The organism is Devosia sp. 2618, from assembly GCF_040546815.1.
Taxonomy (GTDB): domain Bacteria; phylum Pseudomonadota; class Alphaproteobacteria; order Rhizobiales; family Devosiaceae; genus Devosia.
Genome location: NZ_JBEPOO010000001.1, coordinates 1,461,446 through 1,517,839 on the forward strand (window position 1 = coordinate 1,461,446; position 56,394 = coordinate 1,517,839).

At 60.9% G+C, this 56,394-nt stretch carries 59 protein-coding genes (2 of these 59 only partly in view); 35 read left to right on the plus strand and 24 right to left on the minus strand.

Annotated features, from left to right (window positions below):
• Nucleotides 1-1,066, minus strand: the 5' portion of a protein-coding gene (locus ABIE28_RS07265; RefSeq protein WP_354061483.1) for a DNA polymerase IV. The gene continues 257 nt to the left of window position 1, outside the view; 1,066 of the gene's 1,323 nt are visible here — the first part of the coding sequence; the start codon lies at nt 1,064-1,066; the stop codon falls past the left edge of the window.
• Nucleotides 1,067-1,068: 2 nt separating this feature from the next.
• The gene (locus ABIE28_RS07270) at nt 1,069-1,347 is read right to left on the minus strand and encodes a DUF3572 family protein (protein WP_354061485.1); all 279 of its coding nucleotides are present in this window, start codon (nt 1,345-1,347) and stop codon (nt 1,069-1,071) included.
• 99 nt (nt 1,348-1,446) lie between these two features.
• On the opposite strand from ABIE28_RS07270, the gene ABIE28_RS07275 reads away from it, so the two are divergent.
• Nucleotides 1,447-1,818 (plus strand): response regulator, encoded by a 372-nt coding sequence (locus ABIE28_RS07275; protein WP_354061487.1) that lies wholly within the window; start codon nt 1,447-1,449, stop codon nt 1,816-1,818.
• A 91-nt stretch (nt 1,819-1,909) separates the two neighbouring features.
• Complete coding sequence (locus ABIE28_RS07280) at nt 1,910-3,280, plus strand: PleD family two-component system response regulator (protein WP_354061489.1); 1,371 nt, start codon at nt 1,910-1,912, stop codon at nt 3,278-3,280.
• Nucleotides 3,281-3,676: 396 nt separating this feature from the next.
• Here ABIE28_RS07280 and rpmG read toward each other — a convergent pair whose 3' ends face one another.
• The 3 genes from rpmG to rnr form a co-directional block, all read right to left on the minus strand.
• Entirely contained in the window at nt 3,677-3,844 is a 168-nt protein-coding gene (rpmG, locus tag ABIE28_RS07285) for a 50S ribosomal protein L33 (protein ID WP_056233989.1), read from the minus strand.
• 93 nt (nt 3,845-3,937) lie between these two features.
• Entirely contained in the window at nt 3,938-4,339 is a 402-nt protein-coding gene (locus ABIE28_RS07290; protein WP_354061491.1) for a DUF983 domain-containing protein, read from the minus strand.
• On the minus strand, nt 4,339-6,618 hold the full coding sequence (gene rnr / locus ABIE28_RS07295) for a ribonuclease R (protein WP_354061493.1): 2,280 nt from the start codon (nt 6,616-6,618) through the stop codon (nt 4,339-4,341). Before rnr ends, ABIE28_RS07290 begins: the two co-directional genes overlap by 1 nt.
• Nucleotides 6,619-6,901: 283 nt before the next feature.
• Here rnr and ABIE28_RS07300 point away from each other — a divergent pair, with 283 nt between their 5' ends.
• Nucleotides 6,902-7,945 (plus strand): dipeptidase, encoded by a 1,044-nt coding sequence (locus tag ABIE28_RS07300; RefSeq protein ID WP_354061495.1) that lies wholly within the window; start codon nt 6,902-6,904, stop codon nt 7,943-7,945.
• A gap of 526 nt (nt 7,946-8,471) precedes the next feature.
• Here ABIE28_RS07300 and ABIE28_RS07305 read toward each other — a convergent pair.
• The 8 genes from ABIE28_RS07305 to ruvX form a co-directional block, all read right to left on the minus strand.
• Nucleotides 8,472-9,173, minus strand: a complete 702-nt coding sequence (locus ABIE28_RS07305; protein WP_354061497.1) for a polysaccharide deacetylase family protein — start codon at nt 9,171-9,173, stop codon at nt 8,472-8,474.
• A 79-nt stretch (nt 9,174-9,252) separates the two neighbouring features.
• Nucleotides 9,253-11,940 carry a type I DNA topoisomerase gene (gene topA / locus ABIE28_RS07310; RefSeq protein ID WP_354061499.1) on the minus strand — a complete coding sequence of 896 codons (2,688 nt, stop codon included), beginning with the start codon at nt 11,938-11,940 and terminating at the stop codon, nt 9,253-9,255.
• A gap of 125 nt (nt 11,941-12,065) precedes the next feature.
• Nucleotides 12,066-12,647 (minus strand): ankyrin repeat domain-containing protein, encoded by a 582-nt coding sequence (locus tag ABIE28_RS07315; protein WP_354061501.1) that lies wholly within the window; start codon nt 12,645-12,647, stop codon nt 12,066-12,068.
• Nucleotides 12,648-12,748: 101 nt separating this feature from the next.
• A complete protein-coding gene (gene dprA / locus ABIE28_RS07320; RefSeq protein ID WP_354061503.1) occupies nt 12,749-13,870 on the minus strand; it encodes a DNA-processing protein DprA in 1,122 nt (373 codons plus the stop codon).
• A gap of 3 nt (nt 13,871-13,873) precedes the next feature.
• Entirely contained in the window at nt 13,874-14,482 is a 609-nt protein-coding gene (gene plsY, locus ABIE28_RS07325; protein WP_354061505.1) for a glycerol-3-phosphate 1-O-acyltransferase PlsY, read from the minus strand.
• Nucleotides 14,483-14,741: 259 nt separating this feature from the next.
• Complete coding sequence (gene pyrC, locus ABIE28_RS07330; protein WP_354061507.1) at nt 14,742-16,034, minus strand: dihydroorotase; 1,293 nt, start codon at nt 16,032-16,034, stop codon at nt 14,742-14,744.
• Complete coding sequence (locus tag ABIE28_RS07335; protein ID WP_354061509.1) at nt 16,031-17,017, minus strand: aspartate carbamoyltransferase catalytic subunit; 987 nt, start codon at nt 17,015-17,017, stop codon at nt 16,031-16,033. Before ABIE28_RS07335 ends, pyrC begins: the two co-directional genes overlap by 4 nt.
• Nucleotides 17,018-17,219: 202 nt before the next feature.
• A complete protein-coding gene (ruvX, locus tag ABIE28_RS07340; RefSeq protein ID WP_354061511.1) occupies nt 17,220-17,678 on the minus strand; it encodes a Holliday junction resolvase RuvX in 459 nt (152 codons plus the stop codon).
• A 70-nt stretch (nt 17,679-17,748) separates the two neighbouring features.
• Here ruvX and ABIE28_RS07345 point away from each other — a divergent pair, with 70 nt between their 5' ends.
• The 6 genes from ABIE28_RS07345 to ABIE28_RS07370 all read left to right on the plus strand — a co-directional run bounded on the left by ABIE28_RS07345 (nt 17,749) and on the right by ABIE28_RS07370 (nt 21,639).
• Nucleotides 17,749-18,285, plus strand: a complete 537-nt coding sequence (locus ABIE28_RS07345; RefSeq protein ID WP_354061513.1) for a hypothetical protein — start codon at nt 17,749-17,751, stop codon at nt 18,283-18,285.
• Between the two features lie 87 nt (nt 18,286-18,372).
• Nucleotides 18,373-18,660, plus strand: a complete 288-nt coding sequence (gene gatC / locus ABIE28_RS07350) for an Asp-tRNA(Asn)/Glu-tRNA(Gln) amidotransferase subunit GatC (protein ID WP_354061515.1) — start codon at nt 18,373-18,375, stop codon at nt 18,658-18,660.
• On the plus strand, nt 18,660-19,142 hold the full coding sequence (locus ABIE28_RS07355; RefSeq protein ID WP_354061517.1) for a GNAT family N-acetyltransferase: 483 nt from the start codon (nt 18,660-18,662) through the stop codon (nt 19,140-19,142). Before gatC ends, ABIE28_RS07355 begins: the two co-directional genes overlap by 1 nt.
• Nucleotides 19,139-19,597, plus strand: coding sequence for a hypothetical protein (locus ABIE28_RS07360; RefSeq protein WP_354061519.1), 459 nt, complete (start codon nt 19,139-19,141; stop codon nt 19,595-19,597). Before ABIE28_RS07355 ends, ABIE28_RS07360 begins: the two co-directional genes overlap by 4 nt.
• Complete coding sequence (gatA, locus tag ABIE28_RS07365) at nt 19,590-21,074, plus strand: Asp-tRNA(Asn)/Glu-tRNA(Gln) amidotransferase subunit GatA (protein WP_354061521.1); 1,485 nt, start codon at nt 19,590-19,592, stop codon at nt 21,072-21,074. Before ABIE28_RS07360 ends, gatA begins: the two co-directional genes overlap by 8 nt.
• A gap of 247 nt (nt 21,075-21,321) precedes the next feature.
• Nucleotides 21,322-21,639 (plus strand): hypothetical protein, encoded by a 318-nt coding sequence (locus tag ABIE28_RS07370; RefSeq protein ID WP_354061523.1) that lies wholly within the window; start codon nt 21,322-21,324, stop codon nt 21,637-21,639.
• A gap of 40 nt (nt 21,640-21,679) precedes the next feature.
• Here the strand turns inward: ABIE28_RS07370 and ABIE28_RS07375 are convergent, their stop codons facing one another.
• From ABIE28_RS07375 to ABIE28_RS07385, 3 genes are all read right to left on the minus strand, one after another.
• Nucleotides 21,680-22,585 carry an ABC transporter substrate-binding protein gene (locus ABIE28_RS07375; protein WP_354061524.1) on the minus strand — a complete coding sequence of 302 codons (906 nt, stop codon included), beginning with the start codon at nt 22,583-22,585 and terminating at the stop codon, nt 21,680-21,682.
• A 96-nt stretch (nt 22,586-22,681) separates the two neighbouring features.
• Complete coding sequence (locus ABIE28_RS07380; protein ID WP_354061526.1) at nt 22,682-23,320, minus strand: DUF998 domain-containing protein; 639 nt, start codon at nt 23,318-23,320, stop codon at nt 22,682-22,684.
• Between the two features lie 97 nt (nt 23,321-23,417).
• Complete coding sequence (locus ABIE28_RS07385; protein WP_354061528.1) at nt 23,418-23,675, minus strand: YjhX family toxin; 258 nt, start codon at nt 23,673-23,675, stop codon at nt 23,418-23,420.
• Nucleotides 23,676-23,922: 247 nt separating this feature from the next.
• Here ABIE28_RS07385 and ABIE28_RS07390 point away from each other — a divergent pair, with 247 nt between their 5' ends.
• The 4 genes from ABIE28_RS07390 (at nt 23,923) to ABIE28_RS07405 (ending at nt 27,029) form a co-directional block, all read left to right on the plus strand.
• Nucleotides 23,923-24,234 (plus strand): chorismate mutase, encoded by a 312-nt coding sequence (locus tag ABIE28_RS07390; protein ID WP_354061530.1) that lies wholly within the window; start codon nt 23,923-23,925, stop codon nt 24,232-24,234.
• Nucleotides 24,235-24,256: 22 nt separating this feature from the next.
• On the plus strand, nt 24,257-24,766 hold the full coding sequence (locus ABIE28_RS07395) for a GNAT family N-acetyltransferase (RefSeq protein ID WP_354061532.1): 510 nt from the start codon (nt 24,257-24,259) through the stop codon (nt 24,764-24,766).
• A 230-nt stretch (nt 24,767-24,996) separates the two neighbouring features.
• Complete coding sequence (gatB, locus tag ABIE28_RS07400; protein ID WP_354061534.1) at nt 24,997-26,496, plus strand: Asp-tRNA(Asn)/Glu-tRNA(Gln) amidotransferase subunit GatB; 1,500 nt, start codon at nt 24,997-24,999, stop codon at nt 26,494-26,496.
• Nucleotides 26,496-27,029: a YqhA family protein gene (locus ABIE28_RS07405; RefSeq protein WP_354061536.1), complete on the plus strand. Its 534-nt coding sequence runs from the start codon at nt 26,496-26,498 to the stop codon at nt 27,027-27,029. Before gatB ends, ABIE28_RS07405 begins: the two co-directional genes overlap by 1 nt.
• A gap of 2 nt (nt 27,030-27,031) precedes the next feature.
• Here the strand turns inward: ABIE28_RS07405 and ABIE28_RS07410 are convergent, their stop codons facing one another.
• Both ABIE28_RS07410 and ABIE28_RS07415 read right to left on the minus strand, forming a co-directional pair.
• The gene (locus ABIE28_RS07410) at nt 27,032-27,232 is read right to left on the minus strand and encodes a hypothetical protein (RefSeq protein ID WP_354061538.1); all 201 of its coding nucleotides are present in this window, start codon (nt 27,230-27,232) and stop codon (nt 27,032-27,034) included.
• Between the two features lie 53 nt (nt 27,233-27,285).
• Nucleotides 27,286-28,176, minus strand: coding sequence for a DMT family transporter (locus tag ABIE28_RS07415; protein WP_354061540.1), 891 nt, complete (start codon nt 28,174-28,176; stop codon nt 27,286-27,288).
• Between the two features lie 190 nt (nt 28,177-28,366).
• On the opposite strand from ABIE28_RS07415, the gene ABIE28_RS07420 reads away from it, so the two are divergent.
• Complete coding sequence (locus ABIE28_RS07420; RefSeq protein ID WP_354061542.1) at nt 28,367-28,990, plus strand: PilZ domain-containing protein; 624 nt, start codon at nt 28,367-28,369, stop codon at nt 28,988-28,990.
• A 168-nt stretch (nt 28,991-29,158) separates the two neighbouring features.
• A complete protein-coding gene (locus tag ABIE28_RS07425; RefSeq protein ID WP_354061543.1) occupies nt 29,159-29,761 on the plus strand; it encodes a beta-class carbonic anhydrase in 603 nt (200 codons plus the stop codon).
• A gap of 3 nt (nt 29,762-29,764) precedes the next feature.
• Here the strand turns inward: ABIE28_RS07425 and purN are convergent, their stop codons facing one another.
• Both purN and purM read right to left on the minus strand, forming a co-directional pair.
• A complete protein-coding gene (purN, locus tag ABIE28_RS07430) occupies nt 29,765-30,352 on the minus strand; it encodes a phosphoribosylglycinamide formyltransferase (protein ID WP_354061545.1) in 588 nt (195 codons plus the stop codon).
• A complete protein-coding gene (gene purM, locus ABIE28_RS07435) occupies nt 30,349-31,425 on the minus strand; it encodes a phosphoribosylformylglycinamidine cyclo-ligase (RefSeq protein ID WP_354061546.1) in 1,077 nt (358 codons plus the stop codon). The genes purN and purM overlap by 4 nt, the downstream gene beginning before the upstream one ends.
• A gap of 134 nt (nt 31,426-31,559) precedes the next feature.
• Here purM and ABIE28_RS07440 point away from each other — a divergent pair, with 134 nt between their 5' ends.
• From ABIE28_RS07440 to ABIE28_RS07455, 4 genes are read left to right on the plus strand one after another with little or no spacing between them, the layout of a single operon-like run.
• Nucleotides 31,560-32,651 (plus strand): AI-2E family transporter, encoded by a 1,092-nt coding sequence (locus ABIE28_RS07440; RefSeq protein ID WP_354061548.1) that lies wholly within the window; start codon nt 31,560-31,562, stop codon nt 32,649-32,651.
• The gene (locus ABIE28_RS07445; protein ID WP_354061550.1) at nt 32,629-33,375 is read left to right on the plus strand and encodes a P-loop NTPase family protein; all 747 of its coding nucleotides are present in this window, start codon (nt 32,629-32,631) and stop codon (nt 33,373-33,375) included. Before ABIE28_RS07440 ends, ABIE28_RS07445 begins: the two co-directional genes overlap by 23 nt.
• On the plus strand, nt 33,368-35,539 hold the full coding sequence (locus ABIE28_RS07450) for an RNA degradosome polyphosphate kinase (protein WP_354061551.1): 2,172 nt from the start codon (nt 33,368-33,370) through the stop codon (nt 35,537-35,539). Before ABIE28_RS07445 ends, ABIE28_RS07450 begins: the two co-directional genes overlap by 8 nt.
• Nucleotides 35,536-37,071 carry a Ppx/GppA phosphatase family protein gene (locus ABIE28_RS07455; RefSeq protein WP_354061553.1) on the plus strand — a complete coding sequence of 512 codons (1,536 nt, stop codon included), beginning with the start codon at nt 35,536-35,538 and terminating at the stop codon, nt 37,069-37,071. The genes ABIE28_RS07450 and ABIE28_RS07455 overlap by 4 nt, the downstream gene beginning before the upstream one ends.
• Before the next feature lies 1 nt (nt 37,072).
• Here ABIE28_RS07455 and rnd read toward each other — a convergent pair whose 3' ends face one another.
• Nucleotides 37,073-38,242, minus strand: a complete 1,170-nt coding sequence (gene rnd / locus ABIE28_RS07460) for a ribonuclease D (protein WP_354061555.1) — start codon at nt 38,240-38,242, stop codon at nt 37,073-37,075.
• Between the two features lie 188 nt (nt 38,243-38,430).
• On the opposite strand from rnd, the gene aspS reads away from it, so the two are divergent.
• Nucleotides 38,431-40,224, plus strand: coding sequence for an aspartate--tRNA ligase (aspS, locus tag ABIE28_RS07465; RefSeq protein ID WP_354061557.1), 1,794 nt, complete (start codon nt 38,431-38,433; stop codon nt 40,222-40,224).
• Between the two features lie 24 nt (nt 40,225-40,248).
• On the opposite strand, the gene ABIE28_RS07470 is transcribed toward aspS, so the two are convergent.
• On the minus strand, nt 40,249-40,536 hold the full coding sequence (locus ABIE28_RS07470) for a DUF3601 domain-containing protein (protein ID WP_354061559.1): 288 nt from the start codon (nt 40,534-40,536) through the stop codon (nt 40,249-40,251).
• Nucleotides 40,537-40,638: 102 nt separating this feature from the next.
• Between ABIE28_RS07470 and ABIE28_RS07475 the strand changes: the two genes are divergently transcribed.
• The 15 genes from ABIE28_RS07475 to ABIE28_RS07545 all read left to right on the plus strand — a co-directional run bounded on the left by ABIE28_RS07475 (nt 40,639) and on the right by ABIE28_RS07545 (nt 55,601).
• Nucleotides 40,639-42,240 carry an EAL domain-containing protein gene (locus tag ABIE28_RS07475; RefSeq protein WP_354061560.1) on the plus strand — a complete coding sequence of 534 codons (1,602 nt, stop codon included), beginning with the start codon at nt 40,639-40,641 and terminating at the stop codon, nt 42,238-42,240.
• Nucleotides 42,241-42,362: 122 nt separating this feature from the next.
• On the plus strand, nt 42,363-44,648 hold the full coding sequence (locus tag ABIE28_RS07480; protein WP_354061562.1) for an NADP-dependent malic enzyme: 2,286 nt from the start codon (nt 42,363-42,365) through the stop codon (nt 44,646-44,648).
• The gene (locus tag ABIE28_RS07485; protein WP_354061564.1) at nt 44,645-44,935 is read left to right on the plus strand and encodes a Dabb family protein; all 291 of its coding nucleotides are present in this window, start codon (nt 44,645-44,647) and stop codon (nt 44,933-44,935) included. Before ABIE28_RS07480 ends, ABIE28_RS07485 begins: the two co-directional genes overlap by 4 nt.
• A 303-nt stretch (nt 44,936-45,238) precedes the next feature.
• The gene (locus ABIE28_RS07490; RefSeq protein ID WP_354061565.1) at nt 45,239-45,637 is read left to right on the plus strand and encodes an FtsB family cell division protein; all 399 of its coding nucleotides are present in this window, start codon (nt 45,239-45,241) and stop codon (nt 45,635-45,637) included.
• A gap of 115 nt (nt 45,638-45,752) precedes the next feature.
• Entirely contained in the window at nt 45,753-46,772 is a 1,020-nt protein-coding gene (gene pdhA, locus ABIE28_RS07495) for a pyruvate dehydrogenase (acetyl-transferring) E1 component subunit alpha (protein WP_354061567.1), read from the plus strand.
• Nucleotides 46,773-46,779: 7 nt separating this feature from the next.
• Nucleotides 46,780-47,166 (plus strand): hypothetical protein, encoded by a 387-nt coding sequence (locus ABIE28_RS07500; protein ID WP_354061569.1) that lies wholly within the window; start codon nt 46,780-46,782, stop codon nt 47,164-47,166.
• Nucleotide 47,167: 1 nt separating this feature from the next.
• Nucleotides 47,168-48,556, plus strand: coding sequence for a pyruvate dehydrogenase complex E1 component subunit beta (locus tag ABIE28_RS07505; RefSeq protein WP_354061570.1), 1,389 nt, complete (start codon nt 47,168-47,170; stop codon nt 48,554-48,556).
• An 11-nt stretch (nt 48,557-48,567) separates the two neighbouring features.
• Entirely contained in the window at nt 48,568-49,953 is a 1,386-nt protein-coding gene (locus ABIE28_RS07510) for a pyruvate dehydrogenase complex dihydrolipoamide acetyltransferase (protein ID WP_354061571.1), read from the plus strand.
• Nucleotides 49,954-49,965: 12 nt separating this feature from the next.
• On the plus strand, nt 49,966-50,616 hold the full coding sequence (locus ABIE28_RS07515; protein WP_354061573.1) for an SGNH/GDSL hydrolase family protein: 651 nt from the start codon (nt 49,966-49,968) through the stop codon (nt 50,614-50,616).
• Nucleotides 50,613-51,203, plus strand: coding sequence for a GNAT family N-acetyltransferase (locus ABIE28_RS07520; protein WP_354061574.1), 591 nt, complete (start codon nt 50,613-50,615; stop codon nt 51,201-51,203). Before ABIE28_RS07515 ends, ABIE28_RS07520 begins: the two co-directional genes overlap by 4 nt.
• A 3-nt stretch (nt 51,204-51,206) precedes the next feature.
• Entirely contained in the window at nt 51,207-52,646 is a 1,440-nt protein-coding gene (gene lpdA / locus ABIE28_RS07525; protein WP_354061576.1) for a dihydrolipoyl dehydrogenase, read from the plus strand.
• Between the two features lie 48 nt (nt 52,647-52,694).
• On the plus strand, nt 52,695-53,735 hold the full coding sequence (locus ABIE28_RS07530; RefSeq protein ID WP_354061578.1) for a Gfo/Idh/MocA family protein: 1,041 nt from the start codon (nt 52,695-52,697) through the stop codon (nt 53,733-53,735).
• Nucleotides 53,732-53,989 (plus strand): GlsB/YeaQ/YmgE family stress response membrane protein, encoded by a 258-nt coding sequence (locus ABIE28_RS07535; RefSeq protein ID WP_354061580.1) that lies wholly within the window; start codon nt 53,732-53,734, stop codon nt 53,987-53,989. The genes ABIE28_RS07530 and ABIE28_RS07535 overlap by 4 nt, the downstream gene beginning before the upstream one ends.
• A gap of 72 nt (nt 53,990-54,061) precedes the next feature.
• The gene (gene lipA / locus ABIE28_RS07540) at nt 54,062-55,015 is read left to right on the plus strand and encodes a lipoyl synthase (RefSeq protein ID WP_354061582.1); all 954 of its coding nucleotides are present in this window, start codon (nt 54,062-54,064) and stop codon (nt 55,013-55,015) included.
• 142 nt (nt 55,016-55,157) lie between these two features.
• Nucleotides 55,158-55,601, plus strand: coding sequence for a type II toxin-antitoxin system RatA family toxin (locus ABIE28_RS07545; protein ID WP_354061584.1), 444 nt, complete (start codon nt 55,158-55,160; stop codon nt 55,599-55,601).
• A 165-nt stretch (nt 55,602-55,766) separates the two neighbouring features.
• Here the strand turns inward: ABIE28_RS07545 and ABIE28_RS07550 are convergent, their stop codons facing one another.
• A complete protein-coding gene (locus ABIE28_RS07550) occupies nt 55,767-56,273 on the minus strand; it encodes a CinA family protein (RefSeq protein WP_354061586.1) in 507 nt (168 codons plus the stop codon).
• Nucleotides 56,273-56,394: the end of a bifunctional 2-C-methyl-D-erythritol 4-phosphate cytidylyltransferase/2-C-methyl-D-erythritol 2,4-cyclodiphosphate synthase gene (locus ABIE28_RS07555; protein ID WP_354061588.1), read on the minus strand. The gene runs 1,066 nt beyond the window's last position; only the last 122 of its 1,188 coding nucleotides appear in the window; the start codon falls outside the window, past its right edge; it ends in the stop codon at nt 56,273-56,275. Before ABIE28_RS07555 ends, ABIE28_RS07550 begins: the two co-directional genes overlap by 1 nt.

Sequence of the window (56,394 nt, forward strand, 5' to 3'; positions counted from 1 at the left end):
GTGAAAGGCCGTTTTCGTAAATCACATTGGCCAATTGCGTCGGGATCATCAAATGCCGAGCGCGTGTGCGCAAGCGGAAACCCGCCGATTTGAGTTTGAGCGTCACCGTGTCGCCCACGACATTCTTGGCTTTCAGCCGCTCGGACAGGCGTTCGGTGACATTGAGCAGCTCGGTGGAGAGGGCATCGAGCGAGCTGATGTCGGTGTTGAAGGTGGTTTCCGAGGAGATGGTTTTCATCTCGCTGTCGGAGGAGATTCGGCGGCTATCCTCGCCGCGCGACAGGCGGGCCAGCCTTGCGCCGGTTTCGCCATAGCGGCGCATCAGGTTTTCCGGCGGTTCGTCCTGCAACTGACCGATGGTGACGAGGCCATCCTTGCGCAGGGTTTCGGCGAAGACCTTGCCGACACCGTAGATCATGCTGATCGGCTTGGGCGCGAGGAAGGAAATGGTTTCGGCGGCGCCGATCACCGCGTAGCCGCGGGGCTTGTCGAGGTCGGAGGCGATCTTCGCCAAGAACTTGTTGTGGCTCAGGCCCACGGAAATGGAGACGCCGAGTTCGGTCTCGATGGTCTTGGAAAAGCGGGCCAGTACAAGGGCAGGGGGCGCCTTGTGCAGCGCCTGGGTGCCCGCCAGGTCCAGGAAGGCCTCATCGAGCGACAGTGGCTCCACCAGCGGCGTCAGCGCATCCATGTGCTGGCGAATCTGGCGGCTGACGGCAACGTATTTGGCCATGTTCGGTTTGATGACCACGGCGTCCGGGCACAGCTGCAGGGCCTTGAACATCGGCATGGCCGAGCGGACGCCGGATTGGCGGGCGATATAACAGCAGGTCGAGACAACACCGCGTACGCCTCCACCGATGATCAACGGCTTGTCGCGCAGGCTTGGATCGTCCCGCTTTTCAACCGAGGCGTAGAAGGCATCGCAGTCGACATGGGCCGTGGTGAGCGCGAACAGCTCTGCATGGCTGCGCAAGCGCGGCGAGCCACATTTAGGGCAGCGGCGCGGCACGACGGGGCTGGTCCCGTGCGCAATGCAATCGCGGCAGAGCCAGTCGGCCGACATGGTTACCCCGCCGGGTTGAGCCGATACCAGACCCGCATGAACTGCTCCGGCGACATGCCAGAGTTCGCGCAGAAAGCGAGTAGAATCGGTTCGTTTGAGGCAAAGTAATCCACGAGCCCGCGTTGCAGCGCGGGCGATCCGACAGAGCGACGAAGGGCTTCGGGATCAAGACCGGCATGCTGCATGAAAGACAGCAATTCTTCCGGGTTTTCGGCCAGATAGCCAAGGCATGCCTCGGCCAGTGGAGCGACAGAGTGTTCGATAGTTTCTGAACGCGGCACTGCCCAGCCTCATTTGGTGTTTTGTAAGAGATTCAATGGTAGCTGAATGGGGCGGCAAAGCGAAGCGTCGCCAGCGCCTGAAGGCGCGAGGAAGGACAAATGCCCAAGACTGTTATGATCGTTGAAGACAATGAGCTCAATATGAAGCTCTTCAACGACCTGCTCGAATCGCGCGGCTACTCGGTGATCCAGACCCGTAACGGTATGGAAGCGCTCGATCTTGCGCGTGCCCATCAGCCTGATTTGATTCTGATGGACATCCAGCTGCCAGAGGTTTCCGGCCTTGTCGTCACCAAGTGGCTCAAGGACGACGACGACCTGGCCCACATCCCCGTAATCGCCGTTACGGCGTTTGCCATGAAGGGCGATGAGGAGCGGATTCTGCAGGGCGGCTGCGAGGGTTACATAAGTAAACCAATCTCGGTGCCTCACTTTCTGGAAACTATTGCACGCTACATTGGCCCTGCCTGAGCCAGTAGAGACAGTTTAACTGCTTTCCTGATCGGCCGAACGATACCGACGGTAGACGCCGTCGGCCGTCGCACAGATTTCGGGGCTTACAGTGACTGCACGCGTACTGATCGTTGATGATATTCCAACCAATGTCCGGCTGCTCGAAGCGCGGCTGACTGCGGAATATTATGACGTCGTCACGGCCACATCTGGGCCCGAAGCGCTGGAAATCTGCCAGAATTCGGATGTCGACATCGTCCTGCTAGACGTGATGATGCCCGATATGGACGGCTTTGAAGTGTGCCGCCGTCTCAAGGCGAACCCCAAAACCCATCATGTGCCAGTCCTGATGGTCACCGCGCTCGATCAGCCATCTGATCGGGTGAAGGGCCTGGAAGTGGGCGCCGACGATTTCCTGACCAAGCCGGTCGATGACATGCAGCTAATGGCGCGTGTCAAAAGCCTGGTGCGTCTCAAGTCCCTCACCGACGAACTGCGCGCCCGCGCCATGACCGGCCAGCAGATCGCCATCGAGGACGCCATCCGCGCGATGGACAATATCAACACCGCCGGTGGTTCGATTCTCATTGTCGATACCGACCAGCGCCACGCCGAGCGCATCAAGAGTTATCTCACACCTGAACACGATGTGGATATCTTGACCCAGCCGGCCGACGCCGTGTTCCAGGTGACCGGCGCGCATTACGAGCTGGCACTGATCGCGATGTCGCTGACGGACTTCGATCCGCTGCGGGTTTGCTCGCAGATCCGCACGCTCGAGCATACACGCAATCTGCCGATCATTCTGATGGCCGACGAGGGGGACAAGCCGCGCGTGGTTCGCGCGTTGGATCTGGGCGTCAACGATTTCATCAGCCGTCCGGTTGAGCGCAATGAGCTGGCCGCACGCGTCCGCACGCAGATTCGCCGGCAGCGCTATGCGCTCGAGCTGCGCCAAAGCGTCAACAATACCATGGCGTTGGCCGTGACCGACGACATGACTGGCCTCTACAACCGTCGCTATTTTGACCGGCACCTCGGTGTGATGCTGAGCAAGGCACAGAGCCAGGAGCGCGACATGGCGCTGATGATTCTGGACATTGATCACTTCAAGTCGGTCAACGACACCTATGGCCACGATATCGGCGATGCGGTGCTCAAGGAATTTGCCGCACGGCTCAAGCGCAACATTCGCGGCATTGATCTGGCGTGCAGATTCGGCGGCGAGGAGTTCGTGGTGCTGATGCCCGATACCGACTACCAGCAGGCGGAAATGGTGGCCGAGCGGGTGCGGCAGTCGATCTCTGACCGTTCCTTTGAGGTCAATGCAGTGCGGCCGCTGTCGGTCACAGTGTCCGCTGGTGTGACGCTCAACGAGAGCGCAACCGATACGCCGGAATCGCTGATCAAGCGCGCCGACGTGGCTCTCTATCGCGCCAAGCGCGAGGGTCGAAACCGGGTGGTTTTCGACGCGGCATAAATCCTGCGCAATTGGATGCGTTAGGGTTATCTGTTATAATTAACAATGCTTTACCAGGCGGAGACGCCGGGAAATCCTTGAGTTTTTGAGGCTGAGGCGTAGGTTGCCCTCAACACCACGGCGCTGCCCGACAGGGCGGCAGTCGACGGTTCCCTACGGCTTCTCTCAGGTCCGCCGCAACTCCTGAGTCCCGTAGGGCGGTTGGTCCGGACGCGGACAGAGTGGCCTCTTCGACATGCCGCTCCGGACCAGCCACTCATCACCGCTTTGACGCCGAATTGGCTAACACATTGTTAGCATCGAGTGTCACCAGTTTCCCGCTCCCGTCACAGAGCAACAAAAAACCCCGCATCGATGATGCGGGGTTTTTCGATTTCGTATCGAGAAGGCGCCAGATTACTTGATCTTGGCTTCCTTGAACTCGACGTGCTTGCGCACAACCGGATCGTACTTGTTGTACGAGAGCTTCTCGGTCTGGGTGCGGGCGTTCTTCTTGGTGACGTAGTAATAGCCAGTATCAGCCGTCGACACGAGCTTGATCTTGACGGAAGCGGCTTTGGCCATTTGTCAGTCCTCATAAAAGCGAAGGCGCCGCGGATTCCCCGGCGCCGGAATTTGGGCGCAAACTACGGATTTGCGCTCGAATGTCAAGCCAGATCAGTCGATCTGGCCGGTACCGAAGCCATACATGTGGTTGGCCCACTGCAGGCCGACGATCGAACCCTTGATCGAGGGCAGCATTGCCAGCGGCATGATCACGGCCAGCGGCACCATGGTGTAGAGGTAGGTCAGCGGATTGACGTGCCAGACCATTTCCATGTGCATCATGACAAGGATCAGGATGTGGCCGACAATGGTGATGGCAATGTATGGCGGGAAGTCATCTGCGCGGTGCAGATTGAGCTGTTCGCCACAGACCGAGCAATTATCAGCAACCTTGAGGTAGGCGCGGAACATCTTGCCCTGGCCACAGTGCGGGCACTTGCAAAGAGTGCCTCTCCACATCGCCTGACCGACGCTGCGCCTTTCGAGTTGCTTGGCCTTGCCTTCCATCTTCATCACCTCTTTTTGCGGCCCTTGGGGCCATACGACCTAGATGGGCGCTTTGAGCTGCGGCGACCAGATGACGGATTGCCGCGTGTGCCTTCGGACAGCAGCTCAAACCGCAGCGCCCCGGCAACCGGAGCGGCTTCGAGTAGCCGGACGGTTACGCGATCGCCGAGGGTGAACTTTTCGCCCGTGCGCTCGCCAATCATGGCCTGCTGGTCTTCGGTGTAGCGATAATAATCTTCGCCTAGCGTCGAGGCCGGGATGAAGCCATCGGCGCCGGTCTCGAGCAGCCTGACGAAGAGGCCCGAGCGGGTGACGCCAGAAATGCGGCCCTGGAAGTTGGCGCCGATCTTGGTGGCGAGGAACTGGGCCAGCAGACGGTCTGAGGTTTCGCGCTCGGCCATCATGGCGCGGCGTTCGGTGGCCGAGATGTGCTGGGCGATGCCCTGCAGCTTGACCGCTTCGTTTTCGGTCAGCCCGTCGTCGCCAAAGCCGAGTGCCCTGATCAGCGCCCGGTGGACGATGAGATCGGCATAGCGGCGGATCGGCGAGGTGAAGTGGGCATAGCGCTGCAGGTTGAGGCCGAAATGGCCGATATTGACGTTGTCGTAGATCGCCTGCGCCTGACTGCGCAGCACCATCTCGCTGACCTGCTCGATATTGCCGGCCTTGCGGGCCTGGCCGAGAATGCCATTGAAATCGCTGGCGCGGACGGCGTCGGACTTCTTAATCGAAATATCGAGCGAACCGAGGAAATCGCGCAGGGCCTGCAGTTTCTCGGACGATGGAACATCGTGGACGCGATAGAGCAGGGGCGTGTTTTTTTCTTCGAGCGTTTCGGCGGCCGCAACGTTGGCCGCGATCATCATTTCTTCGATCAGCCGATGGGCGTCGAGACGCTCTGGAATCCGGATGTCTTTGACGAGGCCCTTGTCGTCGAGCACGATCTTGCGCTCGGGAAGGTCGAGGTCGAGCGGTCCACGCTGATCACGAGCCTTCGCCATGACCGCGTAAGCGGCATAGAGCGGCTTGAGGATAGGGGCGAGGAGCGGACCCGTCTTGTCGTCGGGATTGCCGTCCACGGCCTCCTGAGCCTGTTGGTAGCTCAGCTTGGCGGCCGAGCGCATCAGGATTCGATGGAAGCTGTGGCTGCGCTTGCGGCCATCGGCGCCATAGACCATGCGGACGGCGAGCGCCGCGCGCGGTTCGCCTTCCTTGAGCGAGCACAGCTCGTTTGAAATGCGCTCGGGCAGCATGGGGACGACACGGTCGGGGAAATAGACCGAGTTGCCGCGAAGGTAAGCTTCGCGATCCAGCGGGGTGCCGGGGCGCACATAGGCGGCGACGTCGGCGATGGCGACGGTGACGATATGGCCGCCTTCATTGGCGGCGTCTTTGTCCGGTTCGGCATAGACCGCGTCGTCGTGGTCCTTGGCATCGAACGGGTCGATGGTGATGAGCGGCACGTCGCGCCAGTCTTCACGGCCCTTGAGGGTCGCTTCCCTGGCCTCTTCGGCTTCGCGGATCACCGATTGCGGGAAGGTATAGGGGATTTCGAGGTTGTGGATGGCGATGAGGCTAACCGCGCCTTCCGACATCGGATTGCCGATGACGGCGGTGACCTTGGCGCGTGGAATCATCAGGCGGCCGGAGAGTTTGACCTCGACTTCGACGAGATCGCCTTCGGCAGCGGTGAGCAAATCCCCAAGCGGGATGCGCATTTCCTTTTGCTTGCGGTCGACCGGAATGAGGCGGGCGCCGTCTTCGTCCATGCGGACAATGCCGATCTGGCCGCGACGCGGCTTGTCGAGAATCTTCATTGCCTTGGCGGTGTAGAACGGCACTTCGGCGTCGCCGGCATCGATGCGGGCCAGAATACGATCGCCGGGCGCCGGCACGACGCGGGCGTCGCGGCCACCGAGCACGAGGACGCGGGGCTTTTCGCCTTCTTCGTCATTCCACTGCGATGGGAAAGCATGCAGGTGATCGGGATCGGCGTCGCTCGGAATATCGAGCACGGTCACAAGGGGTAGGGCAGCGGTGCGGCGCAGCGCCTTGCGGGTGCGCGTGATGACGCCTTCACCCTCAAGCTCGGCGAGCATGGCCTTGAACGGCCGCCGCATATCGCCGCGAATGCCGAACACCTTTGCAAGATCGCGCTTGCCCTTGATGTCGGACTGCTGGGCGAGTGCTTCGAGCAACTGTTCGCGGGTGGGAAGAGTATCGGCGCGCGGTGTCGTGGCGCGACGTGGGCCGGATGTGTTTTTTGGTTTTGTTGGCTTGGCCATAAGAAATTTTCGTTTGAGTTGATTGATATGTAGGGGATGGCGGGCAGTTTGCCAAATTGGGTGGTGGGGCCGGGGGCACGCTCTCGTGGTTCGAGGGTCGCTGCGCTCCCACCTCACCATGAGGGCTACTGTTGATGCGGTGCCAAAGTAGACCTCATGGTGAGGTGCGAGTTCTTCGCTAGCCTCGAACCACGAGGGCGTGGCGCTCGATTTCACCCTGCCTCTTGAGGCGCGGGGTGGGAGGGGGTTCTATCGGCGCTCTGATAGTGAGACTGATTCCCCCATGACCATTCCCTTCTTTGACGGCCACAATGACACGCTATTGCGACTGCTTGGCGTAGAGGGGCCCGACAAGGATCGCGCCTTTATCGAGGGTGGCGTGGGTGGGCACATTGATCTGCCCAAGGCGAAGGCTGCGGGCATGGCGGGCGGGTTTTTCGCGATGTTTCCGCCGCCGCTGAAGGGAACTTTGGCGAGCGTGTCGGGGAGTTCGGCGCTCGATCCCAACCTCCCGCCGGAGCTGGCGCAGAGCGATGCGCTGACACCCACAAACGGCATGGCGTCGATAATGTTCCGCCTGAAACGCGCTGGCGCTTTGGCCGTGTGCCGGACGGCGGCCGAGGTGCGCGCCGCGACTGCTGCGGGCACGCTGGCGGCGATATTCCATATCGAGGGGGCCGAGGCCATCGACACCGACTTCCGGTCGCTGGACGTGCTTTATGCGGCGGGGCTCCGCTCGGTCGGCATCGTCTGGAGCCGGGCCAATGCGTTCGGTACCGGCGTTCCGTTCCGTCACAATGTCGATCCCGACATTGGCCCTGGGCTGACCGATGCCGGCAAGGAGCTGGTGCGTGTCAGCAATCGTCTGGGCGTGATGATCGACCTGTCGCATCTCAATGCGGCGGGTTTCCGCGATGTGGCGGCAATCAGCGACAAGCCGCTGGTCGCCACGCACTCCAACGTCCACGCCATCAGCCCGCATGCGCGCAATCTGGTGGATTGGCAGCTGGCCGCCATCCGCGAGAGTGGCGGTATCGTCGGGCTGAACTTTGCCACCGGCTTTTTGCGCCCCGATGGCAAGTTTGTTGCCGATACCGAACTCGACCTGATGGTGCGCCATGTCGATGCGCTGGTGGAGGCACTGGGCGAGGATGGCGTGGCGCTGGGCAGCGATTTCGACGGGGCTCAGGTGCCGACGGTGATCGGCGACGTCACCGGCGTGCCAAAGCTGCTGCAGGCGCTGCTCGACAAGGGTTATGGCGAGGCGCTGGTGCGCAAGATCGCCATGGGCAACTGGCTTTCGATGATCGAACGGACCATCGGCTAGCGCGGCGGGGCGTCAAGCCCTGCCAAAGGACTAGCGCATAACATTGGCTTGACCAAACAAGCCATTGAAACGCCTCAAACTGCGGCGATCTGGGGGGCGAGCGCAAGCTCGTTTCGTTTTCACCAATGTTACAGCTTCCGATCCGTGAGGTCGCGAAGCCAGGAGGTTTTTCATGCCCGCCCTTAGGCTCTGTCAGTCATGCGCTGGACCCCGGCCACGTGCCGCCGTTCGTTGCCCATGGTGTTTGGCAAGCTACGAAGCGCCACGTCGCGTTCCCGAACACCTGTTTGCGGCCGCTGACGGCGAGAAAGGCATGGAAACCCAAGGCCGACCATCACCTGCGCGTCTGCACGTCTAGCCAGACCAAAGGCCCATCGCCTTGGCAGTCGTTTTGGCCATGATGGCTGTAGCGGCGCGTCGGTGACAACCGGCGCGTTGCCAGCCAAAGCGCCGATTAGCCCCGGCGCAGGTTTCCTGAACACTCACCCCGGCCTAACAGCCGGGGACTTTTGCGATCAAGCCTGCTCTAGCGCAGATCGCCGAGACGAACGAACTGGTAACCGTGCTGTTTCAGGAACAGCAGGCCACGGGCAACGCCGTCGCCGGCGGCTTTGGTGGGCTGGTTGATATGGGCGATCAGCACGTCGCCGTCCTTGGCCGATTTGACCATGGCTTCGGCCTTGTCAGCTGAGGCCGTCGCGCCGAAATCGGCGTTGAGCGAAAAGCCCGCAATATTGAAACCAAGCTTGCCGATTTCGTCCATGGCGTCGGGCGTATAGAGTGCGGTGGCGCCACGGAACCAGGTCGGCGTGGTGCCGAAGGCGGTCTGGATCGCCTGTGAGCCGCCGAGCACTTCGTCATCCACCGCAACCAGAGTACCCGCCGGCGTGATGCCATAGGGTTTTTCGGTGCCGGTTACGGCCGGCACGTGATTGCGGCCGTGGTTTTCGATGTCGAACAGATCGGGGTGCTTGGCGATAACCGCAATGGTTTCGGGATTGTTGTGCAGCCAGCGCTCGGTGACGAACAGCGTAACCGGGATTTTTTCGGTCAGCAGCAGATTGAGAATGCGTGTGTCGATGCTGCCCATACAGGCGTCGAGCGTGATGGCGACGCGCGGGCCGCCATCGGATTTCGACAGGTGCAGCGACGGCTCCTGCCACGGTGCAGCAGAAACTGATCCGATGCCTGCGCAAAGCAGGGCGCAGGCCAGCAAGAAAGCACGCATGGATCATTCCTCTCGAACCGAGAGGAGATTTACGCCGCCCAATGGTTTGCGCAAGCCCTGATCGGGCTTGCAGCAATTGCTAGAACGGCACGTCTTCGTCAGACACGACCTTCTTGGGTGCAGCCTTTTTCGCTGCCGGCTTTTTGGCGGCTGCGGTTTTGGTCGCGGTGGTCTTTGCCGCGGTGGTCTTGGCAGCAGCCGGTTTCTTGGCAGCAGCCGGTTTCTTGGCGGCAGGCTTTTTGGCTGCGGCCTTTTTCGCCGGAGCCTTTTTGACCTTGGTGCCTGTCGCTTCAGCGCGGGCAGCTATCCAGGCGACGGCCTGTTCGACCGTCACCGCCTCAGGCGCGACATCCTTGGGGATGGTGGCGTTGAGCTTGCCCTGATTGACGTAGGGGCCATAGCGGCCGGCGCGGACGGTGATCGGGCCGCCGTCATGCTCGAAGGTCTGGATGGCGGCAACAGCCGCACCGCCACCGCGCTTGAAGCCACCGGCCGCCTTTTGGGCGATCAGATCGACGGCGCGATTGATGCCGACGGTGAAGACTTCTTCGACATCGGGCAGGTTGGCGTATTTGCCATCGTGCAGGATGAAGGGGCCATAGCGACCCAATCCGGCAGAGATGGGGAGCTGTGTTTCAGGATGCAAGCCCACTTCGCGCGGCAGGGACAACAGCTTGAGCGCTGATTCCAGCGTCATGGTGCCCGCTTCCCAGCCCTTTGGAAGGGACGAGCGCTTGGGCTCCTTGCCATCGCCGAGCTGGACATATGGACCAAAACGGCCGGACTTGAGGTGAACCTCTTCGCCCGATTCCGGATCGGTACCCAGGACGCCGTCACCGGCTGCGGCTTCGCCCGACTGGCCATTGGCCGCGTCGGAAAGCTGCATGGTGTGCTTGCACTCTGGATAGTTCGAGCAGCCGATAAAGGCACCGAACTTGCCGAGCTTCAGCGATAGCTGGCCGGTGCCGCATGTAGGGCACTTGCGTGGATCGGAGCCATCTTCCTTGGGCGGGAAAATGCGGCTGGCGAGGGCGTCGTTGAGCGCGTCGAGCACTTCAGAGACACGCAGGTCCTTGATTTCCTCGGTGGCGGCCGTGAAGTCGCGCCAGAAGTCGCGCAACACGGTCTTATATTCAAGCTCGCCGGCAGACACCTGATCGAGCTGCTCTTCAAGACCCGCAGTGAAGCCGTACTCGACGTAGCGGTTGAAGAAGTTTTCGAGGAATGCCGTAACGATGCGGCCGCGATCTTCGGGGTGCAGCGCCTTGCCTTCAAGGCGGACATAGTCGCGGTCCTTGAGGGTGGTCAGCGTGGCGGCATAAGTGGACGGACGACCGATGCCGAGCTCTTCCATCTTCTTGATCAGGCTCGCTTCGGTGTAGCGGCTTGGCGGCTGGGTGAAGTGCTGTTCGATTTCGACAGCCTGCAAAGCCGGCTTGTCGCCAACGGCCATTGGTGGCAGCTCGCGATCATCCTCGTCCTCGGTGTCTTCATCGGATTTGGCTTCGACGCCCCAGAGCTTGAGGAAGCCGGGGAAGGTGACGACCGAGCCGACGGCGCGCAGTTCAACGGCGCGGCCGGGGACGTTGACGGCGATATCGACCGTGGTGCGGTCGATCTCGGCCGACTTCATCTGCGACGCAAGCGTGCGGCGCCAGATCAGGCCATAGAGCTTGGACTGGTCGGCATCGAGATGGAGCTGCTCGGGGCGCTTGAACATATCCGTGGGACGGATTGCTTCGTGCGCCTCCTGGGCGTTCTTGGCCTTGGTCTGGTAGATGCGGGCTTTTTCGGGGAGGTATTCTTCGCCGAAATATTTGCCGATCACCGAACGGGCCATGGCAATGCCTTCAGGCGCCATCTGCACGGCGTCGGTACGCATATAGGTGATGAGACCGTCTTCGTAGAGACGCTGGGCGATCTGCATGGTGCGCGATGGTGAAAGGCCAAGGCGCGACGACGCATCCTGCTGCAGGGACGAGGTGGTGAAAGGCGCATAGGGATTGCGCTTGGTCGGCTTCTTTTCGACCGACGACACATTGAATTGGCCAGCCTCGATGAGCTTTTTCAGCTCGGCAGCGTTTTCGCCGGTCTTGATGTCGAGCTTGTCGGTCTTTTTGCCATCGACCGAGAACAGGCGGGCGAGGAAGCTCTTGCCGGACTGGGCCAGCTTGGCTTCGACGGACCAATATTCATCGGCCTTGAACTTTTCGATCTCGGCTTCGCGATCGGACACCAGACGCAGTGCCACCGACTGCACGCGGCCAGCCGAGCGGGAGCCCGGCAGCTTGCGCCACAGGATGGGGGAGAGCGTGAAACCCACCAGATAGTCGAGTGCGCGGCGCGCCAGATAGGCATCGACCAGCGGCATGTCGATATCGCGCGGTTTGGCCATCGCGGCGGTGACAGCATCCTTGGTGATGGCGTTGAACACCACACGCTGGACGGTCATGTCCTTCTTGATCGATTTTTTGGCCTTGAGCACGTCGAGGACGTGCCAGGAAATCGCTTCACCTTCGCGGTCAGGGTCGGTTGCGAGGATCAGGCCGTCGGCGCCCTTGAGCGCGTTGGAGATATCGCTCAGGCGTTTCTTGGAGGCCGTATCGACCTCCCAGGACATGGCAAAATCTTCGTCTGGACGAACCGAACCATCCTTGGCCGGCAAATCGCGGACGTGGCCGAAGGAGGCCAGGACTTCATAACCTGAACCCAAATACTTGTTGATTGTCTTGGCTTTAGCCGGACTTTCAACGACAACGACCTTCATGGAGTACCCGTTCCGCAACGCTTGGTGAGAAGTGGCGCAACATGGTGAAGCCCGTTGGCGGTGTCAACGGGCTCGCGAGCGAAGTCGGCCTCCTCCCCAAAGGGGAGAGATTTCTGCACAGTGATTTAGGGTGTCAGCAGCGCCGCGATGGCGTCATAGCCGCGCTCGGTGGCGTGCTCATGGGCGGTGACGCCATTGCCATCGGGGATTGCCGGATCGGAACCGCCTTCGAGCAGCGCCGTGACGATGCGCTGATAGACCTCGCTGCCATCGCCCAGAATCACGGCTTCCATCAAGGCGGTCCAGCCGAGATTGTTGATGTGGTTGGGATCAACGCCTGCCGCGAGCAGCACCTGGACGGTTTCGAGATGCCCGCGTTCGGCGGCCGGGATCAGCGCGGTGCCGCCGAAGCGATTGCGGGCCTCGAGGTCTGGGCCGTGTTCGAGGATGAGTTTGAGAATGTCCAAGCGCCCGCGTGCGCCGGCCAAGAGGAATGGACTGTCATTGATACTGTCCTTGGCGTTGACGTCGGCCCCGGCGGCCAGCAGCAGGCGCGCGGCGGCGACATCGTTCTCCCAGACAGCGACCAGCAGGGCGGTCTGCCCCTCACCATTGCGCTGATCGGGATTGCTGCCCGCCTCAAGCAAAGCGGAGAGGGTTTGATGATCGCGCTGGGTTACGGCGGTGAGGACATCGGCTTTAGCCATCGCGACACTCCCGAGAAGAAGCAACACGGCAATAATGGAACGCACGGCATTGTCCTCCAAACCCTGAGTTGAGTTTGGCACAAACTGCGGGCCGAGAGGATTCACTGATACTTGAGCGCCACCAGCTGGCCGCTGGACCATTCGATAGATCCGGCCAGATCGAGTTCGAGCAGCAGCATCTGCATGGCCGAGACGGTGAGGCCCGACTGGCGGATGAGTTCGTCGACTTCGACCGGCGTGGAACTGAGCGCCGACAGCAGGCGGGATTTGTCGTCTTCGCTGGGCGGTGGGGCATCGGGCGTCAGATCGGGTTCCCAGTCGCGGTCAAACAATGCGCTGCGGGCTGGGTCGGCGCTGCCAAGGGTTTCGATAATGTCCTCGGCATTGGTGATGAGCTTGGCGCCTTGCTGGATCAGCGCATTGCCACCCTCGGCGCGCGGATCGAGCGGGGAGCCGGGCACGGCGAAAACATCGCGGTTTTGCTCAAGGGCGAGGCGGGCGGTGATCAGCGAGCCGCTGCGCTTGGCGGCTTCCACCACGACAATGCCGAGTGATAGACCGGAAACCAGTCGGTTACGCCTTGGGAAATCGCGGGCGCGGGGTTCCCAGCCGAGCGGCATTTCGGTCAGCAAGGCGCCGCCATTATCGAGAATGTCGTGGGCGAGGGGGATGTTTTCGTCAGGGTAGATCTTGTCGAAGCCGCCAGCCAGGACGGCAATGGTGCCGGTGGTGAGGGTGGCGCGGTGGGCGGCGGTGTCGATGCCGCGCGCGAGGCCGGAGACGATTGTGTAGCCGCGCTCTCCGAGATCGGTGGCGAGCAGGCGGGTCATCTTGATGCCCGCCGAGGACGCGTTGCGGGCGCCGACAATGCCGACGGTGCGCTGCCAGTCCAGATTGGCGCCGCCTACCATGGTGAGCAGGGGCGGCGATGCGGGGATGTAATTGAGCAGCTGCGGATAGTCGGGCTCGCCGGTGGCCACCATGCGGGCGCCATAGTGTGACAGCCCGGCCAGTTCGTCTTCGGCTGCAGATTGGCTGGTGATGCGAATCGGCTTGCCGGTGCGTTTGAGCAGGTCGGGCAGGGCATCGAGCGCCGCCTCGGCCGAGCCGAAGCGGTTGAGCAATTGGCGAAAGGTGGCGGGGCCGACATTGTCTGTCCGCAGCAGGCGAAGCCAGGCGGTGCGTTGCGCGTCAGTCAGTGTGGCAGCCAGAAAAGCTGCCACAGGTTAGGACGCCTTTTTCTCGGAGCCGATCTTGGGCTCGGTGCCGGCCATCAGGCGCGCGATATTGGTGCGGTGCTGGAAGAACAGCAGCAGCGCCATGACCGCCGCCGTTCCGGCCAGCCATTCATTGTTGATGACGAAAGCAAAGATCGGTGCGGTGGTGGCGGCGGTAAGGGCAGCCAGCGAGCTCAACTTCTGCGCAAAGGCAATGATGAGCCACACGGCGCAAAAGATCAGCCCGACGGGCCAACTCAGCGCCAGGAGCGAACCGATCATCACGGCGACGCCCTTGCCGCCCTTAAAGCCAAGCCAGACCGGGAAGCAGTGACCGATGAAGGCGAAAATGGCGGCGACCATGGCCGCCTGTTCGCCCCAATAGTAGCGCGCAACCAGCACCGGCAGCGCCGCCTTGGCGGCATCGAGCAGCAGCGTTGCAGCGGCGGCCCAGCGATTGCCGGTGCGCAGCACATTGGTGGCGCCGATATTGCCCGAGCCGATGGATCGGATGTCGCCCATGCCGGCCGCGCGGGTGACCAGCAGCCCAAACGGGACCGAGCCACAGAGGTAACCCACGATGGCTGCGTAGAGCAGGGTGATGGTTTCGGCTGACATAGAATGATCCCCAAGGCGTTGTGTCGAGAAGTACCCCTAGATTGGGGAGGGTCACAAGGGGGAGGGTGATTGGATTTATGCGGAGAAAGCTTGGTTGGCCCCGTCTTTGCCAGTGATTGAGCGCCATCACTGCGCCCTGTCGTCATTACCCGGCTTGTCCGGGTAATCCATTTTTCTACTCCAACCGAGACCTGGATTGCCCGGACAAGCCGGGCAATGACGAAGGAGGGAGAAGGTTTGGCCTGCTGAGGCGCCGGGCCTAGTCTTCGTGCGTATGAACCGTCACGCCGCCGACAATGGTCCGCATGACCTTGCCGGCCAGTCGCGCACCTTCAAAGCTGGTATTGCGCGAGCGCGAGCGGATGTCTTTCTCGCTGACCTGCCAGGGGTAATCGAGATCGAACAGGATCAGGTCTGCCGGCGCGCCCTTGGCGATGCGGCCCGACGCAAGGCCGAGGATTTCGGCCGGACGAATGGTCATGGCGCGGAGGACGGTCAGCAGATCGACATCGCCTGAATGAACGAGGCGCAGAGCGGCCGCCAACAACGTTTCGAGGCCGATGGCGCCGTCGGAGGCTTCGGCGAAGGGCTGGCGCTTGACCTCGGTGTCCTGCGGGTCATGGTCGGAATGGATGGTGTCGATCGTGCCGTTGCGCAGGCCCTCGATCACCGCCTGACGGTCATCTTCGGAGCGCAGCGGCGTCGAGAGCTTGAAGAAGCTGCGATAGCGGCCGATGTCGTTCTCGTTGAGCGCGAGGTTATTGATCGAAATGCCTGCCGTAACTGACTTGTTACGCTTTTTTGCTGCAGCCATCAGTTCGACCGAACCGGCGCAGGAAATCTGCGCGGCGTGATATTTGGTGCCGGTAAGGGCTGCCAGCTGCAGGTCGCGAGCCAGTGGAATCGTCTCGGCTTCGCGCGGGATGCCCTTTAGGCCGAGAATCGTGGCGAACAGGCCATCGTTCATCACGCCGTCGCCGGTGAGGCTTTTGTCGGAAACATGATGGACGACCGTCATGCCATAATTGGCGGCGTAGCTCATGACGGTGCGGAGCAGGGACGTCGACTGGATCGAGTGGCGGCCATCGGTAAGGCAGACGGCACCGGCCTCCTGTAACAGGCCGAACTCTGTCATCTCCTGACCGGCCAGGCCTTTGGTGATCGCAGCTGCGGGGAGCACATTGACCTTGGATGTCGCCTTGGCGCGGCGGATCAAAAAGTCCACCAGTGCGCCGTCGTCCACCACGGGCGTGGTATCGGGCATCATGACGAAACTGGTGACGCCACCGGCGGCGGCGGCTTCGCCGGCCGATTGCAGCGTTTCGCGATATTCCTTGCCGGGCTCGCCGGTAAAGACGCGCATGTCGATGAGGCCGGGAGAGAGAATCAGCCCCTTGGCATTGATGACTTCGGCGCCTTCGGGCACGCCAATCGGTGCGCCAATGGCGACTTCGGCGATAATGCCGTTCTCGATCAGCACGGCGCCCTTGGCATCGGTGCCGGTCGCCGGGTCAACGATGCGGGCATTTTCAATGAGTAAGGGCCGGGTCATGCGCTGTCTCCTGCGGGCAGCAAGGCATCGAGCACGGCCATGCGCACGGCGACGCCCATTTCCACCTGATCGGTGATGACCGAGGCCGGGCCGTCGGCAATGGCGGGGTCGATCTCGACGCCGCGGTTCATCGGGCCGGGATGCATGACGATGGCGTCGGGCTTGGCGAAAGCCAGCTTTTCGGCGTCGAGGCCGTAGAAGCGGTAATATTCCCGGACGGACGGGATCATGCGGCCATTGGCGCGCTCATGCTGGAGGCGCAGCATCATGACGACGTCAACATCCTTGAGGCCCTCGCGCATGTCGGTGAAGACTTCGGTGGCGAGATGTTCGATGCCGGACGGCAGCAGATTGCGCGGTGCAATGACACGGGTGCGCACATTGAGCGCCCCAAGCAGTAGCAGATTGGAGCGCACCACGCGCGAATTGGCGATGTCGCCGCAGATGGCAACGGTGAGGCCCGAAATCCGGCCCTTGTGATTGCGGATGGTCAGGGCGTCGAGCAGGGCCTGGGTGGGATGCTCGTGGGCGCCGTCACCGGCATTGATCACCGCGCAGCCGACCTTTTGGCTCAGCAGTTCCACCGCGCCGGCCGCCGAGTGGCGCACGACGATGACGTCGGGGCGCATGGCGTTGAGCGTCGCGGCGGTATCGACCAGCGTTTCGCCCTTGGAGACCGAGCTGGACTTGACCGACATGTTCATCACCAGCGCGCCAAGGCGCTTGCCGGCGATCTCGAACGAGCCTTGCGTCCTGGTGGACGGCTCGAAGAACAGATTGATCTGTGTCTTGCCGCTCAGCGTCGGATGGCTTTTCCGCTCCTGCCGCGACACGGGCACCATGGCCTCCGCGCGATCGAGCAGATCCACGATCTCATGTTGCTTGAGATCGGCGATGGAAAGCAGGTGCCGCTGATTGAAAGGGGGAAAATCGCCGGACGAACCGACGGGCGTCGAGGTTTTGCTGGCGCGATCTTGGGCCATGCGCTCCCATCCCTGATGTTTAGCGGGGTTTAGTGGAGGGGGAGCTGAGGGGCAAGCATGCTATGCAATTTTCGTACGATTATTGCTGGACGGCGTTACGCCGTCATCACCCTGCTTGTCCGGGTGATCCATGGTTTGGCACGCGCAGTGCCCGGACAAGCCGGGCAATGACGTTGGAACTAAAAGTGGTTTGGTTGAACGACTAATTTCTCAAACGATCCAGCGCGCCTTGCAAAATATAGCTGGCGGCGAGTTTGTCGACGACTTCGGCGCGGCGGTCGCGGCGGAGGTCGGCTTCGATCATCATGCGGGTGACGGCGCTGGTGGAAAGGCGCTCGTCCCAGAAGGCGATCGGCAAGGTGATGCGTTGGGCGAGGCTGCGGGCGAAGGCGCGGGTAGACTGCACGCGGGGCCCCTCGGAGCCGTCCATATTAAGCGGCAGGCCCAAAATGATGCCGACGACCTGATTCTGCGCGATCAGCTCATCGATCCGAATGGCATCGGCTGTGAACTTGGTGCGCTTGATGGTTTCGAGCGGGCTGGCCGAATAGCGCATGCCATCGGACACCGCGACACCAATGGTCTTGGTGCCCAGATCGAGCCCCATAATACGGCCGGTGGCCGGGATGGATTCGAGGGGATTGGCAAATTCTTCGGTCATATCAGGCTCTCTTGCCACATCATTGCCGTCCTATAGGGTGCAGCCCGGTTTGGCGACAGGAAAGCAGCGCATGAAACTGACCTGGTTTGGCGGGACGACGATCCGTGTGCATATCGGGGGGGCGATTCTGGTGGTGGATGCTGCTGGGGCGCCGGGGGGAATCGATGCGGTGGAGCTGGTGTCGGGCGCCGATGGGGTGATCGAGCGGTTTGGCGTGGATTTGCCGCGTGTGGAAACCGGCCGGTGGAAACGGCGGAAGGCGGAGCGGTTGCTGGATACGCCGAGCGATGCGCCGCCGGTGGTCGAGACATTTTCTGCCGGGGCGGGTGCGGTGTTGATCGATGCGGTGGGCGAGCCGCCGTTGATGCTGATCGCGGGCGAGGTGCCGCCTTTGGGGCGGTGGACCGATAGTGCGGTGCTGGTGGTTTTTGGCCATGGCGCTGGGCTGACGCGGCTTGGCGCCGCAGTGCTGGACGACACGCCGCCGCGGCTTTTGGTGCTGGCTGGCGACGAAGATGCGGTCGATGTCGCTATTCCTGCGCTGCGCGATCAGCTGGACGGCGCTGGGCTGATGGCGCTGCAGGCTGGGCTTGCGTTGGAAATCTGATGGCAGGCATTAGCCATTTTCATTGTCTTTTTTGGCGCGTGGTTGCTAATAACGGCCGCAAATGAGCCGCTGTTTCTGGAGTTTGTCATGTCTGTCGACGCTGCAACCGTAAAGCGCATCGGGCGCCTGGCGCGTATTCGCATCGAAGAAAACGAAGTGTCCAGCTATCAGGAAGAGCTCAATGCCATCCTGGGCTTTGTCGAGCAGCTTGCTGAGGTCAATGTCGAGGGCGTCGAGCCGATGACCTCGGTCACCCCGATGACGCTGCGCCGCCGCGATGACGTGGTCACCGATGGCGGCTATCCCGAAAAGATCGTCAGCAACGCTCCACTGAGCGAAGACAACTTCTTCATGGTGCCAAAGGTCATCGAATAATGGCGGTTACCGTCGCCATTGAGACGCCTTTGCAGGACGACGTGCGAGCGCTCGTCGCCAAGCTGAACGACCATCTGCTGCCGCTGTCGCCACTGGAATTCCAGTTCAAGATGACGGTGGAACAGATGGCCGGCGCCGACACGACGCTGTTCGTGGCGCGCGACGAGGCTGGCAATGCCATTGGCATCGGGGCGCTCAAGGTGCATTCGGGCGCGCTCGGCGAAGTCAAACGCATGTTCACCGACCCGGCTGTGCGTGGCAAACGCGTTGGCTCGACCCTGCTAGAGGCCATTGTGAAGCTTGCCCGCGACAAGGGCATGGCGACGCTGATGCTGGAGACCGGTACCGGCGAAGGCATGGCGGAAGCCCATCGGCTTTATACCCGTAGCGGTTTTGTGACGCGTGGTCCGTTCCTCGACTATCCCGACAGCGAATGGTCGGCGTTTTTCGAGCTGCCACTCAATCAGGAAGAACCTGCGTGAAGGCTTTTCTGGTTCCCGCATTGCTGATGCTGGCTGTGCCCACAATGGCGCAGGAAGACATGGTCATTGACCAGACCAAGATCTATGTCAGCGATCCAACGGCCTGTAAGGCGCTGGAGAGCAAGGGCGTAGAAGCCTTTATGGATAGCGACTTTCTGGCGCTGAGCTTTGCTGATGGCATCCAGTCGATGGAGTTCCAGTGCCATTTTTATGATATCAAGAGCCGACCACTCACACCGCTGCTGCATGTCGATGCAGTCTGCGAACTGCCGGGCGAGCTTTATCCCGACACGCTGGCTATTGCGCCTCATAGCGAAAACACCATTCAGGTGGTTTCGAGCTATGATGCGATGATGGTGAGCGCAGGCATTTTCGAGCCGACTGGGCCGACCACCAATCCCGGCGTGACCCTCTATACCCGCTGCGACAATCTGAGCGAGATTTCCGTTGACTGATCTGACCAAACTGAGCCTAGCCGAAGCCCGCAAGGGTCTTTCCGCAAAGACCTTCACCGCGACCGAGCTGACCGGCGCCTATCTCAAGGCGATCGAAGAAGCCAATCCGAGCCTCAATGCCTATGTGGCGGTGACGCCTGAGCAGGCACTCGACATGGCCAAGGCCAGCGACGCAAAGCTGGCTCAGGGGCAGGGCGGCACGCTCGAAGGTATTCCGCTCGGCATCAAGGATCTGTTCGCCACCAAGGGCGTGCATACCCAGGCGGCCAGCCATATTCTCGATGGCTTCAAGCCCGAATATGAATCGACGGTGACGTCCAATCTGTGGCGCGATGGCGCGGTGATGCTGGGCAAGCTCAACATGGACGAATTCGCCATGGGTTCGTCCAACGAGACGAGCTATTACGGCCCCGTCGTCAGCCCGTTCCGCGCCGAAGGCAGCAATGCCAATCTGGTGCCGGGTGGTTCGTCGGGTGGCTCGGCCGCTGCGGTTTCGGCCTGGCTTTGCGCTGGCGCGACGGCAACCGATACCGGCGGCTCGATCCGCCAGCCGGCCGCGTTTACCGGTACTGTCGGCATTAAGCCAACCTATGGTCGTTGCTCGCGCTGGGGCACGGTGGCTTTCGCATCTTCGCTCGATCAGGCTGGCCCGATTGCCCGCACGGTGGAAGACGCCGCGCTGCTGATGACGTCCATGTCGGGTTTTGACGTCAAGGATTCGACCAGCGTCGATCTGGCTGTGCCGGACTTTGCCGCGGCCGTTGAACGCGGCGTCAAAGGCCTCGTGATTGGCGTGCCGCGCGAATACCGCATGGACGGCATGCCGGCCGAGATCGAAAAGCTGTGGACCCAGGGGCTGGAATGGCTCAAGGCCGAAGGCGCGACGATCAAGGACATCTCGCTGCCGCACACGAAGTACGCTCTGCCAGCCTATTACATCGTGGCACCGGCCGAGGCTTCGTCCAACCTGGCGCGTTATGACGGCGTCAAGTTTGGCCTGCGCGTCAGCGGCAAGGACATCACCGACATGTACGAGCTGACCCGCGCTGCCGGGTTTGGTCGTGAGGTGAAGCGCCGCATCATGATCGGCACCTATGTGTTGAGCGCGGGCTATTTCGACGCCTACTACGTCAAGGCACAGAAGCTACGAACGCTGATCAAGAAGGACTTCGAAGACGCGTTCAATGCGGGCGTCGATACCATCCTGACGCCGGCAACGCCGTCGGCTGCGTTTGGTATTGGTGACGAAGCCCTCGCGGCTGATCCGGTGGCGATGTATCTCAACGACGTTTTCACCGTCACCGTGAACATGGCCGGCCTGCCAGGCATCGCCGTTCCGGCCGGCAAGGACGGCAAGGGCCTGCCACTTGGCCTGCAGCTGATCGGCAAGCCGTTCGACGAAGAGACGCTGTTCGCGGCGGCTCGTGTCCTCGAAAAGAGCGCAAATCTGGACTTCTCGCCAAAGCGTTGGTGGTAACCGCACGCCCTCGTGGTTCGAGGCTCGGCAAGGGCCTCGCACCTCACCATGAGGGCTACTGATAGTGCGGTGTCTTAGTCGCCTTCATGGTGAGGTGGGAGCATAGCGACCCTCGAACCACGAGGGCGTGGCAGACACCGTCCCACTTGATTGACTCTGCGATCCGCCTTATTTGCCCCGGATGCACAAATTGAAATTGGTTGTGACGTCGCCGCGTGCGGCGTCCGGGCCGACAAGGGTTTCACCGATGGCCGCTGACATTTTCACCTCGCTCGACTGGTCCGAGCCACCCAAGGACATGAGCAAACCGCTGCAGGCGCTGTGGTGGCTCAAGAAGGGTGAATTGCGCGTTGGCTCCGAATGGGAGCAGGCGCACAATATCGTCCAGGCCATGGAGGGCGTTCAGGCCTTCGACTGGGTCCACGCGCTGATGCACTGGATCGAGGCCGATATGGGAAATGCCGATTACTGGTATCGCCGGGCCGGCAAGCGCCGGGCTACGGCGAGCGTCGCAAGCGAGTGGGAACACATCGCGGCGGCTTTGAGCGAAGTCACTAAGCACTAAGAAAAAGGCCCCCGTGGACAATCCGCCGGGGCCTTCTGCTTTACTGCAGCAGGTAGGCGGCTTCGCGCAGCTTTTCGGCGAAGTTCAGGCCAGCGAGGCCATAGCCCTGATTGTCACGCTGATCGACTTCATAGACATGGCCAGCGGCAACGGCTGGCAGACGATCCCATAGCGGGCCGCTATCAACGCTGCCCTGGTTCTGGCGCATGATCAGGTCGAACAGGGCAAGTTCGCCATAGCTTTCCTGCGCAAATTCGGTACCGCTATCCAGCGCCGGGTCCCAGAATGGCAGGTCGAGGCCGAGGTCGTGCGCGGTGACCATCTGCAGGTTTGAGTGCTGCACGAGGACTGAATCTTCCGACGTCACCACGATGCCGACCTTCTTGCCGGCGACCAGCGGGTCAATCTCGGTTTTGATTTCGGCAATGCGAGCGTCGTATTTGACGATCAGCGCCTCGGCCTTGTCGGCAAGGCCGAACTGGGTCAGCTGGGCGACGAGGTCGGTCTTCCAGCCGTCATGGCCATCGCTGACGGGCAGGATCGGCGCGATCTGGCTGAGGCGGGCATTGTCGTACCAGTCGGTCTGATAGCCATAGCTGCCCATGATGATCAGGTCGGGCTCAAAGGCGATCAGCTGCTCGAAATTGATCTTGGTGACGTCGACGGCCAGCATCGGCATGTCGGCTGCCATCAGATCGGGGAACTGCTCGCCGGGACGGTCCTGACCAGCCACGAAATTGCCGCTGGCGACGACGTTCCAGCCCGCAATAAGAGCAAATTCCAGATCGGTGCGACCTTGAATGGTCACCACGCGCAGTGGCTCCTTAGGCACGACAGACGTGTTGTCCGCATAGGAGAAGTTGACGGTTTCTGCGGCAAGGGCAGGGGTCAGCGTTGCTGCGACCATAAGGAGCGACACGCTGGCAGCGCGAAGACGGGCGGACACGAACATAGAGATGCCTTTAGTACGATGAGAAGCATCGCCACCCCAAAATGGCGACGATGCTTCGCGCATCAAACAAACATGACTTGATTTGTCAATTTATTTGAACGTCAGTCGACCGCGCAGGATGAGCAGGCCGGTGACGACGTACCAGATGGTATGCGGCCATGCCGCAACGCGCTCGATGGTGCCACGCCCGCCGAGGTAGATTTCGGCGACATAGAGCACAAAGCCGAGCAGGGCGATGGCGCCGGTCGCGATAGTATAGAGCGCGAAGGTCCGGTGTTGCTTCCAGACGATGACGCCCAGCAGGAAAAACCCGAAGCAGGCGATGCCGAGAGACAGGACGGCGCCCAGCATGTGCAGCGGCAGGATCACATTGAGCGGGAAGAGACCAACCAGCATGCTGCCATCGCCGCCGAGGGCAAGCAGCCAGAGCGCCGCGACCGTCCACTTGCCCTGCGGCCAGAGCGTGCGGGTGAACCAGACGCCTAGCACCACCAGCAGGCCATTGAGCGCCATGCCGGCGTTAAAGACGAGGCTGAGTGGCGAGCAGACCGGCTCGGTGCCCCCGGGAGCAGGATTGATAAAGCTGCCGCAACTGGTGACGCCGAGCAGGCTGATATCGTCGAGCACCATGGAATAGGCGGGCCACGCCGCCTGCGCCACGAACTGGGCGATGAAGAACTCAATGGTCAGCAGCCAGAAAATGGCGCCAAGGCGAATCTGGCCGGTCATATTGTCCCCCCGTTGCCGCAATCAGCGGGTGGCGGAGGGACAAAGTCAAATCACAGCGTTTCGGCGGTGATGGGCTGATCCTTCAGCAACCGGAGCGTTACCGGTTGTTGACCTCGCTGCGCACCAGTTCCAGACCGCGCCTGGTGATCTGATACGGTCTGCCACCTTGCGATTTGATGGCGCGCTTGGCCTTGAGCTTGCGGAACAGCACCAGGCTGCAATTGTTCATCAGCCAGCCTTCGCGGTTGAAAAATTCAAGGCCGGTAACCTTGCCGTCGTCATTCTTGAGCAGCGCGATACGGCCGCCCTGAGCCAGTGCGTGCAGCACCCGCTGTTCGTCTCGAGAAATATCCATTGGAAATCAGTTGCCTGTAGCGGCGGGTCATGGACCCGCGAACAAACGATACCGGCCGCCGGCATCTCGCACGGCGGGCGACTGGTTCATTCATGCCCCGTCTCAAACGACGAGGCTTCAGGCGGTCTGCGACTGATTCAACATTTGGGTTTGTTAGCCGCAGTTAGCCCAATTGCGCAATTGGGGCGGTTGAAATCGCGGGCAGGGCGGTGCAAACCTGCAACAGCTAAACTGACTGGATTGAGCCGTGACCGCCACCAAACTGCCCGACGACTGCATCACCAAGGACGACGTCCGCGCCGAGATCGATCGTATCGACCAGGCCCTGCTGACCCTGTTTGCCGAACGGCACGGCTATGTGACCCGCATGGCGCAGATCAAGACCGACCCGCACGAAGCCCGTGACCCGGCGCGCATCGAGGCGGTGATTGCCAAGGTCAGAGATCGCAGTTTGGCTCTTGATCTCGATGAAGATCAGGCCGAACTTGTGTGGCGGACCCTGATCGATTGGAACATCAATTACGAGAAGGGCATCATCGCGGCGCGCCGCCGCAGCTAACGCGTTCCGTCAGGAGGCCATCATGACCGGTATCAGCATTCGCAAGGCGGAGCCCTCGGACGCGCGCCGGTTGGCCGACATCGCCTATAACGCTTGGGAAACCAGCATTCTGCCGCTGCTGACCGAGCAGCCGGGCATGCGGGATTCTGAGCATCGGCGCCTGACACAGGCCGTGTCGGAAACGCTGTCGCGCATTATCGTCGCGGAAGTGGATGGCATCGCCGTGGGCTGGTGCTCGCGGTCGCAACGCCGCGCTTATATCCCGTTTCTTTTCGTGATGCCTGAACTGCAAGGGCATGGCCTGGGGTCGATGCTGCTGCGGCGCATGGAATCCATTCTGGAGCTGGAAGGTGCTGAACGCGTCCAACTCGAAACGCCGGCCGACAATGTGCGTGCCGTGCGGTTCTACGAAAAGCAGGGCTATCGCATTCTGGCGCTGCGCCCCGATGGCCGCGCTGCGCACGAGCCGTTCATGAGCGTGCACCTCGAGAAGCGGCTGATGCCGTTTGAGGGCGATATCGGCGAGGACTGAAGGGGTCTCATGTGTGGGGATACCTCCACCTAGCCTCCCCCTGATAGGGGGAGTAATCCCATCTCCGCATGGACGAAATCGAGCCCCACACGCCGTCTGGCTCAGGCGGACGTTGGGAGGGGCTATTCTTCCATGCTTCAAAGCCTCGATCAGGGGCCGTGGCTGTTGCAACACCGGGGCAACACCAGTAATCACATAATCAACTTTCGCCTTCGCCTCAGGACGTTCAATTGACCCTCATCGATACGCGCACGCCAAATCCCAAGAGCTTCATTTCCGGTTCGACCGGCGATTGGGAAATTGTCATCGGCATGGAAGTGCACGCGCAGGTGACCTCCCAGAGCAAACTGTTCTCGGGTTCCTCGACCGAATTCGGCAATCCGCCCAACGCCAATGTCTCGTTCATCGATGCGGCCATGCCCGGCATGCTGCCGACCATCAACGAGGAATGCGTGCGCCAGGCTGTGCGCACCGGTCTTGGCCTCAAGGCCGCGATCAACAAGCGCAGCGTGTTTGACCGCAAGAACTACTTCTATCCCGATCTGCCGCAGGGCTATCAGATCAGCCAGTTCAAGGACCCCATCGTCGGTGAGGGCAAGGTCATGCTCGACATGCCCGATGGCTCCATCGAGATCGGCATCGAGCGCCTGCATCTGGAGCAGGACGCCGGCAAGTCGATCCACGACCAGCACCCCAATATGAGTTTTGTCGACCTCAACCGCTCCGGCGTGGCGCTGATGGAAATCGTCAGCAAGCCAGACCTGCGCTCGTCCGAGGAAGCCAAGGAGTATCTGAGCAAGCTACGCACCATCCTGCGCTATCTGGGCACGTGTGACGGCAATATGGAGCAGGGCTCCATGCGTGCCGACGTCAACGTCTCGGTGCGCAAGCCCGGTGGCGCGTTCGGCACGCGTTGCGAAATCAAGAACGTCAACTCGATCCGCTTTGCCGGTCAGGCGATTGAATATGAAGCGCGTCGCCAGATCGATATTCTGGAAGATGGCGGCTCGATCGATCAGGAAACCCGCCTGTTCGACCCCAAGCTGGGCGAGACGCGCTCGATGCGCTCCAAGGAAGAAGCGCACGATTATCGCTACTTCCCCGATCCCGACCTGCTGCCGCTGGAATTTGACGATGCGTTCATCGCCATGCTCGCGAAGGACCTGCCAGAGCTGCCAGACGCCAAGAAGGCGCGTTTCATCACCGACTATGGTGTGACGCCCTACGACGCCATGGTGCTGACGCTGGACCGCGAAACGGCAGACTATTTCGAGTCGGTCGTGTCGTTCGGCGGCACCAAACGCGACGGCAAGGCCGTGGCCAATATGCTCAACGCGGACGTGGCAGCTTTTGCCAATAGCGAGGGGCTGGCCATCTGGGAAACCCATCTCAAGCCAAGCCAGATCGCCGGTATTGTTGATCTCGTCGCCAATGGGACCATCTCGTCCAAGGGCGCCAAGGATCTGCTGCAAATCGTCATCACGGAAGAGCCAGCAGGCGACCCGGCGGCAATCGTGGAGAGCCGTGGCCTCAAGCAGGTGACCGATCTGGGCGCCATCGAAGCGATCATCGACGATATTATCGCTGCCAACCCGGATCAGGTGGCCAAGGTGCTAGCCAAGCCAACAATGATCGGCTGGTTTGTCGGTCAGGCGATGAAGGCATCGGGTGGCAAGGCCAACCCGCAGGCCCTCAATGACCTGATGAAGAAAAAGCTCGGTATCGAATAATGGCTGGGCCGGTCGAAAAGAAAAGTCCGGCCGCCAAGGTTATTTCCGAAAGCAAAAGCTGGCCGCTCAAGATTGTGGGCAATTTTGTCAGCCGGATCATCATCCTGCCGGTGATCGCGACCATGGTCGCGGCACTGTCGCTGATGATCTACGGTGTCATCGAGACCTGGCATTTCGTCAATGATCTGTTCTTTGCCGCGCACGGACTGACCCGCGATCAGGTGCTGCTGCACGCCATCGAACTGGTCGACCTGTTCCTGCTGGCGACAGTGGTACAGGTCGTGTCTCTGGGGCTCTATCAGCTCTATTTCAACCAGGATCTGCCGCTGCCCAAGTGGCTCAAGATCGAGACGCTGGACGATCTCAAGTCCAAGCTGGTGGGCGTCGCCATCACGGTGCTGGCCGTCTATTTTCTCGGCCGGGCCCTGACCTGGGTCTCGGGCCCGGACATCGTCTATCTTGGCGCGGCCGCCGCAGTGGTCATCGCGGCGCTGACATGGTTCCTCAGCAAGATCGACCACCACCCCGACTGAGCCTAACTCCGCGTCGGCGGCTGATCGTCGCCCGGTATGGTATCCGGCTGATCGGGAGGCGGTGCCTCGACGGGTTGCGGCGTATCAGGCACTTCCTGTGGCGGCGCTGGCGCCGGATCGACCGGGCCGGGCTGAGTTGGCTCGGGCTGCGGTATGATCTCCGGGACGGGCTTTGGGTCGATTTCGGGCGTGGGCTGGGGCACGTTGATCCTCCGGTTGTCCAGAGGTCAACGCCAGCCACCGCTGCCTGTTCCGGCTAGGCCGGTGCGCGGTGCCAGATTTTGCGAATACGGCCATCGATGAACAGCAGGCCAAGGAAGATCACCACCATCCCCACGATCTGAATGGGCAGCACTGACTCGCGCAGCACGACCGCGCCTAGAATGAGCGCCGAGATCGGGGCGATGAAGGTGGTGGTAGCGAAGTTGGTGGCGCCGACCCGTGGCAGCATCCGGTACATGACCTGGAAGGTGAAAGCCGTCGACAGCAGGCCGATGGCCAAAGCCGCCGCGTAACTCTCCGGCCGCACCATCACCGGGACGCCTTCGGTGGTGAAGGCGAGAACCGTGGCCACCACAGCGCCGCCAGTGAGGGCGATAGACGCCATGGCAGTTGGCTCGATGTGCTTGTAGCTGCGGGTGATGTTGAGAGAAATCGCATAGCAGAGCGTCGCGCCAAGGCAGGCAGCGACCGCCCAGAGCTGGGAGTCTCCGCCTGAACTTAGTGAAGGAGACACTAATATTGCTGCGCCAATGAAACCAATTCCGACGCCGATCATTTTGGTTCGAGTGGCTTTTTCGCCGCCTATCCAGAAATGGGTGATGACGGCAGTCACCATCGGGGTCAGCGCGTTGATGATCGCTGCGACACCGCTGGCGAGGTGGGTTTGAGCCAGGGGGAAGAGGGCAAAGGGGATGGCATAGGCGATTACACCAAGCAGGCCCAGCTGCAACCAGAGGCGCGGATCACGCGGCACCGGTTTGCGCAGGGCCAGCATCACACTCCAGCAACCGAGTGCACCAATTCCGACGCGGAGCGACGCGACCCAGAGCGGGCCGACCTCTCTGATCAGGATCGCATTGAAGACGAACGAACATCCCCAGATGGCTCCCAGCAGTATGATCCAGCACCAATCGCGCAGCGACATAAGACAACCTCGTAATGTGAGCGCGGAAGCTAAGCTCCTTGGTCGGAGAGGTCGAACCGATTTTGACGATAGGAGCGATCAATCACAGTGATGTAGCCATGAAATTGTACAGGTACTACTGCGACAGCAGTCGTCTATAATAAATGAACTCGACTCTATCGAATTAAGCCGAAGAACAAGGTGAGCCCAAGTGCGCCCTCTCATCCTTTCAGTTGATTACCAGCGTTATTCTGGACATATTCCAGGCATCTACGTCGTTCGCGACGGCAAGGGTGGGTCTATCCAACAGAATTGTCATAGCCGTCTCATCTCGACTGATGAACTGATTATCGATTGCCCCACACCAGGTGAAGTTGGTGCTAAGTGGTTGGGGTCGTTTCCTGAAATCGGCATTCTGCGCGGCAATGTCATACGCGTTGACGGTCCTCGTACCGCTGTTTTGCAGATCATTATCGGCACAGAAGGTCGCCGGCGTCTGGCCACGACGATTCGGTGGCTGGTCAGGCGCGACCGTGGTCTCTCTAAGGAATTGCGCCGCGCCCCCCGCGTTGCGCCACGCCAGCCACACACGCAGGTGTCAATCGGCCAGCAGGGGCAGGATCAGGCCATATTGCTGGACATCTCGGCAACCGGCGCCAAGATCACGTCCGAACTCCAACTTGAGCTGGGTACGGAAATCCTCGTCGGATCGATCCCGGCCCGTGTGGTCCGCGTTGAGAAGCGCGCCTTTGGTGTCGAGTTCCTGGAGCCCCTTCTGGGCCCGGATATCGAGACCGAGCTGCACACCAGGTCTGAAACGGTTCTGCAGGCCTAAGCTCAAGCATTTTAGATCATTTTGCCAAGCGTTGCGTGTGAACCGCGTCGCTTGGCAAAGCAGCCCGGAGTTTCGGGCCTCCGCGGAAAAGTAAACTCTAGTAAATCAGTAGATTAAAGCAGCCCTCATGCTAGCGTTCTCCCATCGGCGGAAGCCCGGGAGACGACCATGACAGACTCGATCATCTACAACGAAGTGCAGCAGGCCAATGCGGACTACGTTGCCGGGTTTGGCGACAAGGGGGGCCTGGCGCTGCCACCGGCGCGTGGTTTTGCCATCCTGACCTGTATGGATGCGCGGCTGGACCCGGCCAAATATGCGGGCCTTGCCGAAGGCGACGCCCATGTGATCCGCAATGCCGGCGGGCGGGCGTCGGACGACGCGATCCGGTCGCTGGTGATCTCGCACAAGCTGCTGGGCACCAAGGAGTGGTTCGTCATCCACCACACCAATTGCGGCATGGAACTGTTCACCACCGACATTCTGGGATCGCTGCTGGCTGACAATCTGTCGACGGCCAGCTTTAGCGGCACCGAGTGGTCGAACCCGCAGCATGGCGGCGGCAGCCCGACGGGCAAATATATCAATTGGCTCACCATCACCGAACAGGAAGCCAGCGTGCTCGACGACGTCAAACGCATCCGCGAGCATCCGCTGGTGCCCGACACGATCCCGATCTACGGCTTTGTCTATGACGTCAAAACCGGCAGGCTGAATGAGGTCAAGGACGCGACCGATGCCGGGCGGGTGCGAACGCAGATGGCGAGCTGATCGCTAGAGCGCGCCGACTTTGCCGGTGGCCAGGAGCCTCAGCGCTTCGGGATAGATGCGGTGCTCTTCAACCAGCACGCGGGCTGAGAGGGTGTCCGGCGTATCGCCGGCCAGCACGGGTACTTGCGCCTGCAGGATTGGTGCGCCTTCATCGAGACCGGGGGTTACAAAGTGGACAGTGCAGCCATGGACGGTTGCGCCGTCGGCCAGCGCGCGCTGGTGGGTATCGAGACCCTTGTAGAGCGGCAGCAGGGACGGATGGATGTTGATCATCCGCCCGGCCCAGTGATTGACGAAGTCCTCGCCCAGGATACGCATGAAGCCAGCCAGGCAGACGAAATCGACGTCCCAGCTTTCAAGCGTCTGCGTCATGACATCTTCGAACATATCCCGACTGGGAAACTTGCTCTGGGCGAGCGAGGCGGTCGCGATGCCTTCGGCGGCCGCGATGGCCAGACCCGGCGCGGCGGCGCGGTTGGACAGGACACCGACGATCTCTGCCGGATAGTCTGGCGCCTTGGCGGCAGCAATCAGCGCCGACATGTTCGAGCCGCGGCCCGAAATAAGAATGCCGACGCGCTTGCGGTTCATAGAGCGAGCTTGCCTTCAAAGGTCACAGCTTCATCGCCACGGGCAGTCAGCTTGCCAACGATCGAGGCGTTTTCACCCGCTGCGTTGAGCTGTTCGACCAGCTTTTCCGAATCTTGAGGTGTGACGGCGACCAGCATGCCGACGCCGCAATTGAAGGTGCGCAGCATTTCGCGCTCGTCAATGCCACCGACATGGCTGAGCCATGCGAAAACTTTTGGAACCGAGACCGCATTGAGATCGACATGGGCCGCCAGGTGGTCAGGCAGCACGCGCGGAATATTGTCGATGAAGCCACCGCCGGTGATGTGGGCCAGCGCCTTGATGCCGATACCGGCCTTGAGCGCCGCCAGCAGCGGCTTGACGTAAATGCGGGTTGGGGTCAGCAGCGCTTCGGACAGCGTCTGGCCGGGCGCGAAAGGCGCGTCCATGTACCAGTCAACGCCCGACAGATCGACGATCTTACGGACCAGCGAATAGCCATTTGAATGAACGCCCGAGGACGCGATGGCGACCAGAATGTCGCCTTCGGCAATATCGGGGCGGGGCAGGAGGGTGCCACGCTCGGCGGCGCCGACGGCGAAGCCTGCAAGGTCATAGTCCTTGCCGTGATACATGCCGGGCATTTCTGCGGTTTCGCCACCGATCAGCGCGCAACCGGCGATCCGGCAGCCTTCCGCAATACCATTGACGATGGCGGTGCCCTGTTCGACGTCGAGCTTGCCGGTGGCAAAGTAGTCGAGGAAGAACAGTGGCTCGGCGCCCTGGACGATAATATCGTTGACGCACATGGCCACCAGGTCCTGCCCGATGGTTGAATGATTGCCCGTATCGATGGCGATCTTGAGCTTGGTGCCGACGCCGTCATTCGCTGCGACTAGCACAGGGTCGGTGAAGCCGGCGGCGCGAAGATCGAACAAACCACCGAAACCACCGATTTCGCCATCGGCGCCGGGGCGACGCGTGGAACGAACGGCAGGTTTGATGGCTTCTACAAGCGCATTACCAGCATCGATATCGACACCGGCCTGCTTGTATGAGAGACCGTTTGCTGTCAGGTTTTGATGATCGGACATAGGCCTCGGACCATAGTGGGGAAAGCGTGCGCAAAGCCGTTACCGGAAAACCAAGGCGGTTGCCATCTCCGGAGCCGGAAGCTAGAGGGCCTGATAGCTTCTACACCACACCGACGCAAGGGCCGCCCGGCACCATGACACTACGAAATCAAGTGCTGATCTGGATTGGCTTTCTAGTCGTCCTTATCCTGACGCTATGGGTGTTCCGGGCTATCCTGCTGCCATTCGTGGTCGGTGCGGCGCTGGCTTACCTGTTGAACCCACTGGTCAATCAGCTGCAAAAGCTGCGTTTTGGACGCGGCTGGGCGACCCTGATCGTGCTGCTGGCGGTCATTATGGTGGTGATGAGCCTGCTTTTGACCTTCCTGCCGCTCATTGGGCAGCAGATCATCGAATTGCTGCAGCGAGCGCCAAAATATGTGGCGGACCTGCAGGAATTGTTTGCGCGCTGGTCGCCTGAAATCAACGAATGGCTGGGACCGGAGCGCGCTGCACAGGTGCAGACCAGTATCAACGATCTGGCGCGACAGGCGCTCGGCTTTATAGCGACGCTACCGGGCGAATTGGTCAATATCGGCCTGACTGGTGCGGCCGTCATCGGCCTGACCGTGCTGACCCCGGTGGTGGCCTTCTATCTGCTGTTGGATTGGGAAGGCATGGTTCGCGGCGTCGAAGGTCTGCTGCCGCAGGAGCATAAGGGCGAAATCAACGCTATTCTGCGTGATATCGACAAATCGATGGCCGGCGTTATTCGAGGGCAGGGCGGCGTGTTGCTGATCGACGCGGCGTTCTACGCCACGGCGCTCAGCCTGATCGGGCTCAATTTCGGTCTGGCCGTGGGCCTGATCGCGGGGCTGCTGAGCTTTATCCCCTTCATGGGATTTATCTTCGGGTTTGGCCTGTCGGTGGGTATCGCGCTGGTGCAGTTCTGGCCGAACTGGTGGATGGTCGCCGTCGTGGGCGGGGTGTTCCTGTTCTGGCAGTTCATCGAAGGCAATATCCTTTATCCCAAGCTGGTCGGCTCCTCGATCAACATCAATCCGGTCTGGATGATGTTTGCTCTGCTGGCTTTGGGCGCCGTGTTTGGCTTTGTCGGGCTGTTGCTCGCTGTGCCGATGGCGGCGATTGCCTCCGTATTGGTCCGCTTTGGCGTGCGCAAATACAAGGAAAGCGCGCTCTATCTCGGCCATAACGGTGACGACAATGGCACTCCCGATAAGCTCTGAACCGGACGAGCCCAACGGGCAGCTGACATTTGAGCTGGGTCACACAGCAGCGCAGGGCGAAGCCGACTTTATGGTTGGTGAGGGCAATGAGCTGGCCTATGGCCGCATCATGGCCTTCCCGCACTGGCCCGATCCGATCACGCTGCTGACGGGCCCGGCCAAGTCGGGCAAGTCGCACCTGGCGCGCATTTTTGCCGATCGTAGCCATGCCGTGTTTGCCGGCGCGGACGATCTGGCGGCGCTGGCCACCGAGGGCGGCGCGAGGCCATTGATTGTCGAAGATGTGGATCGGCTGGACTACGATGAGGCGGGGCTGTTTCATCTGCTCAACCAATCCATGCGGGCACAGCGACCGGTGCTGCTGACGGCACGGGAAGATGTGGCCAACTGGCCGCTTGCGACGGACGACGTGCGCTCGCGGATTCGTCGTGCCACGGCTTTCACGCTTGAGCTGACCGATGACATTCAATTGTCACAGATGTTCGTGAAGCTGTTTGGAGATCGGCAGCTGAGGGTTGATCCAAGAATAATTGCTTATCTGGTGGCGCGCATGGAGCGCTCCGCCGAAGAAGTCGTTATTCTTGCAGATATCATGGACCGGCTGGCGCTTGCCAAAGGTACGGCAATTACCCGTAGCATCGCCGCCGATGCGCTCGACCGTCGCCAAAACCTGCGCGGCGGCGCGCGCCAAGAACAGGACTGGGATACCGAAGACGATGAATGAAATGAGTGAGTTCACCGAGACGGACGTGTCGGTTCCCGATATCGAAGCGCTGCGCAAAAGTCCTGCGCGCTTCGTCAATCGCGAGGTGAGCTGGCTGCAATTCAACATGCGTGTGCTGGAGGAAGCGGGCAATGAGCACCACCCGCTGCTCGAGCGGCTGCGCTTCGTTTCGATCTCGGCCAACAATCTCGATGAATTTTACATGGTACGTGTTGCCGGCCTCAAAGGGCAGATGCGCGCTGGCCTGACCAAACTCAGCGCCGATGGGTTGAGCCCGGCCGAGCAGATGGAAGAAATCGCCACGCTGGCCCAGCATTTGCAGCTGGAACAGCAGGATCACTGGCAGAATCTGCGCGAAGAACTGTTCGCGCAGAACGTTGTCATCCATGAAGCTGACGACCTGACGCCCGATCAGGTGAACTATCTGCAGAAGCTGTTCCGAGAGGAAATTTTCCCCGTCCTGACCCCGATTGCGGTCGATCCAGCGCATCCATTTCCATTCATTCCCAATCTGGGTTTGGCGCTGGCGTTTGAGCTCAAGCGTCCGGACAAGGACATTCCGCTGACGGCGCTGGTGCGTATTCCGGGCAATCTGGATCGTTTCATCAACCTGCCATCCGGACTGGTATCGGAGGGGCGCAGCGAAGTCGTGACCATCGATACGCTGGTCAAACTATTCTTTCACAAGATGTTCCCCGGCCATGAAGTGGTCGGCTCGGGCGCGTTCCGCGTTATCCGCGACAGTGAAATTGAAATCGACGACGAAGCCGCAGATCTCGTGGTGGAGTTCGAATCGGCGCTTCGGCAGCGCCGCCGTGGTCAGGTGATCCGCCTCGAAATCGAAAGCTCGATGCCGCGCGCGCTCAAGCGCCAGATTGGCGAACAGCTTGGCGTCAAGGAAGCGGACGTGTTCGAGGTACAGGGGTTCCTCGGTCTCGCTGACGCGCGCAAGGTGTGTGACGTCGACCGCCCGGACCTCAAGTTCGTGCCGTATCACGCGCGGTTCCCCGAGCGTATCCGCGACTATAATGGCGACAGCTTTGCCGCGATCCGCGCCAAGGATATTCTGGTGCACCACCCGTTCGAGAGCTTCGACGTGGTGGCGCAGTTCCTGATGCAGGCAGCGCGCGATCCGGACGTGGTCGCGATCAAGCAGACGCTTTATCGTACCTCGGCTGATAGCCCGATCATCAAGGCGCTGGTTCTGGCGGCGGAAGCGGGCAAGTCGGTGACGTGCCTCGTCGAGCTCAAGGCGCGCTTTGACGAAGAGGCCAATATTCGCTGGGCGCGCGATCTGGAGCGGGCAGGAGCACAGGTCGTGTTCGGCTTTATCGAGCTCAAGACCCATGCCAAGCTCAGCCAGGTGGTGCGGCGCGAAAAGGGCAAGCTGGTCAGCTATTGCCATATCGGCACCGGCAACTACCACCCGATCACGGCCAAGATTTATACCGATCTGAGCTACTTCACGATCGATCCCGCGATCACCCGTGACGTTGCGCGCGTGTTCAACTTCATCACCGGTTATGCAAGGCCGACGGAGCTGGAAACCATCGCCGTGTCGCCGGTGAACCTGCGCGAAACGCTGATCAACAATATCGTTCGCGAAAGCGAAATGGCCCGCAATGGCCAGCCCGCCAGCATCCTGCTCAAGATGAACTCGCTGGTCGATCCGCAGGTGATCGATGCGCTCTATGATGCGAGCCAGGCCGGGGTGAAGATCGACCTGATCGTGCGCGGCATCTGCTGCCTGCGACCCGGAATCCCGGGTTTCTCGGACAATATCCGCGTCAAATCGGTGGTCGGCCGGTTCCTTGAACACAGCCGTATCTACTGCTTTGGCAATGGTGAGCCGATGCCGGGGCCACGGGCTCAGGTCTATATTTCGTCGGCCGATCTGATGGGTCGGAACCTCGACGGTCGCGTTGAAGTCATGGTGCCGATCCTCAACAAGACCGTGCATAAGCAGATTCTTGATCGCATTCTGGTGGCGTATCTGCGTGACAACCAACAGAGCTGGGAAGTATTACCAGACGGAAGTTCGCATCGTATGCGCGTGGCCGAAGGTGACGAACCCTTCAACGCGCATGACTATTTCATGACCAATCCGTCATTGTCCGGACGTGGCAGTGCTGGGGGGGTCGAAGCTGACGAGGGTCAGGCTTGAATCAATTCTGGGGTGTCGACGCCGATCCAACCGCGCAGGGCCGCATCAAGGGTGCCAAGCCCGTAGCGGTGCTCGATATTGGTTCAAACTCCGTTCGTCTGGTTGTCTATGAAAGACATGCCCGCGCCCTGACGCCTCTCTACAACGAGAAATCCGCCTGCGCCCTGGGGCGCGGGGTTGGCAAGACGGGCCGATTGGCCGACGCCAACGTGGCGCAGGCGCTCAACGCCATTCAGCGCTTCGCGCTGGTGGCGCGGATGATGCGGGTGGGCAAGGTAGTGGTTCTCGCCACCTCGGCCGTGCGCGACGCTGCCAACCGCGAGGAATTTGTCGCCGCTGTCGAAGCGCTGATGGAAACCAAGGTTCAGGTGCTGAGCGGCGAAGAAGAAGCTCACTATGCAGCGCTTGGCGCCGTCGCGGGCATTCCCGGCTTTACCGGCATTGTCGGCGATCTGGGTGGCGGTAGCCTAGAGCTGTCCAGCACCACCAATGGCAGTGACACCGACGGGCAATCCTACGAAATCGGCGTGATTCGCCTGCAGGACGATAGCGACGGGTCGCCGACGGCGGCCGCCGGGATCATTCAGGAGCGTCTCGCTGGGTCATCGGTTCACGCTGCGGCGCCAGAGGCGTCGTTCGTCGCCATCGGCGGCACCTGGCGTTCGTTGGCCAAGCTGCATCAGGTCGTCACCGGCTATCCGCTGCGCATGGTGCAGCACTACATCGTGCCTGCCGAGCAGATGATCGCGTTTTGTAACGAGATCACTAGCGCGCCGACGCTCAAGGGCTACAAGGGCGCGGAGCATGTGAGTTCGTCCCGCCGTGAACTGGTGCCGTTTGGCGCTGCGGTTCTGGCCGAGGTGCTCAAGGCCGGCAAGTTCGCCAATGTGGTGTTTTCGGCGCTCGGCGTTCGCGAAGGCTATCTCTATGGCATGCTCGACAAGCGCGAGCAGTCTATTGATCCGCTGATCCAGGGCGCCGAAGAACTCTCCGTGCTGCGCTCGCGTTCGCCGTCGCATGCCAATGATCTGATTGAGTTTACGGCGCAATTTCTGTCGGTATCCGAACTCACCGAAACCCCGGAAGAAACGCGGTTGCGCGAAGTAGCGTGCTTGCTGGCCGATATCGGCTGGCGGGCGCATCCTGACTACCGGGGGCCGCAAAGCGTTGATGCTGTGGCGCATGGCTCGCTGAGTGGCCTCGATCATCCCGGCCGGGCGTTTCTCGCGCAGGTGATTGCCGTGCGCTATGACGGGTTAAAGAGCAAAGTCGCGACGCGCCTGTTGTCACTTGCATCTGCCGAAGTCGCGACCCGTGCCAAGGTGGTCGGTGCGCTGTTCCGGGTGGCCTATCCTATGAGCGCGGCCATGCCGGGCATTCTGCCGCGCATTCGCTTTGAGACCAGCGGAAAAACCCTGATTCTGCATTTGCCGGAAGATCTAACATTCCTCGACGGCGAGCATTTGCGCGGCCGGTTGGAGCAATTCTCCAACCTGACCGGCTTCAAAAATTCGGAAGTGAAGGTCGGCTAGCCTATTCGGCCGGCACGCTGTCCTTCACCGCGAATTCCACAATTCCCTTGCGGGTCGCAACGAGGCCAATGCGGCCGTGCTTGATGTCGAGTGCTTTTTCGCCGAACAGCTTGCGGCGCCAGCCTTTGAGGGCAGGGACGTCCGCTTCATCGTCGAGCACCAGCGCGTCGATATCGTCGGAGGTCGCGAGGATGCGGGCGGCAACACCGTGGTGTTCCGATACTGACTTCAGCAGCACGCGGATCAGATCGCCGACGGCGCCCTTTGGCGAGGGACCGCGATAGCGCTCCGGCATGATCGGCAGATCGTTCTTGCCGAGTTCTTCGACGGACTTCAGCAAGCCCATGATTTCAGCGGCAGCCGAGCTGCGGCCAAAGCCACGTGGCACGGCGCGGAGCTTTTCAAAAGCGTCAGGCGTCAGCGGACGCTGCTGCGCCAGCTCGAACAGCACATCGTCCTTAAGGACGCGGCTGCGCGGCTGATCGCTGTCCTGCGCACGCTTTTCGCGCCATGCGGCAAGTTTTTTGAGCGCCGCCAGATCGCGCGGGCGGTTGATCTTCATCTTGAGGCGTTCCCACGCCTGCTCGGGCTGCACGACATAGGTGTCGATGCTGCGCAGCACGCCCATCTCGTCCTCAACCCAGTCCCAACGCTTGGTCGCATCGACCTGCTTGCGCAGCTCGACATAGATGTCGCGCAGATGGGTGACGTCGGCGACGGCATAAAGCCGCTGCTTTTCCGACAGTGGACGAGCCGACCAGTCGGTAAAGCGCGATGATTTGTCGAGCTCGACCTGGGTGATCGAACGCACCAGATTGTCGTAGGAGACGCTATCGCCGAAGCCGCAGACGCTGGCCGCGACCTGGGTATCGAAAATATTGACCGGCACCTTGCCCGTCAACTTCACGAAGATTTCGATATCCTGCCGGGCGGCATGGAAAACCTTGGTGATGTCCGGATTGGCCAGCAAAGCAAAGAAGGGCGACAGATCAAAGTCCGGCGCCAGCGGGTCAATAAGCACCGCCTCGTCATTTGTTGCCGCCTGAATCAGACAGAGCTTGGGCCAATAAGTGGTTTCGCGAAGGAACTCGGTATCGACCGTCACAAAATCAAACTTCGCAGCGCGCTCGCAGAATGCAGCGAGCACATCTGTGGAAACAATCAGGTCCATACCGGCTTCCGTCTCAAATTCGTCAATATTCTTCCTAGCAGGTGCAGCAGGTCCACTCCATACCGGATTTGTTGAGTAACGGAAACGAGTTAGCCCAACAGCCCGACAAAAGGCTGTTTGCCTTGACAATCCGGGCCTCCCATGCGCTTTTCCCGGCCAATAATCAGGCCTTTTCCTAGAGTTTCACCATGACCGCACATCGCTATCGCTCGCACACCTGCGGGGCCCTAACTGCCAAGGAAGCCGGTCAAACCGTGCGCCTCAGCGGCTGGGTTCATCGTATTCGCGATCACGGGGGGCTGCTTTTCATCGATCTGCGCGACCATTACGGGCTGACGCAGGCCGTCATCGACCCTGATTCTCCAGCATTCGCGACAGCCGAAACGCTGCGCTCGGAGTGGGTGATCCGTATCGATGGCGAAGTGAAGCTGCGCGACGGCGCCGCCGTGAACCCAAACCTGCCAACCGGCACGATTGAAGTGTTCATCCGCGAGATCGAAGTGCTCTCCGCCGCCAAGGAACTGCCGCTGCCGGTTTTCGGCGACCAGGAATATCCCGAAGACGTGCGTCTGAAGTACCGCTTCATCGACCTGCGCCGCGAAAAGCTGCACGCCAACATCGTCAAGCGCACCAAGATCATCTCGTCGATGCGCAATGGCATGGCTGAAGCAGGCTTTGCCGAATACTCGACACCGATTCTGACGGCATCGTCGCCGGAAGGCGCGCGCGACTTCCTCGTCCCGAGCCGCATCCATCCCGGCAAGTTCTTCGCGCTGCCGCAGGCGCCACAGCAGTACAAGCAGCTGCTGATGGCGGCGGGCTTTGACCGCTATTTCCAGATCGCGCCATGTTTCCGCGACGAAGACCCACGCGCCGACCGTCTGCCGGGCGAATTCTATCAGCTCGATCTCGAAATGAGCTTTGTGACGCAGGAGGAAGTCTGGGACACGATGACCCCGGTCATCACCAATATCTTCGAGCAGTTTGCCGACGGCAAGCGTGTCACCAAGGAATGGCCGCGCATTCCTTATGATACGGCCATCCGCAAGTATGGTTCGGACAAGCCCGACCTGCGCAACCCGATCGAAATGCAGGCCGTGACCGAGCACTTTGCCGGTTCGGGTTTCAAGGTGTTCGCCAACCAGATTGAGGCCGATTCCAAGGTCGAAGTCTGGGCGATTCCGGCCAAGAACAAGGCCGGCGCCGAGCCAATCGGTCGTGCCTTCTGTGACCGCATGAACGCCTGGGCACAGGGCGAAGGCCAGCCGGGCCTTGGCTATATCTTCTTTAAGGAAGGGCAGGGCTCGGGCCCGATTGCCAAGAATATCGGCGAAGAGCGCACCGCTGCGATCAAGGCCCAGCTCGGCCTCGATGATGGCGACGCGATCTTCTTCGTCTGCGGTCGTCCGGAAAAGTTCTACAAGTTTGCTGGCGAAGCCCGCACTAAGGCCGGCACCGATCTGGGTCTGGTCGATACCGAACAGTTCGCACTGTGCTGGATCGTCGACTTCCCGTTCTACGAGTGGAGCGAAGAGGAAAAGCGCGTGGACTTCGCGCACAACCCCTTCTCGATGCCACAGGGCGGTATCGACGCGCTCAACAGCCAGGATCCGCTGACCATCAAGGCGTATCAGTATGACGCCGTCTGCAATGGTTTTGAAATCGCCTCGGGTTCGATTCGGAACCAGCTGCCAGACACCATGGTCAAAGCCTTCGAGCTGACCGGCAAGAGCCGTGACGAAGTCGAAGAGCAGTTCGGCGGCCTCTATCGTGCCTTCCAGTATGGCGCTCCGCCACACGGCGGCGCGGCCTTCGGTGTCGACCGTATCGTGATGCTGCTGTGCGGCGTGCAGAACCTGCGCGAAATCACCGCCTTCCCGATGAACCAGCAGGCCGAAGACCTGTTGATGGGCGCACCGAGCCCGGCGGCTCCCAAGCAGCTGCGCGAGTTGAGCATCCGGCTCAACGTGCAGGACAAGTAATCTGATGAGCCGCCTTCGGGCGGCTCATTTGTTTTGGGGCACCAGATAGTCGCCTGAGTGGTGGACGATATCGGACTGCTCCTCGGCGACCAGTTGCAGACGGGTTTGTAGCTGGTCATGGCCGTCGACGCTGAAGAACAGCTTCAGGCCGTCATAGTACGGCACGAAGCTTGAGCCTTGAAAAACCCACTCGGAGCCGACAGCATGAGCAATGCCGTCGTAGTCGACGAAGCTTTTGGCGACGCGATAGCCCTGGCCGACGCGTAGGTGGCGGTAGTCTTCCAGGCACAGCTCTGATGGCATTTTGGGCATGGCTGCCTCAATTATGGTTTCCGAGAATTAACCAGCATTAATGATGCGTTAAATGCTGGTTGGTACCGATTGGGTGTTGAAACGCCCGTTCGGATTCGTGTTTTGAAGTCACGATACTCACATGTTCTGACGCTTTTGGGTGCGCTGCTGGCGTTCGTGCCCATCCTTGCCGTCGATTATCTGCTCGATGGCTACGTCAACGTCCGTGAGAAACAGACCTCCCAGCAATATGTTGCAACGATCAGTTCACAGATTGAATTCGGCGTTAAGGACACGATTGCCTCGCTGCGGCGCATCCTAGCGGACAGCCCATCGCTGTGCACGCCGACCTTTGTCGCCAACGTGCAGCGCGAAATCGAATCCAGCCTCAATATGAAACAGGTGCTGGTCGAGAACGCCGATGGTGTCCAATATTGCGACGCTTTCGGTCGCACGGTCACTTATTCGCCGCTGGCGGCCAGCCTGCCGGTGCCGGGCCATACCGAGACGATCACTGTCGTAAAGCTCGCCGACATGGCGATGCCGGCACTCAAGATTACCCAGACATTTGGCCAGACGCGTCGGGTGTCGGCCTTTGTGCCGCTGATGGGCCAGACGCAGGACGCGCTGTCCAGTGGTCTGCCGACCGGCACCATGGTGCGCGTCATCCTGACCAATGGCACGCCGGTCCTTACGATTGGCGATGCGTCGTCCTATGATCGTCGCGCCTCGAGCGCTGACTTCATTTACGCGCAGAGCTTTGCCGGAGAGCTGCCGCTCAAGGTGGAATACGCCGTGCCATTTGCCATTGCGCGGGCCAGCTATGCCGATCTCGACTTCGGCTTTACGGTCGTTGCCTGCCTGATGAGCGCGGCGTTCCTCTTGATGGCGCTGAACTATGTGCGCCGCTCCAAGGTCCCGGCCTTTGATCTCGAACGCGGCATCGCGCGCGGCGAGATCAAGCCCTACTACCAGCCGGTCATCAACCTGCGCACGGGCGAGTTGATGGGCTGCGAGGTTCTGTGTCGCTGGGAGAAAAAGAACGGGCAGGTGGTGCCGCCTGGGGCGTTCATCGACTATGCCGAAATCACCGGCCTCGCCATTCCGATGACCCTGTCGCTCATGCAGCAGGTCAAGTTCGACCTCGGCGACATCAGCCAAATGATGCCGGACCTCAAAATCTCGATCAATCTGTTCGAGGGCCACTTCCGCGACGACAGCATTGTCGAGGACGTGCAGGCCATTTTCGGCAATTCGCAGATTAGGCTCGACCAGCTGGTGTTCGAAATCACCGAGCGCCATCCGCTGGCCAACTCCGCTGTCGCCAATAGCGTCATCGCCGGGCTACACGCGCTTGGCACCCGACTCGCCATGGATGACGCGGGCACCGGCCACTCCAATCTGGCCTATCTGGGCACGCTGGGCGTCGACATCATCAAGATCGACCGGATTTTCGTTGATATGGTCAAGCCGGGCACGACCCAGGTTCCTGTGCTCGATGGTCTGATCGCCATGGCCAAGGACCTCGATTGCGAAATCGTCGCAGAAGGCGTCGAAACCGAGGCACAGGCGCTGTATCTGCGTGCTCGGGGCGTCATTCAGGCGCAGGGCTTTATCTTTGCACCAGCGCTCAAGATCGGCGCCTTCCGCGAACTGGCCTCGGCACTGCACGCCACGCGGACACCACGCAGCCGCATTGAAGGCATCGTCGCCAGCGCCGCTTGAGGGCCTAATTCACATAAGTGGCCATCGATTGGCCCAAGGTACTTTTCATCGCCACAGATTGATGGCACGAACGCGTTCTCTGAGATATCGCTGCGCGACAAAGCGTGGGCAAGGAGGATTGCGTGACGACTGATGCCAATGAACAGCGGAAAGCCCTGCGCGAAGCCGCCCTGCATTTCCACGAGTTCCCCAAGCCCGGTAAGCTCGAAATTCAGGCCACCAAGCCGCTCGGCAACCAGCGCGATCTTGCGCTAGCCTATTCGCCCGGCGTCGCGGCGCCCTGCGAGGAAATCGCAGCCAATCCAGAGACCGTCTCGAAATATACCTCCCGGCAGAATCTTGTCGCCGTCATCTCCAACGGCACTGCCGTGCTGGGGCTTGGCAACATTGGCGCGCTCGCCAGCAAGCCAGTGATGGAAGGCAAGGCGGTTCTGTTCAAGAAGTTCGCCGGCATTGACGTGTTCGATCTCGAGATCGACGAACTCGACCCCAAGAAATTCATCGACGCCGTGGCGCCGCTCTGGCCGACCTTTGGCGGCATCAACCTTGAAGACATCCGCGCGCCAGACTGCTTCGAAATCGAAGAGACGCTGCGCGAGCGCATGCCGATTCCGGTGTTCCATGACGATCAGCATGGCACCGCCATCATCGTTGGTGCGGCGGTGCTCAACGGGCTCGAGCTCAAGGGCAAGAAGATCGAGGACGTCAAGATCTGCGCATCCGGGGCAGGGGCGGCGGCAATCGCCTGCCTTAATGTTCTGGTGGCGCTGGGCGCCAAGCACGAAAACATCTGGGTCGCCGACAAGGATGGCCTCGTCACGCACAAGCGCAATGACGTCAACGACAAGTGGCGCGGCCAGTTCCGCCGCACCAGCGACGCGACGACGCTCGCCGAAGTCATCGACGGTGCCGACATTTTCCTGGGCCTGTCGGCAGCCGGCGCGCTCAAGCCTGAAATGCTGGCCAAGATGGCGCCCAAGCCGCTGATTCTGGCGCTGGCCAATCCGAACCCTGAAATCACGCCTGAGCTGGCCAAGGAAACCCGCCCGGACGCCATGGTCTGCACCGGGCGCTCGGACTATCCTAACCAGGTCAATAACGTCCTCTGCTTCCCGTTCATCTTCCGTGGCGCGCTCGACGTCGCCGCGACGACGATCAACGAAGAAATGAAGCTGGCTGCGGTGCGCGCCATCGCCAAGCTGGCGCATGAACCCGGTCTTGAAGTGTCGCCGTCCGGCGCACCTGCCGTCTATGGCCCCGATCACATCATCCCAAACCCGTTCGATCAGCGGCTGATTCTGCGCATCGCGCCGGCCGTGGCCCGCGCCGCGATGGATTCGGGTGTCGCCAAGAAGCCGATCACCGATTGGCCAGCTTATCTCGATAGCCTCAACCGCTTCGTGTTCCGCTCGGGCCTTGTGATGAAGCCGATCATCGATCGGGCACAAGGCGCCAACAAGCGCATCGCTTTTGCCGATGGCGAAGACGAACGCGTGCTGCGCGCGACCCAGGTGCTTCTCGAAGAGCGCATTGCCCGTCCGATTCTGATCGGCCGCCCGTCGGTTATCGAATCGCGCATCGAGCGCTTCGGCCTCAACCTCAAGCCCGGCACCGACTTCGAGATCATCAACCCCGAAGACGATCCGCGCTATCGCGACTATGTCACGCTGTTCCACTCGCTGGTGGGCCGCGATGGCGTAACGCCCGACACCGCCCGTCAGGTGGTTCGCACCAATACCACGGTGATCGGCGCGCTTGCCGTCAAGCGCGGCGAAGCCGATGCGCTGATCTGCGGCCTGCAGGGTCGTTTCATCAAGCACGTGCGCGACATTCGCTCGATCATCGGGCTGCAGGATGGCGTGTCCGACGTTTCGGCGCTCTCCATGCTGATCATGCCGCGCGGCGCGTTCTTCCTGGCAGACACCTATGTGAACCAGGAGCCAACGCCGGACGAAATCGTCGGCATTGCGCTGCAGGCGCGTAACCACCTCAAGCGCTTCAACATCGAAGCGCGCGTGGCACTGCTGAGCTATTCCAACTTCGGTTCGCGCGATGGCGACAGCGCCTTCAAAATGCGCGAGGCGTATCAGAAGCTCAAAGCCATCGCCCCCGACATGATCGTCGAAGGCGAAATGCAGGGCGATCTGGCGCTCAATCCAGAGCTGCGTGACCGCTATATTCCGGACAGCGTGCTGAGCGGCGAAGCCAATCTGCTGATTTTCCCGAATCTGGACGCAGCCAACCTGTCGATGACGCTGCTCAAGGAAATGAACAACGCGCTGTCGGTTGGCCCGATCCTGATGGGTCCAAAGGCGCCAGCCCACATTCTCGCGCCGTCGACCACCAGCCGCGGCATCGTCAACATGGCGGCGATTGCAGCCACCGAATCGATTGGGACTGAAGCGTGATCCGCCACACGGTGGTTTTCACGCTCAAGCACGAAGCAGGTTCAGCGGAGGAGGGCACCTTCCTCCGCGACGCCAAGGTGCTGGCGGCGATTCCCGGCGTCGAAAAGTTCGAGCAGCTGCGTCAGGTGAGTCCCAAGAACGATTATGCGTTCGGGTTCTCGATGGAGTTCGCCGATCAGGCGGCTTATGCGGGATACAATGAGCATCCCGATCACGTGGCATTCGTGCGCGATCGCTGGGTGCCTGAGGTCGAGCGGTTTTTAGAGATTGATTACGTGGCGGTTTAGGCATTGTGCCACGCCCTCGTGGTTCGAGGGTTGCTGCGCCAAGGATTGATGAGCCCGCGGACCTGATCCGTGGGCTATTTCTATCTGTCCCTTTGGGGGAGAAGTCAGCGCGCAGCGACGGGTGAGGGGGGCTTTCTACGCACCTCGCTCAGCAAAGGCCCCCTCACCCGACCCAAGAGGGTCTACCTCTCCCCCAGAGGGAGAGGTGAAGAGGGATGTCCGCGTCGTCAGAGGTGAAGGCCTCAACCCCGCGTTAAGTCCTTGTCAGCCATAGTGGGGCCGTACAAATTCGGTTCCGTCCTTATGCCCACCCGCCTTAAACGTCCTGCTATCTGGCGTCCTCTCGCGCTGACCGTGGCATTGCTGGGGTTTCAGGGCTATTTGGGCTTTTCGGCCATTGGTGGCCAGTTTGGCATTGAGAGCCGGACGCAAATCCTGATCGATATCGACCAGCTCAAGGCAAAGTCAGCGGCGTTGCAGGCGGAAATCGATGCCTATGCGCATCGCGTGACCCTGATGGATACACGTCGCCTTGATCCTGACATCGTCACCGAGCGTGCACGGCGTCTGCTGAACATGGCCAATGCCGACGATATGCTGGTCATGGTTGATCCGCATACCGGTGAACCACTTTCCGGTAAATTTACTGAATTAGCTCCAGATGAGTTAAGTCGGATTATCCAAGCAACTCCAACGCTTTAGCGTCGATCACGCTTGGCGGAGTAGCATTGCTTTCTGCCGCTTGCTTGCACTATGATGCGCAACTGTGGCCAACTCAGGCCAAGCGGCAATTCCATTTCGATGCGGAGCGTTCTCTATGGCGCGTAAAGCTGTGGCCACCCAGGCCAAGACGCAATCCAATATACCCCAGTTTACGGCGGAACAGGACCTCGAAGCCTATCGCGAAATGCTGCTGATCCGGCGTTTCGAAGAAAAGGCCGGCCAGATGTATGGCATGGGTCTGATCGGCGGTTTCTGCCACCTCTATATCGGCCAGGAAGCCGTGGTTACCGGTATCACCATGGCCAGCGAGAAGGGCAAGGATGCCCAGATCACCGGCTATCGCGACCACGGCCACATGCTGGTCATGGGCCTCGACCCCAAGGGCGTGATGGCTGAGCTGACCGGACGTGCCGGCGGCCTGTCGCGCGGCAAGGGCGGCTCGATGCACATGTTCTCCAACGAGCACAAGTTCTATGGCGGCAACGGCATCGTTGGCGCACAGGCATCGCTCGGCACCGGTCTTGGCTTTGCGGCCAAGTACAAGGGCGACGGCTCGGTCTCGATCGCCTATTTCGGCGACGGCGCGGCCAACCAGGGCCAGGTCTATGAGAGCTTCAACATGGCAAAGCTGTGGAAGCTGCCGGTTGTGTTCATCATCGAAAACAACAAGTACGCCATGGGCACCTCGATTGAGCGAGCTTCGGCAACCACCGACTTCTCCCAGCGCGGCGCGTCGTTCGACATTCCGGGCGAGCAGGTCGATGGCATGGACGTGCGCATGGTCTATGATGCCGCTCAGCGCGCTATCGAACATGCCCGCTCCGGCAAGGGCCCGTTCATTCTTGAAATGCTGACCTATCGTTATCGCGGTCACTCGATGTCCGATCCGGCGAAGTATCGCACCAAGGACGAAGTGACCAAGTATCGCCAGGAGCGCGACCCTATCGAGCAGGTCAAGGCTCGTCTGATCGATTCGGGCGCGCAGAGCGAAGAATCGCTCAAGGCCATCGAGAACGACATCCGCGCCATCGTGACGGCTGCTGCTGATTTTGCGACCAACGATCCGGAGCCGGATGCGTCCGAACTCTGGACCGACATCACCATCAGCGCCTGAGGCCTCGATGAGCGTTCTGCTCGGCGTTATCCTGCTTTTTGCAGTGCTTTGTTTGATCGTGGCGGCCATGCAGGTCGCTGCGATCATCAAGCTGGCGCCGGCCAGTGAGCATTTGGGCCAGTTCCTGCCATTCGGCTGGTGGAAATTCCGCCAGATCGAAGCCAAGGCAGGCCCCGCCGCCGCGCAGAACGTCAATATCTACAAGCGCGCGGTGATCGCCTTTGTGGCCTTTGCCATTCTCGGTCTCATCCTCAGCGCCTGGGCGGTCAACCGTTCGCCGACCGCTGTCGCCTCGCTCCACATTATCAATGGTTCGCAGCCTGCGGACTTCGCTTTCAATTCCGACCTTCGCCGCGTGGCTATTGTGCCCGGCACCCTAATTCTGGAGAGCTGATATGCCCCAAATCCTGATGCCCGCGCTGTCGCCCACCATGGAAGAGGGCAAGCTGTCCAAATGGCTGGTCAAAGTTGGCGACACTGTCAAATCCGGCGACGTGCTGGCTGAGATCGAGACCGACAAGGCCACGATGGAAGTCGAATCCGTCGATGAAGGCGTGGTCACCGAACTGCTGATCGCCGAAGGCACAGAAGGCGTTCTGGTCAACACCCCGATCGCTCTGGTTCTGGCCGAGGGCGAAACCGCCGAAGCCGCGCCTGCTGCCAAGACGGCTCCAGAGCCTGCCGAAGCGCCTGTCGTCGCTGCTGAAAAGGCTGCAGACGCTGCGCCATCGACCGCCGCTGTCCCTGCCGCGCCCAAGTTTGAAGCCCAGAACGATCCCGACCTGCCAGCTGGCGTCGAGATGGTCGAAATGACCGTCCGTCAGGCGCTGAACGAAGCGATGGCCGAAGAGCTACGCCGCGACAAGGACGTCTTCGTGATGGGCGAAGAAGTCGCCGAATATCAGGGCGCCTACAAGATCACCCAGAACCTGCTGCAGGAATTTGGTCCAGAGCGCATCATCGATACGCCAATCACCGAGCATGGCTTTGCCGGTCTCGCGGTTGGCGCGGCGTTTGCCGGCCTCAAGCCAATCGTTGAATTCATGACCTGGAACTTTGCCATGCAGGCAATCGACCAGATCATCAACTCGGCTGCCAAGCAGCTTTATATGTCCGGCGGCCAGGTCAATGCACCGATGGTGTTCCGTGGCCCGAACGGCGTTGCATCGCGCGTTGGTGCCCAGCACAGCCAGGATTATTCGGCATGGTACAGCCACGTGCCCGGCCTCACCGTCATCGCGCCCTATAGCGCCGCTGACGCCAAGGGACTGCTCAAGGCGGCTATCCGCTCGCCGAACCCGGTCGTGTTCCTTGAAAACGAAATTCTCTACGGCTCGACGGGTCTGGTGCCCAAAGTCGACGATTTCGTGCTGCCAATCGGCAAGGCTCGCATTGCTCGCAAGGGCGCGGACGTGACCATCGTGTCGTTCTCGATGGGCATGCGTTACGCCACCCAGGCCACCGAAAAGCTGGTTGCGGCGGGCGTCGACGTCGAACTGATCGATCTGCGCACGCTGCGTCCACTGGACAGCGATACCGTGATCGAGTCGGTCAAAAAGACCGGCCGTATGGTGACGGTGGAAGAAGGCTGGCCGCAGGGTGGTATCGGCGCCGAGCTTTCGGCCCGCGTCATGGAGCAGGCATTCGATTATCTCGATGCCCCGGTGATCCGTGTCACCGGCAAGGACGTGCCGATGCCCTACGCTGCAAACCTCGAAAAGCTGGCGCTGCCGAACGTCGATGAAGTCATCGCCGCGGTCAATGCCGTGACTTACCGCTCGTAAGGAGATCTGGGATGCCAATTGATATCACAATGCCGGCGCTCTCTCCGACGATGGAAGAGGGCAAGCTCGCCAAATGGCACGTCAAGGAAGGCGACAGCGTCTCTTCCGGTGACGTGATTGCCGAGATCGAAACCGACAAGGCCACGATGGAAGTCGAGGCCGTGGACGAGGGCAAGATCGGCAAGATCATGGTCGCCGAAGGCACTGAAGGCGTGAAGGTCAACGCCGTCATCGCCGTGCTGCTGCAGGATGGCGAAAGCCTCGATGCGGCTGCGGCTGCTGCTGCGCCCAAGGCTGAAGCTCCCAAGGCCGCGGAAGCTGCCAAGGCACCAGCAAATGATGGCCCGGCCGCTTCGGCCTCAACCAAGCCAGACAGCGCACGCGCCAACTTTGAGCAGCTGGCATCCAAAGTGATGGCAGAGACGCCGAAGGCTGCTGCGAACGGCAACGCCGCCGCGACAGGCAAGGTCTTCGCCTCGCCACTCGCCCGCCGTCTGGCCAAGGAAGCTGGCATTGATGTGTCGGCGATCCCTGGCTCCGGTCCAAAGGGCCGCGTCGTCCAGTCGGACGTTGAGGCGGCCAAGTCGGGCAAGACCCCACTCAAGGCATCCGCTTCGGCTGCTGCACCTGCCGCTGGCGGCGCTGCACCAACTGGCATGACCAAGGCTCAGGTTCTGGCGCTTTACCCAGAAGGCTCCTACGAGCTCGTGCCAAACGATGGCATGCGCAAGGTCGTGGCGGCTCGCCTGACCGAGTCCAAGCAGACCGTGCCGCACTTCTATCTGACGCTCGATTGCAAGATCGATGCGCTGCTGGCGGCGCGCGAGCAGATCAACGCGCAGGCGCCAAAGTCCAAGGATGGCAAGCCCGCCTACAAGCTCTCGGTCAATGACTTCGTCATGAAGGCCTGGGCCGTGGCATTGCAGCGCGTGCCTGCAGCGAACGCCACGTGGGCAGGGGACTCGATCCTCTACCACAAGCGCTCGGACGTCGCGGTTGCGGTCGCCGTTCCCGGTGGCCTGTTCACGCCTGTGGTCAAGTCCTGCGATACCAAGACGCTTCGCGAAATCTCCGAAGAGGTCAAGGATCTGGCTGGTCGCGCCAAATCCAAGAAGCTCGCGCCACATGAATATCAGGGTGGCGCGTCGTCCGTGTCCAACCTGGGCATGTTCGGCATCAAGAGCTTCTCGGCCGTGATCAACCCGCCACATGGCACGATCCTCGCCGTTGGTGTGGGTGAAGAGCGCGTCTATGCAGACGCTGGTCAAGTCAAGATCGCCAACTTCATGACGGTGACGCTGTCCTGCGATCACCGGGCAGTTGACGGTGCCCTAGGCGCTGAAGTGCTCGGTGTGTTTAAGGGCCTGATCGAAAACCCGGTGATGATGCTGGCCTAAGGGGCTGTTTGCATGAAAACCATTCTCGCCTTTGGCGACAGCCTGACCTTCGGCGCCAATCCCGTCAAAGACGGGCCGCGTCATGCCTATGAGGACCGCTGGCCAAGCACCCTGGAAAGGGCGCTTGGTGGCGATGTTCGCGTGGTGGCTGAAGGCCTGGGCGGTCGCACGACGGTCTATGATGATTTCACGACCGCTGCCGACCGCAATGGCGGCCGAATTTTGCCAACGTTGCTGTCCAGCCACGAACCGCTCGATCTGGTCATCATCATGCTCGGCACCAATGACCTGAAGCCAACGATTTGCGGCTCCGCACTCTGGGCGTCCTACGGCATGCGCCGCCTGACCCAGATCACGCGCGGCCAGTTCTTTGGGCTCGGGACACCGGTGCCACAGGTTCTGCTGGTGGCGCCGCCGCATGCCTGCGAGACCGACAATGTGGACGTGTCCGACCATTTCGGCGGGCTCTATCACATGATCGGCGAGTCAAAGCTGTTTGCGAAACACTATCTGCGTCAGGCAACCGACTGGTCGACTGGGTTCTTTGATGCGGCGACGGTCGCCAAGGCCAGCCCCATCGACGGTATCCATCTCGACGCTGCCAATACAAGCGCCATCGGCGAGGGCATTGCGCCAGTGGTCAAGAAGGTGCTCGGCCTGTGAGTAACGGCTATTCGATCAGACCGGCCGTCAAATCCGACGCCGCGGAGATCGCGTTGCTCGTCAACATCGCCGTGCATGGTGGCGTCGCCCGAGCCTGGGCACACGACAAGCAGGCCGCCGAAACCTACGACCCGCTTGAAGTGGGCCGGATGGAAATGCTGCGTGACGACACCGAGTTTAGCTGGCGGAACGCGAGTATCGCGGAAGCCGACGGCGAAGTGGTCGGTATGCTGCTGGGTTACCGCAAGGCAGACGAGCGCCAGACGGTGCCCGATGACACCTTTGCGCCGATGCGGCCGATTTTGGAGCTCGAAGAAGAGACCAACGGCCGTTGGTTCATCTCGATGCTGGGCGTTCACAAGGCCTGGCGCGGCAAGGGAGTGGGCTCGGTCCTGCTCGACCACGCCGAATTTCAGGCTCGCGAGACGCGGGCCAAAGGACAAGCACTGATCGTCGAGGACGCCAATGATGGCGCCCGGCGACTATATGAGAGCCGGGGCTTCCTGGTGACAACGAGCCGCCCCATGGTGCCATTTCCCGGCACACCCCAACATGGTTCGGACTGGCTTTTGATGGTGAAGGAATAAATCATGGCTGACCAATACGACCTTCTCGTCATCGGCGCTGGCCCCGGCGGCTATGTTGCCGCTATCCGTGGTGCCCAGCTGGGCATGAAGGTGGGCATCATCGAGCGCGAGCATATGGCTGGCATCTGCTCGAACTGGGGCTGTATTCCGACCAAGGCGCTGCTGCGCTCGGCAGAAATCTACGGCCATATGAGCCATGCCAAGGATTACGGCCTGACGGTCGAAAAGTTCGGCGTCGATATCGACGGCGTGGTGAAGCGCTCGCGCGCCATCGCGGCGCAGATGAACAATGGCGTTCAGTTCCTCATGAAGAAGAACAAGATCGACATCATCTGGGGCGAAGCCGTCATCACCAAGCCAGGTGAAGTCAAGGTTGCGCCGACCAAGAAGGCGATCGTTCAGCCGCAGGGTCCAGTGCCCAAAAATGCGCTGGGCGAGGGGACTTACAAGGCCAAGAACATCATCATCGCTACCGGCGCGCGCCCCCGCGTGCTGCCCGGCATCGAGCCCGATGGCGACAAGATCTGGACCTATTTCGAAGCCATGAAGCCTGCCGCCATGCCCAAGTCGCTGGTGGTGATGGGTTCGGGCGCGATTGGCGTGGAGTTTGCGTCCTTCTACCGCTCCATGGGCGCTGAAGTGACCATCATCGAGCTGCTGCCGCAGATCATGCCTGTGGAAGACGCCGAGATTGCCGGTCTGGCGCGCAAGCGCCTCGAAAAGCGCGGCATCAAGATCCTGACCGATGCGAAGGTCGCCAAGGTCGAAAAGACCAAGGACGGCGTCACCGCCCATGTCGAACTTAAGGACGGCTCCAAGCAGCAGATTTCGGGCGACAAGCTGATCTCGGCGGTTGGTGTGCAGTGCAATACCGAAGGCCTTGGCCTTGAGACGGTTGGCGTCAAGATCGATCGCGGCGCGATTGTCATCGATGCTTACGGCAAGACCAATGTGGACGGCATCTGGGCCATCGGCGACGTCGCCGGTCCGCCAATGCTGGCGCACAAGGCCGAGCATGAGGCGGTCATCACCGTCGAAAAGATCGCCGGCCTCAAGGTGCATGGGCTCGACAAGTCCAAGGTGCCCGGTTGCACCTATTGCGAGCCACAGGTGGCCAGCGTCGGCCTGACCGAAGCCAAGGCCAAGGAAGCCGATCGCGAGATCAAGGTGGGCCGCTTCCCGTTCATCGGCAACGGGAAGGCAATCGCGCTCGGCGAACCCGACGGTCTGGTCAAGACGATCTTTGATGCCAAGACCGGCGAATTGCTCGGTGCACACATGGTCGGCGCGGAAGTCACGGAACTCATTCAGGGATTTGTGATCGCCATGAACCTCGAAACGACCGAGGAAGAGCTGATTCACACGATTTTCCCGCACCCGACCTTGAGCGAAACCATGAAGGAAAGCGTTCTGGATGCATACGGACGCGCGCTGAACATGTAGCGCGCGTTTATCCACACGCACCGCACAGGTTTTCAAGGAGTTATCCACATGGTCAAAGCAATTCAGATCGGGCTAGGACACTGGGGATTCAGCTGGACCAAGGAAGTTATCCCCAGAGTTCCCAACATCGAGATGGTGGGCTATGTCGATTCCAACCCCGAGGCCGTCAAGCGCGTTCAGGATGAACTGGGCGTCGAGCAGGCGCTGTGCTTCCTCAACCTTGAAGACGCCGTCAAAGGCACCGATGCGCAGCTCGCGATCTGCACGCTTCGCACCGAAGCGCACTATCCCGTCGTCAAACGCTGCCTTGAACTGGGCCTGAGCGTCATCGTCGAAAAGCCGTTTGCCACGACCATTGCGCAGGCCAAGGAATTGGTGGCGCTGGCCAAGGAAAATGGCCGCGTATTGATGGTCAGCCAGAACTATCGTTTTCAGCCGGCGCCGATCCTGGCGGCTGAGCTGGTCGGCGCGCAGCGCTTTGGCCCGGTCAACCTCGTGTCGATCGACTTCCGTCGCCATGCGCCGACGCAGGGCTATCGCTATTGGGATATGCCCGATCCACTGCTGGCCGACATGTCGATCCACCATTTCGATCTGATGCGCATGGTGCTTGGCGACAATCCCAAGCGCGTGTCGTGCCGGACCTGGAATTCACCGGCCAGCCCCTTCGGGCACAACCCGATTGGCGTAGCAACGCTCGAGTTCGAGAAGGGCACCATCGTGTCCTATCGCGGCAGCTGGATGAGTAGCGGTCCGGTTACCCCTTGGGCGGGGGAATGGGTGATGGATTGCTCGGAAGGGCAGATCACCTGGACTTCGCGCGATCATTTCATGGGCAAATCCGGTCCAGACCGGTTGAGCCTGCAGGCGCTCGATGGCGCCGCCGAGCCGCAGGAACTGGCGCCGGTGGAATTCACCGACCGGGTCGGGACGCTCGCGGCCGTCGCCAAGGTGGTCGAGACCGGTGCTGTGCCGGCGCGTTTCAGCTCGGGCGAAGATAATCTCTATTCCCTGGCCCTGGTGCAGGCGACTATTCTGTCTGCGTCGCGGAGTGGCGAATGGGTTGAGATCGCGGAGGTACTGCAATGAGTATCGAAACACACGAACTGCTGATCTTTCTGGCCATCGGCCTCGCGGCCGGGACGCTGGCAGGCTTCGTCCTTGGGGGCGGGGGCATCCTGCGCAATTTGATCGTTGGCGTGATCGGATCGTTCGTCGGCGGCTGGCTGCTGTCCTCGCTCGGCGTGGTGCTGCCAATCGACAATGAACTGATCAGCCAGATCATAACAGCAACGATCGGGGCGGTAGCTGTGATCGTGGTTGCGCGCGTTATCGCGCGATAGTCAAAAAGGCCGGGTTGAACCGGCCGTCTTTGGGAGCGATATAACGGGCTTACTGCCCAGTCAGGACCAAAATTGGTTACGCTCATTGATAATTCGGCGCTCAAGCCGCGCCACCCGGAAAAGGCCAATCGGCCTGATAGTGTTGTGCTGCGCAAGCCAGACTGGATCCGGGTCAAGGCACCGGGATCGCCGATCTACAAGGAAACCCAGCAGATCGTGCGTGAGCATGGTCTGGTGACGGTGTGTGAGGAGGCCGGCTGCCCCAATATCGGGGAGTGCTGGTCCAAGAAGCACGCGACCATGATGATCATGGGCGAGATCTGCACACGCGCCTGCGCGTTCTGCAACGTGCGCACCGGCATGCCCGGACCGCTGGATGCCAGCGAGCCCGAAAAGGTCGCCAGCGCCGTCCAGAAGCTCGGCCTTGAGCACGTGGTTATCACCTCGGTGGACCGCGACGATCTGGCCGACGGCGGCGCGCAGCATTTCGCTGACGTGATCCTCGCCATCCGTGCCCGCAATCCCAAGACCACCATCGAGATCCTGACGCCGGACTTCCTGCGCAAGGAGGGCGCTTTGGAGATCGTGGTGGCGGCCAAGCCGGACGTGTTCAACCATAATCTCGAAACCGTGCCGTCCAAGTACCTCAAGGTGCGTCCCGGCGCGCGCTACTTCCACTCGATCCGTCTGCTGCAGAAGGTCAAGGAACTTGACCCCACCATGTTCACCAAGTCCGGCATCATGGTTGGCCTCGGCGAAGAGCGGAACGAAGTGCTGCAGTTGATGGATGACCTGCGCTCGGCGGATGTGGATTTCCTGACCATCGGCCAGTACCTGCAGCCGACCAAGAAGCACTATCCGTTGCAGCGTTTCGTGACGCCCGACGAGTTCAAGTCGTTTGCGACCGTCGCAACGGCCAAGGGCTTTTCGCTGGTGTCGTCGAGCCCGCTGACACGGTCGTCGCATCATGCCGGCGAAGACTTCGCTGCGCTCAAGGCTGCGCGCATGGCCAAGCTCGGGCATTGATACTTGTAGACAAAACCGGCTCTTCCCGTAGACCTCATCCTGAGCTTGTCGAAGGACGAGGTCGTGGCAAGATTACGTTTCCCGGCCTCGTGGTTCGACAAGCTCACCATGAGGCCTCCCGAGCATTAAGAGCCTAAAACCGATGAAACGCTTCTTCGAGCGGCATGTGCCGCATATGCCGCAGCGCATGTTCGAGATTGTCTCGGACCTGGCGGACTATCCGCGCTTCCTGCCCAATGTGAAGGCCATGGAAGTGCGCGCCGATCCCGCAGCGGGCGATGCGGACATCAAGCTGGCCAAGATGACGCTGTTTTTTGGACCGGTAACGCAGGCTTATACCAGCCGCGTCACGCTCGACCATCAGGCGCTGACCATCCGGGCCAAGGCCGTCGATGGACCATTTGCCTATCTCGACAGCGTCTGGAGCTTTGAAGGCGAAGGCATGGGCACGCGCGTGCGCTTCGAAGTGGATTTCAAGATTTCCAACCCGTTCATCGCTGCGGTTGCCGAGCCGGCCTTTGCCGCCAAGCAGGAAGAGATCATGCGGGCGTTCTGCGACGAGGCCGATAGCCGGTTTGGGGAGTAGGCGGCTGGGGCGCACGCCCTCGTGGTTCGAGGCTCGTAAGAACTCGCACCTCACCATGAGGGCTACTTAAGCGCTTCAAATAAAATAGAACACCCCACCACAAGTAGCCCTCATGGTGAGGTGGGAGCGTAGCGACCCTCGAACCACGAGGGCGTGGCGCGGGCCTCAGCTCTTGTCGCTGGTCAGGACCTGCAACACGAGATCGAGCGCCGCGTTGACGCTGGCTTTGCGGACTTCTTCGCGGCCGAGATCGCCGAACTTGTGTTCGATGACGACGGTGGCCAGCTCGGTCGAGACCGCCACATAGACCAGACCCACGGGCTTTTTCTCGCTGCCACCGTCAGGACCGGCAATGCCGGTGACGGCGACGGCAAAGTCGGCGCGGGCCGTGTTGCGGGCGCCGTCTGCCATGGCGCGGGCAACCTGATTGGAGACCGCACCATAATCGCGGATCAGGCGGGCCTGCACATGGATCATGCGGGACTTGGCCGAGTTGGCGTAGGTGACATAACCACCATAGACGGCCGCAGATGCGCCCGGCACGTCGGTCGGCGCCGAGGCGATCAGGCCGCCCGTGCAGCTTTCGGCGGTCACGATGGTCTGTTTCCGCTCGGTGAGGATGTCGATGATCTGTTTGGCTGGATCAGGGGCCGTGACAGTTTTTGGTGCCATTAATCGACCCTCGGAATTTCGATGCTCGCGCTCGCCATTGCCACGATGCCTTCCTCCCGCCCGATGAACCCGAGCTTCTCATTTGTCGTTGCCTTGATCGCGATCCGATTGGTCGCGACGC

Coding starts and splice junctions, on each gene's coding strand:
- purN (WP_354061545.1), bottom strand. CDS start 30,352: ATGAACCGCAAGCGCGTCGGCATTCTTATTTCGGGCCGCGGCTCGAAC.
- ABIE28_RS07490 (WP_354061565.1), top strand. CDS start 45,239: ATGCCCACCCGCCTTAAACGTCCTGCTATCTGGCGTCCTCTCGCGCTG.
- ABIE28_RS07535 (WP_354061580.1), top strand. CDS start 53,732: ATGAGTATCGAAACACACGAACTGCTGATCTTTCTGGCCATCGGCCTC.
- ABIE28_RS07530 (WP_354061578.1), top strand. CDS start 52,695: ATGGTCAAAGCAATTCAGATCGGGCTAGGACACTGGGGATTCAGCTGG.
- lpdA (WP_354061576.1), top strand. CDS start 51,207: ATGGCTGACCAATACGACCTTCTCGTCATCGGCGCTGGCCCCGGCGGC.
- ABIE28_RS07275 (WP_354061487.1), top strand. CDS start 1,447: ATGCCCAAGACTGTTATGATCGTTGAAGACAATGAGCTCAATATGAAG.
- ABIE28_RS07305 (WP_354061497.1), bottom strand. CDS start 9,173: ATGCGTGCTTTCTTGCTGGCCTGCGCCCTGCTTTGCGCAGGCATCGGA.
- ABIE28_RS07500 (WP_354061569.1), top strand. CDS start 46,780: ATGAGCGTTCTGCTCGGCGTTATCCTGCTTTTTGCAGTGCTTTGTTTG.
- ruvX (WP_354061511.1), bottom strand. CDS start 17,678: ATGACCGAAGAATTTGCCAATCCCCTCGAATCCATCCCGGCCACCGGC.
- ABIE28_RS07290 (WP_354061491.1), bottom strand. CDS start 4,339: ATGAAGATGGAAGGCAAGGCCAAGCAACTCGAAAGGCGCAGCGTCGGT.
- ABIE28_RS07335 (WP_354061509.1), bottom strand. CDS start 17,017: ATGGCCCAAGATCGCGCCAGCAAAACCTCGACGCCCGTCGGTTCGTCC.
- purM (WP_354061546.1), bottom strand. CDS start 31,425: ATGTCCGATCATCAAAACCTGACAGCAAACGGTCTCTCATACAAGCAG.
- aspS (WP_354061557.1), top strand. CDS start 38,431: ATGACCGCACATCGCTATCGCTCGCACACCTGCGGGGCCCTAACTGCC.
- ABIE28_RS07385 (WP_354061528.1), bottom strand. CDS start 23,675: ATGGATATTTCTCGAGACGAACAGCGGGTGCTGCACGCACTGGCTCAG.
- ABIE28_RS07395 (WP_354061532.1), top strand. CDS start 24,257: ATGACCGGTATCAGCATTCGCAAGGCGGAGCCCTCGGACGCGCGCCGG.
- rnr (WP_354061493.1), bottom strand. CDS start 6,618: ATGGCCAAGCCAACAAAACCAAAAAACACATCCGGCCCACGTCGCGCC.
- ABIE28_RS07550 (WP_354061586.1), bottom strand. CDS start 56,273: ATGGCACCAAAAACTGTCACGGCCCCTGATCCAGCCAAACAGATCATC.
- ABIE28_RS07425 (WP_354061543.1), top strand. CDS start 29,159: ATGACAGACTCGATCATCTACAACGAAGTGCAGCAGGCCAATGCGGAC.
- ABIE28_RS07370 (WP_354061523.1), top strand. CDS start 21,322: ATGGCCGCTGACATTTTCACCTCGCTCGACTGGTCCGAGCCACCCAAG.
- pyrC (WP_354061507.1), bottom strand. CDS start 16,034: ATGACCCGGCCCTTACTCATTGAAAATGCCCGCATCGTTGACCCGGCG.
- ABIE28_RS07440 (WP_354061548.1), top strand. CDS start 31,560: ATGACACTACGAAATCAAGTGCTGATCTGGATTGGCTTTCTAGTCGTC.
- ABIE28_RS07415 (WP_354061540.1), bottom strand. CDS start 28,176: ATGTCGCTGCGCGATTGGTGCTGGATCATACTGCTGGGAGCCATCTGG.
- ABIE28_RS07545 (WP_354061584.1), top strand. CDS start 55,158: ATGAAACGCTTCTTCGAGCGGCATGTGCCGCATATGCCGCAGCGCATG.
- rnd (WP_354061555.1), bottom strand. CDS start 38,242: ATGGACCTGATTGTTTCCACAGATGTGCTCGCTGCATTCTGCGAGCGC.
- plsY (WP_354061505.1), bottom strand. CDS start 14,482: ATGTCAGCCGAAACCATCACCCTGCTCTACGCAGCCATCGTGGGTTAC.
- ABIE28_RS07470 (WP_354061559.1), bottom strand. CDS start 40,536: ATGCCCAAAATGCCATCAGAGCTGTGCCTGGAAGACTACCGCCACCTA.
- ABIE28_RS07315 (WP_354061501.1), bottom strand. CDS start 12,647: ATGGCTAAAGCCGATGTCCTCACCGCCGTAACCCAGCGCGATCATCAA.
- ABIE28_RS07505 (WP_354061570.1), top strand. CDS start 47,168: ATGCCCCAAATCCTGATGCCCGCGCTGTCGCCCACCATGGAAGAGGGC.
- ABIE28_RS07380 (WP_354061526.1), bottom strand. CDS start 23,320: ATGACCGGCCAGATTCGCCTTGGCGCCATTTTCTGGCTGCTGACCATT.
- topA (WP_354061499.1), bottom strand. CDS start 11,940: ATGAAGGTCGTTGTCGTTGAAAGTCCGGCTAAAGCCAAGACAATCAAC.
- ABIE28_RS07515 (WP_354061573.1), top strand. CDS start 49,966: ATGAAAACCATTCTCGCCTTTGGCGACAGCCTGACCTTCGGCGCCAAT.
- gatC (WP_354061515.1), top strand. CDS start 18,373: ATGTCTGTCGACGCTGCAACCGTAAAGCGCATCGGGCGCCTGGCGCGT.
- ABIE28_RS07300 (WP_354061495.1), top strand. CDS start 6,902: ATGACCATTCCCTTCTTTGACGGCCACAATGACACGCTATTGCGACTG.
- ABIE28_RS07450 (WP_354061551.1), top strand. CDS start 33,368: ATGAATGAAATGAGTGAGTTCACCGAGACGGACGTGTCGGTTCCCGAT.
- ABIE28_RS07405 (WP_354061536.1), top strand. CDS start 26,496: ATGGCTGGGCCGGTCGAAAAGAAAAGTCCGGCCGCCAAGGTTATTTCC.
- rpmG (WP_056233989.1), bottom strand. CDS start 3,844: ATGGCCAAAGCCGCTTCCGTCAAGATCAAGCTCGTGTCGACGGCTGAT.
- ABIE28_RS07445 (WP_354061550.1), top strand. CDS start 32,629: ATGGCACTCCCGATAAGCTCTGAACCGGACGAGCCCAACGGGCAGCTG.
- pdhA (WP_354061567.1), top strand. CDS start 45,753: ATGGCGCGTAAAGCTGTGGCCACCCAGGCCAAGACGCAATCCAATATA.
- ABIE28_RS07510 (WP_354061571.1), top strand. CDS start 48,568: ATGCCAATTGATATCACAATGCCGGCGCTCTCTCCGACGATGGAAGAG.
- ABIE28_RS07355 (WP_354061517.1), top strand. CDS start 18,660: ATGGCGGTTACCGTCGCCATTGAGACGCCTTTGCAGGACGACGTGCGA.
- ABIE28_RS07345 (WP_354061513.1), top strand. CDS start 17,749: ATGAAACTGACCTGGTTTGGCGGGACGACGATCCGTGTGCATATCGGG.